This is a genomic window from Streptomyces gobitricini, from assembly GCF_039532985.1.
Taxonomy (GTDB): Bacteria; Actinomycetota; Actinomycetes; order Streptomycetales; family Streptomycetaceae; genus Streptomyces; species Streptomyces gobitricini.
Genome location: NZ_BAAASR010000019.1, coordinates 1 through 55,974 on the forward strand (window position 1 = coordinate 1; position 55,974 = coordinate 55,974).

Here is a 55,974-nt window from a genome sequence, read left to right on the forward strand (position 1 = left end):
AGCGTGATCACCCACGCCGCGAGCAGCCCCGCCGCACCCGTGACCACCAGCATCCACGCGAACGCCCGACTGCTGCCGACGGCCGTCGTGCCGTGGTCGGAGGAGGCGTCGTCAACCGCTGGAGTCGTCATGTGGGGCCGTTCCATCACTCGGTCGGTGCGGGAGGGGTGAGGCAGTGGACATTCTGCCGCACGGCCGCTGCTGTCCGCCGTTCGGTGGACATAAGGACACCCCGGCCGGAACCAGGGTGTCCTTGTGCGTCATGCCAGGCGGGAGCCGAGCTTCTCGACGATCGCGTCGAGCGCGACCGGCTCCTGCTCGCCAGACTCCATGTCCTTGAGCTGGGCCACGCCCTCGGTGAGATCCCGCTCCCCCAGCACCAGCGCGTACCGGGCGCCACTGCGGTTGGCGGCCTTCATCGCGGCCTTGAGCCCCTTGCCGCCGTACGCGAAGTCCGTCGCGACCCCGGCCTTGCGCAGCTGGGTGACCACGCCGAACAGCCGGCGCCGGGCCTCCTCGCCGATCGGGACGGCGAACACGCTCGTGGTGGCCGGCAGGTCGAGGGTCACGCCCTCGGCCTCCAGCGCCAGGACCGTACGGTCCACGCCCAGCGCCCAGCCCACCGACGGCAGGGCCGGCCCGCCGATCATCTCGGAGAGCCCGTCGTACCGGCCGCCGCCGCCCACCGCCGACTGCGAGCCGAGACCGTCGTGGACGAACTCGAACGTGGTCCGCGTGTAGTAGTCCAGGCCGCGCACCAGCTTCTCGTCGTCCTCGAAGGCGACGCCCGCCGCCGACAGCAGCTCGCGCACCTCCTGGTGGTACGCGCGGCACGCGTCGCACAGGTGGTCCCGCAGCAGCGGGGCGCCCGCCAGCTGCTTCTGGACGTCCGCGCGCTTGTCGTCGAGGACCCGCAGCGGGTTGATGTCGACGCGGCGGCGGGTGTCCTCGTCCAGGTCGAGCCCGCGCAGGAAGTCCTGGAGCGCCTCGCGGTAGGCGGGGCGGCACTCCTTGTCGCCCAGCGAGTTCAGCAGGATGCGGAAGTCGCGCAGGCCGAGCGAGCGGTAGGCCTGGTCGGCCAGGATGATCAGCTCGGCGTCCAGCGCCGGGTCCTCGGCGCCGATGGCCTCGGCGCCGACCTGCGAGAAGTGCCGGTAGCGGCCCTTCTGGGGGCGCTCGTAGCGGTAGTACGAGCCCGAGTACCAGAGCTTCACGGGGAGGTTGCCCGCCTTGTGCAGGTTGGCCTCCAGCGCCGCGCGCAGTACGGACGCGGTGCCCTCCGGGCGCAGGGCGAGCCTGTCGCCGCCCTTGGTCTCGAAGGCGTACATCTCCTTGGTGACGATGTCGGTGGACTCGCCGACACCGCGGGCGAACAGTTCGACGTTCTCGAAGCCGGGGGTCTCGACGTACCCGTAGCCCGAGTTCCTCAGCGGCGCGGAGATCGCCTCGCGGACGGCGAGGTACGTCGCGGAACTCGGCGGCAGGAGGTCGTAGGTGCCCTTGGGGGCCTGGAAGGTACTCACGGGGCTTCTCTCGTCACATTCCTCGTTGGGGAGCGGGGGCCGCTCCCTGGCCGCCCGCCACCTCGCGCAGGTAGGGGTTGGTGGCGCGCTCACGGCCGATGGTCGTCTGGGGACCGTGGCCGGACAGCACCACGGTCGAGTCGTCGAGCGGCAGGCACACGCGGGCCAGCGATTCGAGCATCTCGGCCATGTCACCGCCCGGCAGGTCGGTGCGTCCGACGGAGCCGGCGAACAGCAGGTCGCCCGAGAAGAAGACCGGCGGGACGTCCGCGGCCTCGGGCATCCCGAAGGTCACCGACCCCTTGGTATGGCCGGGCGCGTGCGACACGGTCAGCTCCAGACCCGCGAGGCTCAGCTTCGCCCCGTCGGTCAGCTCGTGGACGTCGTCCGGCTCCCCCACGGTCAGCTCACCCATGAGCGGCATGCCGATGGAGCGGCCGATGGCCTTCTCCGGGTCGCTCATCATGTACCGGTCGGCGGGGTGGATCCACGCGGGTACGTCATGGGCGCCACAGACCGGGACGACGGAGGCGACGTGGTCGATGTGGCCGTGGGTCAGGACGACGGCCACCGGCTTGAGCCGGTGCTTCTTGAGCGTCTCCTCGACTCCCTGGGTGGCCTGGTGGCCCGGGTCGATGATCACGCACTCCTCGCCTGCGGCGGGGGCGACCAGGTAGCAGTTGGTCCCCCAGGCCCCGGCGGGGAACCCGGCAATGAGCACGATCGTCCTTAAAGAGTCGTCCGGCACGCGTCGTCCGGTGAGGAATGCAGCAGATCAGAGCCTACCGGCGCTGCTCATTCCACAGCCAACCCGTATACGGTACGGGCACACTCGGCCAGGACAGGAACAGACGACCGACAAGGAGAAGACCCGGTGGTCACCAGCGATCAGCGGCGGCGGCAGCTCGCCCGGGAGAAGTTCGAGCGGCAGCAGAAGCGCCGTGAGGAGTCGCAGCGCAAGGCCAAGCGGCGTACCAGGATCATCGTCGCCGCTGTCGCCGTGGCACTGGTGGCGGGCGCCGGGGCCTACACGAACTTCCGCACCGAGTCCGCCGCGGACGCGAAGAAGCCCATCGAGTTCCCCTCCTCGTCACCGGGCGCGCAGTCCTCCTCCGAGCCGGAGGCGGACGAGCCGAAGATGGCCGTCGACACCAAGGCGAAGTACACGATGGCGCTCACCACGAACCACGGTGCCGTCTCGATCGCGATGGACGCCGCGAAGACGCCCCGTACGGTGAACTCGTTCAAGCACCTCGCCGACAAGAAGTACTTCGACAACACGAAGTGCCACCGCCTGACCACGGAGGGCATCTTCGTGCTCCAGTGCGGCGATCCCAAGGGCGACGGCACGGGCGGCCCCGGCTACACCATCCCGGACGAGAACCTCGCCTCCCTGGGCAAGCCGGGTGCCGACGGCGCGGTGACGTTCAAGGCCGGCACGGTGGCGATGGCCAACACGGGGCAGCCCGGCACCGGTGGCAGCCAGTTCTTCCTCGTGTACAAGGACACCAAGCTGCCTCCGCAGTACACCCCCTTCGGCACCATGGACGCGGCCGGTCTGAAGGCCGTCCAGGAGGTGGCCGGGGGCGGGGTCGAGGGCGGCGCCCAGGACGGTGCGCCCAAGAAGGCCGTCACCATCGAGAAGGCCACCGTCGACAAGGCGTGAGCCACGCCGTGAGTCAGTGCGTGGCTCACGGCGTGAACCGGCGAATTCGGTCGCGCTGAGTGCGGACAGCCGGGTGGCCGGTCGCCTAGATTGGCGTTGTGCAGCGTGGTTTCGACTGCCGCGTTGTGGAGGGCGGGCGAGGCCCGTCAGGAAACTGTGGACGATGCCCGGGGGCGACCGCCCTCGTCGGCATCATGTGGAGGAGGCGCTGTGAGCAGCGACCCGTGGGGCCGCGTCGACGAGACGGGCACCGTGTACGTGCGTACAGCCGACGGCGAGAAGGTCGTCGGATCGTGGCAGGCCGGATCTCCCGAGGAGGCACTGGCCTACTTCGAGCGCAAGTACGAGGGCTTGGTTGTCGAGATCGGCCTCCTCGAGAAGCGGGTGAAGACCACCGACCTGTCGGCCAAGGACGCGATGGCCGCGATCGGCCACATCCGCCATCAGGTGGACGAGCACCACGCCGTGGGCGACCTCGACGCGCTGCGCCAGCGGCTCGACAAGCTGGTCGGGACGGTGGAGGCGCGGCGCGAGGAGCGCAAGGCGCAGAAGGCCAAGCAGACCGACGAGGCCCGGCACGCCAAGGAGGCGCTGGTCGCCGAGGCGGAGGAGCTGGCACAGAGCGAGCAGTGGCGGGCCGCCGGCGACCGGCTGCGGGCCCTGGTGGACACCTGGAAGGGCCTGCCGCGCCTCGACCGGAAGTCCGACGACGAGCTCTGGCACCGCTTCTCGCACGCCCGGTCGGCCTTCTCCAAGCGGCGCAAGGCGCACTTCGCGTCGCTGGACGCGCAGCGCGAGGAGGCCCGCAAGGTCAAGGAGAAGCTGGTCGCCGAGGCCGAGGCGCTGTCCGGCTCCACCGACTGGGGTGCCACGGCCGCCCGGTACCGCGAGCTGATGGCGGACTGGAAGGCGGCCGGCCGGGCCCAGCGCGAGCACGAGGACGACCTGTGGAACCGCTTCCGTGGCGCCCAGGACGTCTTCTTCGCGGCACGCGGCGAGGTCTTCGCCGAGCGTGACGCCGAGCAGGGCGAGAACCTCAAGCTGAAGGAGGAGCTGGCCGGAGAGGCGGAGAAGCTCCTCCCGGTGACGGACCTCAAGGCGGCCCGTGCGGCGTTCCGGTCCATCAACGAGCGGTGGGAGGCGATCGGTCACGTACCGCGCGACGCCCGTCCGAAGGTCGAGGGCCGGATGCACACCGTGGAGCGGGCGATCCAGGAGGCCGAGGAGGCCGAGTGGCGTCGTACGAACCCGGAGGCACGCGCGCGTGCGGCGGGCCTGACGGGTCAGCTCCAGGACGCGGTCGACAAGCTGCAGAAGCAGATCGACGCGGCCCGTGCGGCGGGCAACGACGCCAAGGCGGACAAGCTCGCCCGTGAGCTGGAGGGCCGGCAGGCGCTGCTGGACCAGGCGCTGAAGGGGCTGCAGGAGTTCGGCGGCTGACGCGCCACGGAGAAGGGCCTCCCCGGCGGGGAGGCCCTTCTCGCTGCTCGGTCAGGGCCTGCGGGCCGACGTCACGCGGTACACGTCGTACACGCCCTCCACGCCCCGTACCGCCTTCAGGACGTGCCCCAGGTGCTTGGGGTCGCCCATCTCGAAGGTGAAGCGGGAGGTGGCCACCCGGTCGCGGGAGGTCTGGACGGCCGCCGACAGGATGTTGACGTGCTGGTCGGACAGGACGCGGGTGACGTCCGACAGGAGCCGCGAGCGGTCCAGGGCCTCGACCTGGATGGCGACCAGGAAGACCGAGGACTGGGTGGGCGCCCACTCGACGTCGAGGATCCGCTCGGGCTGCTGCGACAGCGAGTCCACGTTGACGCAGTCGGCGCGGTGGACCGATACGCCACTGCCACGGGTGACGAAGCCGATGATCGGGTCGCCCGGCACCGGCGTACAGCAGCGGGCGAGCTTGACCCAGACGTCCTCGACGCCCTTGACGACCACACCCGGGTCGGCCTTGGCGCGGCGCTTGCCACGGCCACGGGACGGCGGCGCGGACTCGGCGATGTCCTCGCTGGCGGCCTCCTCGCCGCCGAGGGCCTGCACCAGCTTCTGGACGACGCCCTGGGCGGCGACGTGCCCCTCGCCGATGGCCGCGTACAGCGACGAGATGTCGGGGTAGCGCATCTCGTGTGCCAGGGTGACCAGTGAGTCACCGGTGAGGATGCGCTGGATCGGCAGGTTCTGCTTGCGCATGGCACGCGCGATGGAGTCCTTGCCCTGCTCGATCGCCTCGTCGCGGCGCTCCTTGGAGAACCAGGCGCGGATCTTGTTGCGGGCGCGCGGCGACTTGACGAAGCCGAGCCAGTCGCGGGACGGGCCGGCGCCGGCGGCCTTGGAGGTGAAGACCTCCACCAGGTCGCCGTTGTCGAGGGTCGACTCGAGCGGTACGAGCCGGCCGTTGACCCGCGCCCCTATGGTGCGGTGGCCGACCTCGGTGTGGACGGCGTACGCGAAGTCCACCGGGGTGGCGCCCGCGGGCAGCGCTATGACGTCACCCTTCGGGGTGAAGACGAAGACCTCGTTGCGGGACAGGTCGAAGCGCAGCGACTCCAGGAACTCGCTGGGGTCCTCGGTCTCCTTCTGCCAGTCCAGCAGCTGGCGCAGCCACGCCATGTCGTTGATGTGGTCGTCCTTGCCGGCCTTCTTCGGCACGTCGGTGCGCACCTTGGAGGCGCCGGCGACGGCCTCCTGCTTGTACTTCCAGTGCGCGGCGATGCCGTACTCGGCGCGGCGGTGCATGTCGAAGGTGCGGATCTGCAGCTCGACGGGCTTGCCGTTGGGGCCGATGACCGTCGTGTGGAGCGACTGGTACATGTTGAACTTCGGCATCGCGATGTAGTCCTTGAACCGGCCGGGGACCGGGTTCCATCGCGCGTGGACGGTGCCGAGGGCGGCGTAGCAGTCGCGGACCGTGTCGACGAGGACGCGGATGCCGACCAGGTCGTAGATCTCCGCGAAGTCCCGGCCGCGGACGATCATCTTCTGGTAGACGCTGTAGTAGTGCTTCGGGCGGCCGGTGACGGTGGCCTTGATACGGGCGGCCCGCAGGTCGGCCTGGACCTCGTCGGTCACTATGGCGAGGTATTCGTCCCGCTTGGGGGCCCGCTCGGCGACGAGGCGGACGATCTCGTCGTACATCTTGGGGTAGAGGATCGCGAAGGCGAGGTCCTCCAGCTCCCACTTGATGGTGTTCATGCCCAGCCGGTGGGCGAGCGGCGCGTAGATCTCGAGGGTCTCGCGGGCCTTCTTCTCCTGCTTCTCCCGCTTGAGGTAGCGCATCGTGCGCATGTTGTGCAGGCGGTCGGCGAGCTTGATGACCAGGACGCGCGGGTCCTTGGCCATGGCCACGACCATCTTGCGCACGGTCTCGGCCTGCGCCGCCTCACCGAACTTCACCTTGTCGAGCTTGGTGACGCCGTCGACGAGGAGCGCGACCTGGTCGCCGAAGTCCTTGCGGAGCTGCTCCAGGCCGTACTCGGTGTCCTCGACGGTGTCGTGGAGGAGGCCCGCCATCAGGGTCGCGGGGTCCATGCCGAGCTCGGCGAGGATGGTGGTGACGGCGAGCGGGTGCGTGATGTACGGGTCGCCGCTCTTGCGCTTCTGGCCCCGGTGCCAGCGCTCGGCGACCTGGTAGGCGCTCTCGATCTGGCGGAGCGTCGACGTCTCGATCTTCGGGTCGTTGCTGCGGACTATGCGCAGCAGGGGCTCCAGCACCGGGTTGTACGGCGACGAGCGCTGGACGCCCAGCCGCGCGAGGCGGGCGCGCACGCGGTTGGAGGAGCCGCCGGAGCGGGCGGCGGCGGGCGGCGTGGGCTTGGGGGCCGAGACGGGGGCGGGGCCCTGCGCGCGCTGCGGCGCGGCCGTCTTCGCGTCCGCCACCTTGTTCTGCGCGGCCTTGTCGGCGGGCGTGGCTGGGGGCGCCGCGGCCTTGTCGGCCTGCTGGTCGGGCTTCGCGGCGGAGAGTGGCTGGGCCTCGTCTGGCAAGAGCGCTCCTCGTGCGGGTCCGGGTCCCCCGGTCAGGCCCGGAATCCCATGGTACTGACCTCGGGCGAGCCGTTCGCCCTCGGACGGTGCCGGACCGGGCGCGCACGTCGGCCGGGGCCGGGGGTGGCGGCACAGGAACGGGCACCCGGTGGCGCGGGTGCCCGTTCCTGTGCCGTGTGCACGCCGCTCAGAGCGTGATCAGCGCCTCCAGCGGGGCGCCGGCCAGGGCCGGCCCGAGGCGGCCGCGGCCGCCCAGGAAGCCGAGCTCCATGAGCACGGCGACGCCCGCGACCTGGGCACCGGCCCGCCGGATGAGCTCCAGCGAGGCCTCGGCGGTGCCGCCGGTGGCGAGGACGTCGTCGATGACCATGACGCGGTCGCCGGGGAGCAGGTCCTCGGCGTGCACCTCGATCTCGGCGGTGCCGTACTCCAGCTCGTACGCCTGCGACAGGGTCGCCCCGGGGAGCTTGCCCGCCTTGCGGACGGGGACGAAGCCCAGCTTGGCGGCGACGGCGACCGGTGCGGCGAGGATGAACCCGCGCGCCTCCAGGCCGACGATCTTCGTCGCGCCGTGCCGTACGCACAACTCGGCCAGCTCATCGGTCAGGGCGGCGAACGCCTCCGGGTCCGCGAGCAGCGGCGTGATGTCCTTGAAGGTCACCCCGGCGATGGGGTGGTCGGGGACGTCCCGGATGCGGCTGAGCAGCAGTTCCCGCGTGGTGACGGTCATCGGCGCTTGCCCCGCCCCCGGATGGGCTGGCGGCGCTGGCCGACGACCGCTCCGGCCGGCGCGGCGTCCTGCGGCTCGTCGTCCGGGTCGTCGATGGCCTCGATGTCCGGGGCGTCCGCGGGATCGCCCTTCCCGGCGGCCTGGGCGGCGCGCTTGGCGAGGACGCGCTTCTTCAGCGCCTTCATCTGCGGGTCGCGTTCCTTGAGGTCGGCGACGAGCGGCGTGGCGATGAAGATCGACGAGTAGGCACCGGCCGCGAGACCCACGAACAGCGACAGCGAGATGTCGTTGAGCATGCCGCCGCCGAGGAAGCCGCCGCCGATGAACAGCAGGCCCGCCACCGGCAGGAGCGCCACGACCGTGGTGTTTACGGAACGGACCAGGGTGCTGTTGAGGCTCCGGTTGGCGATCTCGCTGTACGTCCAGCGGGTCTGCTTGGTGATGTCCTTCGACCCCTCCTTCAGACCGTCGAAGACGACGACGGTGTCGTAGAGGGAGTAACCGAGGATGGTCAGCAGACCGATCACGGTGCCCGGGGTGACCTCGAAGCCCACCAGGGCGTAGACACCGACGGTGATCGTCAGGTCGTGGATCAGGGCGATCAGCGCGGCGACGGCCATACGCCACTCGAAGGCGATCGCCAGGTAGATCACGACGAGGACCATGAAGACGCCGAGGCCGGTCCACGCCTTGTTGGCGATCTGCTCACCCCAGCTCGGGCCGACCAGATCCCAGGCGATCTGCCCCTTGGGCACGTCCAGGTCCTGGGCGAGCTCCGTGGCCACCGAGTCGGCCTGCGTCGTGTTCAGCTCACTGAGCTGGATGCGCAGGGTCCCGTTGCCGAGCTGCTGGACGATCGCGGGGTGGCCGGAGGCCTCCTCCGCGTACTCCTGGGCCTGGGGGACGGACACGCTCGTCTTCGGGGTGGTGAAGACGGCACCGCCCTTGAACTCGATGCCCATGTTGAGGCCCTGCACCGCCAGCCCGACGATCGCGGTGATGGTGATCAGGATGGAGACGCCGTACCAGATCATCCGCTTGCCGACGAAGTCGTAGCCGACCTCGCCGCGGTACAGCCTGGCGCCGATGGTGCCGAGACGCGACATCTCACGCCTCCTTCGGGTCGATGGGGGCGGGCATGCGGCGAGAGCGACGCAGCGGGGGCTTCGCGCCGAGCCGCTTCGGGTCCAGACCGGACCAGGAATGGCCGTCGGCGAAGAACTTCCTGCGCGCGAGGAGTGTCATCACCGGCTTGGTGAAGAAGAAGACGATGACGACGTCGAGCAGCGTGGTCAGACCGAGGGTGAACGCGAAGCCCTGGACCTTGCCGACGGTGACGACGAAGAGCACCGCGGCGGCGAGGAAGGACACGAAGTCGGAGACCATGATGGTGCGCCGGGCACGCGGCCAGGCCCGCTCGACGGCCGGACGGAGCGTACGGCCCTCTCGGATCTCGTCACGGATGCGCTCGAAGTACACGATGAAGGAGTCGGCGGTGATACCGATCGCGACGATCGCACCGCAGACGGCCGGCAGGTTCAGCGCGAAGCCGATGGCCGGGCCGAGCAGCGACATCAGCGTGTACGTGAGGATCGCCGAGGCGAGGAGGCTGAGTAGGGCGACGACGGACAGACCGCGGTAGTACACCACCAGGTAGATCACGACGAGCGCGAGGCCGATGGCACCCGCGATGAGGCCGGCCTTCAGCTGCTCTCCGCCGAGCGCGGCGGTGACGGTGGTGACGCTCTGCTCCTCGAAGCTCAGCGGCAGCGCGCCGTAGCTCAGGATGTTGCCCAGGTCCTGGGCGGACTCCTGGTCGAAGCTGCCGGAGATCTCGGCGTTGGCGCTCAGCGTCGTACGGACCGAGGGCGCGGAGACGACCTCGCCGTCGAGGACGATGGCGAACTGGTTCATCGGCGGCTGCTGCTGGGAGAGCCGGCTCGTGATCTTCTGGAACTTCTTGGAGCCCTTGTCGGTGAACTCCATCTGGACGATCCACTGACCGTTGCGCTGGTCGATGGCCGCCTGGGCGTCGTCGACGTCCTTGCCGTCGACCTCGGCCGGGCCGAGGATGTACTTCTCCCACTCGCCGATGGCGTTCTTGCCACAGCCGATGGTCGTCTCACTGGGCTTGGCGTTGTCGCCGGCCGCGACGCGGGCCTTCTTGTCCGTGCAGTTGAGAGCGACGAACTGCGCCTGGAGCTTCTCCGCGGCGGCCGCGTCCCCGGAAGGCGTCGGCTGCGGAGTCCCGGGCGTCTTCGGCGTGCCGGACGCGGAGCCGCTCGGGGTGGGCGTCGGGGCCTTCAGCGCGTCGGTGAGGGCACGGCCCTGCGTGGTGGCGCTGGGGCTCGGCGTACCGGACGGGGCGGTCACCTCGTCGTCGCCGCCCTTGCCGGAGGGCGAGGCACTGGGCGTGGGGCTCGTGGAGGGCTCCGGCTTCACCGGGCCGCCGGGGGCCACGGCGATCACGGGTCGGAAGTAGAGCTGGGCGGTGGTACCCACCTGCTCCCGGGCCTGCTGCGAGTTCGTCCCCTTGGGGATGTTGACGATGATGTTCTCGCGGCCCTGGGTCTGGACCTCGGCCTCGGAGACGCCCAAGCCGTTGACACGGCGCTCGATGATCCCGACCGCGGTGTTCATGTTGGTCTCGTTCACCGCGCTCTCCTTGCCGGGCTCGGCCTCGGCCTTGAGCGTGATCGTCGTACCGCCGGCCAGGTCGATGCCCAGTCGCGGCGTGGTGTGCCCGGACCAGAACATGCCGCCCGTCAGCGCGGCCATGGCGATCAGGATCAGGGCCAGGGCGCGCCCCGGCCTGCCCTGCCCCCCCGATGCCGCCCCTCGGCCCTTCTTGGGTGCTGCCACCTTCTCGTTTCTCCCTGTCCAACCGCCGCTACGCCTGGTGGGCGTCGAGGCGGCCACGAAGTGGTGTGGGGAATCCCCCGCGTGTGTCGGCACGTGACGGACCGCGCACGCCGGTCGGCGCCGCGGTCCCTCTGCAGGCCTTACTTCGCGTCGGTGTCGCCGTCGCGCTTGTCGTCGGCCTTGGCGTCCTTGGCCTCCGGGGCGGTCCCGCCCTCGTCGGCCACGTCCTTCTTGCCCAGGTCGATCTTCGTGTCGTCGGTGACGGTGGTGTCGACGTCGTCGGCCCCGGTGAGCGAGGAGGCGTCGTCCGGCACGACGGGGGTGTCGCTCTTCAGGTCACCGTCGCCGTGAACGATGCGGTTGTACTCGTCGTCGTCAAGGACGGCCCCGACAGCGTTCTTGGCGTACACGGCGTGGACTCCCGGAGCCACCTCCAGGAGGACCGTGTCGTCGCCGACCTCCTTGACGGTGGCGTACATCCCCCCGATCGTCCGTACGCCGGTTCCGGGCTGCATCTGGTTGCGCATTTCCACCGCCTGCTGCTGCTTCTTCTTCGCAGAGCGGGTCATCAGGAACATGGCCCCGATGAGGACGATGAACGGCAGGAGAGTCACGATACTCACGGGACGACAAATCCTTCGCACGGTCGCGGGGAGTGCCGCGGCCTGATCTTCGGGGGTGGGTACGCCGGCCTGAAGGGTCGGCATCGGCGGAGTCTAGGCGAGTCCGCATCATTGGAACAACGCCCAGCATGGCACCGCGGTTCCTGCCCCGGCGAGTCTCCTCGCCGTCACGCCCCGAAGAGCCCCGGTTGTCCACTTCCCGGGCCGCTCGCCCGCGGCGGTACGAGGCCGAGATGCGTCCAGGCGGCGGGGGTGGCGACCCGGCCGCGGGGGGTACGGGCCAGCAGGCCCTCCCGTACGAGGAAGGGCTCGGCCACTTCCTCGACCGTCTCGCGCTCCTCGCCGACGGCCACGGCGAGGGTGGACAGACCGACCGGTCCGCCGCCGAACAGTTTGAGCAGGGCTTCCAGCACGGCCCGGTCGAGGCGGTCCAGGCCCCGGTCGTCCACCTCGTACACCTTGAGCGCGGTGGCGGCGATGTCACGGTTGATCAGGCCGTCCGCCTTGACCTGGGCGTAGTCGCGGACGCGGCGCAGCAGCCGGTTGGCGATGCGGGGGGTGCCGCGGGACCGGCCGGCGATCTCGGCGGCGCCGTCGGCGTCGATCTCGACGTCCAGCAGCTGGGCGGAGCGGTGGATGACGCGCCGCAGCTCGGCGGGCGCGTAGAACTCCATGTGGGCGGTGAAGCCGAAGCGGTCGCGCAGCGGGGGCGGCAGCAGGCCGGCGCGGGTGGTGGCGCCGACGAGGGTGAAGGGCGGCAGCTCCAGCGGGATGGCGGTGGCGCCGGGACCCTTGCCGACGATGACGTCGACGCGGAAGTCCTCCATCGCCATGTAGAGCATCTCCTCGGCCGGCCGGGACATCCGGTGGATCTCGTCGAGGAAGAGGACCTCGCCTTCCTGGAGGGAGGAGAGGATGGCGGCGAGGTCGCCGGCGTGCTGGATGGCGGGGCCGGAGGTGATGCGGATGGGGGCGCCCATCTCCGCCGCGATGATCATGGAGAGGGTGGTCTTGCCGAGGCCGGGGGCGCCGGACAGCAGGACGTGGTCGGCGGTGGCGCCGCGGGCCAGGGCGGCCTTGAGCACCAGGTCCAGCTGCTCACGCACCCGCTCCTGACCGACGAACTCGTCGAGCGACTTGGGCCGCAGGGCCGCCTCGACGGCCTGGTCCTCCCCGTCGGCGGACGCCTCGACGAGCCGGTCGGCGGCGCCGGCGGCCGGCGTGCTGCTGGTGTCGGTGTCGTCGTCCCAGTTCACTGCGGATTGCCTCGTGTGGTCATGGCGGCGGGGCCGCACGGGTGGGGGGTCATCGGGTGCGGTTCAGGGTCTGGAGGGCGGCCTTGAGGAGCCGGCCGATCTGGGGGTCGCCGCCCGCCGCCTCCGCCTCCGGCGTGACGGCGGCCACCGCCTCGTCGGCCTCGCGGGTGGCGTAACCCAGCCCGATCAGGGCGGCGTGCAGCTGGTCGCGCCAGGACGCGGTGACCGCGGTGCCGACACCCTGCCGGCCGATGTGGGCGCCGACCGGTTCGCCGAGCCGGTCCTTCAGCTCCAGCAGCAGCTTCTGCGCGCCCTTCTTGCCGATGCCCGGCACCGCCGTGAGGGCCTTCTCGTCACCGGACGCCACCGCGGCGCGCAGTGCGTCGGGCGAGTGCACGGCGAGCATGGCCTGGGCGAGGCGCGGGCCGACCCCGCTGGCGGTCTGGAGCAGCTCGAAGACCTGCCGCTCGTCGTCGTCGGCGAAGCCGTACAGGGTCAGCGAGTCCTCCCGGACAACCAACGACGTGGCCAGTTTGGCCTCCTGACCCACCCTCAGCCCGGAGAGGGTGTTCGGCGCGCACTGCACGGCCATGCCGATGCCGCCGACTTCGATCACGGCCGTGGTCGGGGCGAGGGCGGCGACCGGGCCGGAGACAAAGGCGATCATGCGGTGTGGCCTTTCCTTGCGTGGTGTGCGGCGACCGCCTGCTGGAGGCGGTTCTGGGCGGGGGCCCGCCAGATGTGGCAGATGGCGAGGGCGAGGGCGTCGGCGGCGTCGGCCGGCCTGGGCGGGGCGTCGAGCCGGAGCAGCCGGGTGACCATGGCTCCGACCTGGGCCTTGTCGGCGCGGCCACTGCCGGTGACGGCGGCCTTCACCTCACTGGGGGTGTGCAGGGTGACCGGGATGCCCCGTCGGGACGCGCAGAGCATGGCGACGGCGCTGGCCTGGGCCGTGCCCATCACCGTGCGCACGTTGTGCTGGCTGAACACGCGCTCCACGGCGACCCGTTCGGGGCGGTGGGTCTCCAGCCACTCCTCGATGCCGCGTTCCATCGCGACGAGGCGGTGGCCGATGTCCGCGTCCGCGGGGGTGCGGACGACACCGACGCCGAGCATGGTCAGCGGGCGCCCGGCGACGCCTTCGACGACGCCGATACCGCACCGGGTCAGCCCCGGGTCCACCCCCAGAACGCGCACGCCACCCCTCCTTCGCTCAACTGTTTGTGCAGGCTATCGGGTGGCACCGACAACGCGGCGGGCCGGCGAGGGGTGTGTCCCCTGCCGGCCCGCCGCGTGTGCCTGGGATCAGGCGTCGACCTTCGCCATGACGTCGTCGGAGACGTCGAAGTTCGCGAAGACGTTCTGCACGTCGTCGCTGTCCTCCAGCGCGTCGATCAGCTTGAAGATCTTGCGCGCGCCCTCCTCGTCCAGCTCGACCTGCATGGTCGGGACGAAGTTGGCGTCGGCCGAGTCGTAGTCGATGCCGGCCTCCTGGAGGGCGGTGCGGACCGCGACCAGGTCGGTGGCCTCGCTGAGGACCTCGAAGCTCTCACCGAGGTCGTTGACCTCCTCCGCGCCCGCGTCCAGGACCGCGCCCAGCACGTCGTCCTCGGTCAGCTCGCCCTTGGGGACGATGACGACGCCCTTGCGGTTGAAGAGGTAGGACACCGAGCCGGGGTCGGCCATCGAACCGCCGTTGCGGGTCATGGCGACGCGTACGTCGGAGGCGGCGCGGTTGCGGTTGTCGGTGAGGCACTCGATGAGCACCGCGACACCGTTCGGGCCGTACCCCTCGTACATGATCGTCTCGTAGTCGGCGCCACCGGCCTCCAGGCCGGCACCGCGCTTGACGGCGGAATCGATGTTCTTGTTCGGGACCGAGCTCTTCTTGGCCTTCTGGATGGCGTCGTAGAGCGTCGGGTTGCCATCGGGGTCGCCGCCGCCGGTGCGGGCCGCGACCTCGATGTTCTTGATCAGCTTCGCGAAGAGCTTGCCGCGCTTGGCGTCGATCACGGCCTTCTTGTGCTTCGTCGTAGCCCATTTAGAGTGGCCGGACATCTGCCTGTCTCCTTCGCGTAACCCATTTCTGAACGAACCCCGGAGATCCTACCGGGATCGGGTCAGGCCGCCGCGCGCACCATGTCGACGAAGAGCGCGTGCACCCGGTGGTCGCCGGTGAGTTCCGGGTGGAACGACGTGGCGAGGGCGTTGCCCTGCCGTACGGCGACGATGTGGCCGTCGTGCTCGGCGACGACCTCGGCCCGGGCACCGACCGACTCGACCCAGGGCGCCCGGATGAAGACGCCCTCGACGGGGCCGCCCTCGACGCCCGCCACCTCGACGGCCGCCTCGAAGGACTCGTTCTGCCGCCCGAAGGCGTTACGGCGGACGATCATGTCGATGCCGCCGAGCGTCTCCTGGCCCGAGCGCGGGTCGAGGATCTTGTCGGCGAGCATGATCATTCCCGCGCAGGTGCCGTAGACGGGCATGCCCGCCCCGACGCGCTCACGCAGCGGCTCCATGAGGCCGAAGAGCTCGGCCAGCTTGGAGATGGTGGTCGACTCGCCGCCGGGGATCACCAGGCCGTCGACCTCGGCGAGCTCCTCGGGGCGCCGGACCGGCCTGGCCACGGCGTCCGCCGAGGCCAGGGCGATCAGGTGCTCGCGTACGTCGCCCTGGAGGGCCAGGACGCCGATGAGCGGGGTGGTCATCACCAGCCCCGGTTCGCGTAGCGCTCGGCCTCGGGGAGGGTGTCGCAGTTGATGCCGACCATGGCCTCGCCCAGGTTGCGGGAGGCGTCCGCGATGATCTTCGGGTCGTCGTAGAAGGTGGTGGCCTTCACGATGGCGGCGGCGCGCTTGGCCGGGTCGCCCGACTTGAAGATGCCGGAACCGACGAAGACGCCCTCGGCGCCGAGCTGGCGCATCAGCGCGGCGTCGGCCGGGGTGGCGACGCCACCGGCGGAGAACAGCACGACCGGCAGCTTGCCGAGCTCGCTGACCTCCTTGACGAGCTCGTAGGGGGCGCGCAGCTCCTTGGCGGCGGCGTACAGCTCGTTGTTGTCGAAGCCGCGGAGCTTGGCGATCTCGTTCTTGATCTGGCGCAGGTGGCGGACGGCCTCGACCACGTTGCCGGTGCCGGCCTCGCCCTTGGAGCGGATCATGGCCGCGCCCTCGGCGATACGGCGCAGGGCCTCGCCCAGGTTGGTGGCGCCACAGACGAAGGGGGTGGTGAAGGCCCACTTGTCGGAGTGGTTGACCTCGTCGGCCGGGGTGAGGACCTCGGACTCGTCGATGTAGTCGACGCCGAGGGACTGCAGGACCTGGGCCTCGACGAAGTGGCCGATGCGGGACTTGGCCATGACCGGGATGGAGACCGCCTCGATGATCTCCTCGATCATGTTGGGGTCGGACATCCGGGCCACACCGCCGTCCTTGCGGATGTCGGCCGGGACCCGCTCGAGGGCCATGACGGCGACGGCGCCGGCGTCCTCGGCGATCTTGGCCTGCTCGGCGTTGACCACGTCCATGATCACGCCGCCCTTGAGCTGCTCGGCCATGCCGCGCTTGACGCGGGCGGTGCCGGTCTCGGGGGACTGCGGGGTGCTGGTGCTGGACACGGATGGACCTCACTCAAGAAACGGGGGTTTCAACTACACCGAGGAAACCCGGGCCACCTGGGCCACAGCAAGGGCCAATGGTGAGCCGGTGGCTCGTTTTCCACCGGCCGACCGGAGGGCCGGTGGCCCGTTTTCCGTGGATCAGCCGCTCCCGGGCCGGTCCGCCAGGGCCGTCGGCGGCTGATCATCCATCTCGAAGGCCATCGGGAACGGGGCGTGGCCCGCCAGCCGGAACCAGCGCACCTTGCGGTGCCGGCGCAGCGCCCTCGCGGCCCGTACGGTGTCGTTGTGGAACCGCCGGGCCATCGGCACTCGGCGCACGGCCGCCGCGAGCTCCCCGGCGGCCTCCTCGCCACCGGGGGCCTCCCGTACCGCCTCCATCTGCTCGGGCTCGCCGAACACCGCGCGCAGCGCCTGGCTCAGGTCGCTCTCGGCGACCTCGCGCTGCTCCTCCTCGGCCTGCCGGGCGGCGTGCGCGGCCTCGTAGAGCACGATGGACGCCGCCGGGTCGAGCACGCCCGAGGTGGCCAGCTCCTGGGCGACCGAGGCGCGGCGCAGGAGCTGGGCGTCGAGCGCGGCGCGGGCGGCGTCGATCCGGGCGTGCAGCCGGTCGAGCCGTCCGGCGGTCCAGCTCAGGTACAGGCCGATCGCGACCAGGGCGACGACGATCCAGATGAGGGTTTCGATCACGGGCCGAAAGGCTACCGGGGCGCCGGTGCGTCCCCTTCCCACACCGACCGGTCGTGCGCGAACAGCACCCGGCGCGGACCGAACGAAGCGATCCGGTCCAGCCACCGGGGCACGGGGATCTCCCGGTGCCCGGCGGCGCGGGCCAACTCGTCCGACGCGTACTGCGAGGCGAAGTCGTACGCCTGCCCGGCGAGCACCACGACACCGTCCGGACCGGACACGACCAGCGACTGGTGCCCTGCCGTGTGCCCGGGTGTGGGGACGACCCGGACCCCCGGCCAGACGTCGGCCTCCCCGTCGAGCTCCTCATAGCGGGCGCCGGGGAAGTCGACCAGGGCGTCGATCGTGTGGCCACCGGCACGGGCGGCGGCCAGTTCCGTGCGCTGTACGAGGACGGGGCGGCCGGCGAGGAGCGGGTTGCCGCCACAGTGGTCGAAGTGGAGGTGGCAGTTCACCACGGCGTCGATGTCGTCCGGGGCGACGCCCCGCGCCCCGAGCGCCTCCGCCAGCCCCTTGCGTCGCGGCCGGTACCGCGCCTCCGCCTCCGGGTCGCCCGCCCCGAGCCCGGTGTCGAAGAGCAACAGCCCCTCACTGTGCCGCACCAGGTACGCGAGCACGGGTTCCACGCGCGGATGTCCGGTGCCCGCCTCGGCGGCGGAGCGTACGAAGTGGCCCAGGTCCAGTCGGTGGATCCGCATGCGGGCCATCCTGCCCCCGGTACCCGGCGGTGCGACAGGGGGCGGCTTCCGCGCCGGTCCCGTACGGCCCCGCCCAAGGGGCCCGGGCCGGACCAGGCACACCCGGGTTCAGTCCCGCGCCAGTCCCCACCGGGCGCGCAGCCCCAGCCGCTCGTCCGTGGCCACCGAGGCCGCGCCGTCGGTGACCGTTTCGTAGACCGCCAGGATGTCCGCGCCGACGGTCGACCAGTCGAAGCGGCGGACATGTGTGCTGCCCCGTTCACGCAGTTCCGCGCGCCGCACGGGGTCGCCCAGCAGCCGGACCGCCGACTTGGCCAGGGCCTCCGCGTCCTCGTTGGCGAACAGTTCGCCCGCCGCGCCCTGGTCCAGCACCTGCGCGAACGCGTCCAGGTCGCTGGCCAGCACCGGCGCACCCGCGGACATGGCCTCGACCAGGATGATGCCGAAGCTCTCGCCCCCGGTGTTGGGCGCCACGTACACGTCCACGCTGCGCAGCAGCCGCGCCTTGTCCTCGTCGCTGACCATGCCGAGGAACTCCACGCGCTCGCGCATGCCGGCCGGCAGCGACGCGACGGCCTCCTCCTCGTCGCCCCGGCCCGCCACCAGCAGGCGGGTGCCGGGACAGGCCTCGAGGATCTTCGGGAACGCCTTCATCAGCACGGGCAGGCCCTTGCGCGGCTCGTCGATCCGGCCGATGAACCCGAGCGTGCCGCCCTGCCACTCCGCCTTGGGTTCGGCCTCGGCGAAGAAGCCGACGTCCACCCCGTTGGGGATGACGACCGCGTCACCGCCGAGGTGCTCCACCAGCGTCCGGCGGGCGTACTCGCTCACCGCGATCCGCGCGCTGATCTTCTCCAGCGCGGGCTGGAGGATCGGGTACGCGGCGATCATCGCCCGCGACCGCGGGTTCGACGTGTGGAACGTGGCCACGATCGGGCCCTGCGCCGCCCAGCACGACAGCAGCCCCAGCGACGGCGACGCCGGCTCGTGGATGTGGATCACGTCGAACGTGCCGTCGTGCAGCCACCGCCGCACCCGGGCCGCCGAGAGGAACCCGAAGTTCAGCCGGGCGACCGAGCCGTTGTACGGCACGGGGACCGCGCGGCCCGCCGAGACGACGTACGGGGGCAGCGGGGTCTCGTCGTCGGCCGGTGCCAGCACCGACACCTCGTGGCCGAGCCGGATCAGGTGTTCGGCCAGGTCACGGATGTGGAACTGGACGCCGCCCGGTACGTCCCAGGAGTACGGGCAGACGATGCCGATCTTCACGCCTCGGGTCCCTTCGCGGGGTCCAGGTCGGCGAGCCACAGCCGCTGCAACATGTGCCAGTCCTCGGGGTGGTCGGCGATCCCGGCCGCGAAGACATCGGCCAGCGCCTGCGTCATGACGGTCGCCTTCTCCCGTCGCGTCCCGGTCGGCGGTACGTCCACCGGCGGGTGCACCCGCCCCTTCATCACCGACGTGCCGTCGTACCAGAGCGTCGCCGGCAGCAGCAGCGCGCCGGTCTGCTGCGCCAGCATCGCCGGACCGGCCGGCATCCGCGCCGTCTCGCCGAAGAACGTCACCTCGACACCCGACGCCGACAGGTCCCGGTCGGCCACCAGGCACACCAGCCCGCCGGCCCGCAGCCGCCGCGCCAGGGTCCCGAACGCCGCGCCACCGGTGTGCGGCACCACCTCCATGCCCAGCGACTCCCGGTAGGCCACGAACCGGTCGTACAGCGACTCCGGCTTCAGCCGCTCGGCGACCGTCGTGAACGGCACGCCCAGCGCGCGGGTGGACCACACACCGGCCAGGTCCCAGTTGGCCAGGTGCGGCAGCGCGAGGACGACGCCCTTGCCGGCGGCCAGCCCCTCCGTCAGATGGTGCAGGTCCTTGATCTCGACCGCGTCCTTGACGCGCTCCACGCTCCACGCCGGCAGCCGGAACGACTCCATCCAGTAGCGCATGTAGGAGCGCATCCCGGCCTTCGAGAGCTCCGCCAGCCGGGCCGGGGAGGCGTCCGGCACCACGCGCGCGAGGTTGGCCTCCAGCCGCAGCACCCCGGTGCCCCGCCGCTTCCACGCCGTGTCCGCGATACGTCGGCCCAGCCCGGCCGCCACCGGCTCCGGCAGCTTCTTCACGGCGCTCCACCCGAGCCCGTACAGCGCGTCGGTCAGCCGTTCACCCACCGCACTCACGTCGCCTCACTCCCCCTCGCACCACCGGCCGCATCGGCACCACCGACGCTACCGGCACCACCGGCCGCGTCCGCCTCCGCCGCCTCACGCCGTACCGTCACCACTCGCTGCCCCAGCGTCACCGCACTGCCCGCGGCGACCACCCACAGGGCGATCGGCAGCAACACCTGGATGCCCGGAACACCGAAGCCGTGCAGTCCGGCGAGGCCGGCCGCCACCAGCGAGACCACGAGCCGTTCCGCCCGCTCGACCAGCCCGTTGACCGCCACCGGCAGGCCGATCGACTCGCCCCGCGCCTTCGTGTACGACACGACCTGGCCGCTCGCCAGGCAGAAGATGGCCACGGCACACATCACATTGTCGTCGCCCTTGCCCGCGTACCACAGCGCGAAGCCGCCGAAGACCGCGCCGTCGGCGACCCGGTCCAGCGTCGAGTCCAGGAAGGCGCCCCAGCGGCTGGAGATACCGGCCTGGCGGGCCATGTTGCCGTCCACCAGGTCGGAGAAGACGAAGAGGGTGATGACGATCGTGCCCCAGAAGAACTCCCCCCGGGGAAAGAAGACCAGCGCGCCCGCCACCACGCCGGCCGTGCCGATGAGCGTGACGGCATCGGGGCTGACCCCGCGGCGGAGCAGAAACGCGGCGAACGGTGTGAGAACACGCGTGAAGAATGCACGCGCGTACTTGTTCAGCATGGCCTTCCCGAGGGTCGGTGGGCCGCGCGACCCCTACGGCCACCGGCTGGCCCATCGTAGCCAGGCAGGGCCGCCCCCCACCCCCGGGCACCCTCGCTCCCGTCGCGGTGTCGGACGTATGGACGCAACCTGGCCTGAGTGGAAAGCTCGAAAGACGACCGCGGGCACCGCCGGAGCCGCCCCAGGAGGACTCCCCCGCGCCCGCGCCCCCACCTCCACCGTGCACCGCGTGCACTCGCGATCGGGAGGAAGAACCATGGGCGACAAGGCGAACGCACACCCCGGAGCCGCCGGCAGGGCGATAACGGCCGACCAGCCCTCATCGGTACGGAATGTGGTGCTGGTCGGCCACAGCGGATCCGGCAAGACGACCCTGGTCGAGGCCCTCGCGCTGACCGCCGGAGCGGTCAACCGGGCGGGCCGGGTCGAGGAGGGCGGCACGATCTCCGACTACGACGAGATCGAACACCGCCAGCAACGCTCCGTACAGCTCTCCCTCGTCCCCCTCGAGTGGGGCGGATGCAAGATCAACCTGCTGGACACCCCCGGATACGCGGACTTCGTCGGGGAGCTCAGGGCCGGTCTGCGCGCCGCGGACGCGGCCCTCTTCGTCGTCTCGGCCGCCCAGGAGGCCGACGCGATCGCCGGCTCCTGCCGCATGGTGTGGGAGGAGTGCGCGGCGGTCGGTATGCCCCGCGCGATCGTCGTCACCCACCTCGACACCGCGCGCGTCGACTTCGACGAGCTGACCCGGGTCCTCGCGCGGACCTTCGGCGGTGACGACCCCGACGCCGTCCTCCCGCTCTACGTGCCCGTGCTGGGCCCGCAGACGCCCGACGGACACGCCCCGGCGACCGGGCTCGTCGGACTGCTCACGCAGAAGATCTTCGACTACGCGTCCGGGGAGCGCGCGGAGAACCCGCCCGACGACGCCCAGCTCCCGCTCATCGCGGAGGCCCGCGACCGCCTCATCGAGGGGATCATCGCCGAGAGCGAGGACGAGTCCCTCATGGACCGCTACCTCGGCGGGGAGGAGATCGACCTCAAGACCCTCATCGACGACCTGGAGAAGGCCGTCGCACGCGGCACCTTCCACCCCGTCCTCGCCGCCGCCCCCGCCGCGCCCGGCGGGAAGCAGGGCCTCGGCACCGTCGAGCTGCTGGACCTGATCACCCGCGGCTTCCCCACACCCCTGGAGCGCGAGGCGCCCGCCGTCACCACGCCTCAGGGCGCGCCCCGGCCCGGGATCACCTGCGACCCGGACGGGCCGCTGGTCGCCGAGGTCGTGAAGACCTCCTCCGACCCGTACGTCGGGCGTATCTCGCTGGTACGGGTCTTCTCGGGCACCCTCCGCCCCGACGAGACCGTCCACGTCTCCGGGCACGGCCTCGCCGACCGGGGCCACGAGGACCACGACGTCGACGAGCGGATCGGCGCGCTCACCGCGCCCTTCGGCAAGCAGCAGCGACAGCTGAACCGCTGCGTCGCCGGCGATTTGGCCTGCGTCGCCAAGCTGTCCCGGGCCGAGACCGGCGACACCCTCTCCGCCAAGGACGACCCGCTCCTGATGGAACCCTGGACGATGCCCGACCCACTCCTGCCGCTCGCCGTCCGGGCGCACAGCAAGGCGGACGAGGACAAGCTCTCCCAGGGGCTCTCCCGGCTGGTCGCCGAGGACCCGACGATGCGCCTGGAACAGAACCAGGACACCCGCCAGGTCGTCCTGTGGTGCCTGGGCGAGGCGCACAAGGACGTCGCGCTGGAGCGGCTGCGTGACCGCTACGGCGTCCAGGTCGACGTCGTGCCGCACAAGGTGTCGCTGCGCGAGACCTTCGCCGGCCGGGCCTCGGGGCGGGGCCGGCACGTCAAGCAGTCCGGCGGGCACGGGCAGTACGCCGTCTGTGAGATCGAGGTGGAACCGCTGCCGCCCGGTTCGGGCATCGAGTTCGTCGACAAGGTCGTCGGTGGAGCCGTACCGCGCCAGTTCATCCCGTCCGTGGAGAAGGGCGTACGCGCCCAGGCGGCCAAGGGTGTCGCCGCCGGCCACCCCCTCGTCGACGTGCGCGTCACCCTCCGGGACGGCAAGGCGCACTCGGTCGACTCCTCCGACGCGGCCTTCCAGACGGCCGGCGCCCTGGCGCTGCGCGAGGCCGCGGCGGACGCCCGCATCGACCTCCTCGAACCGGTCGCCGAAGTCGAGGTCCTCGTACCGGACGAGTTCGTCGGCCCGGTGATGAGCGACCTGTCCGGCCGGCGCGGACGGGTCGTCGGCACCGAACAGGCGGGGCAGGGGCGGACGCTCGTACGGGCCGACGTGCCCGAGATCGAGATCGGACGGTACGCCGTCGACCTCCGCTCCGTCTCCCACGGCACCGGCTGTTTCGACCGCCGCTACGCACGCCACGAGGCGATGCCCCCGCAGATCGCCGAGAAGGTCCGCGAACGCGCCGAGGCGTGACCGGTGTTCCCGGGCCGCCCGCCCCCGACTCACCTCGGGCGGGCGGCTTTCCGCCGACCACCGACGCGCGACCGGCGTCCTCGATAGGCTGTGGTGCCCAGCTCAGCAGGTGTGCCGGGCACGGGGGTTGGGAACAGACCGCAGTGCGGACACACGCGGCGATGGGGGCGGCGAAGTGACAATGGACAGTTTCGGTCCCGGGGCACAGGTCCCGCTCCAGGGCTCGGCCGGGCAGACCGTGGCGACGCACGCGCTGGCCTCTGCCGCTTACCGGGAGAACGTCGACGTCGACGAGATCCTCAAGGCCAACAACGAATGGCACGAGTCGACCGTCACCAAGGGCAAGTTCTCGCTCTTCAAACCGACCCTCGGCGAGGCGTTCTGCCGCGCCGTACAGGTCCGGATGCTCGGCGGCGCCCGCAAACCCCTCATCCAGTCGTTCGGCACCGACCCCCAGCCGGTCGTCGAGCACTGCCTGGGCGCCACCAACATCCGCAAGCAGCGCGACAAGCGGCTGACGCTCATCACCCTGGTCTTCGGGGTGCTCTTCCTGCCCGGCATGCTGGTGTGGCTGACCGTCTTCCAGCTGCGCCGTACCCTCGCCGGCGGCGCGGTCGGCAAGGGCTCCGGCGCGTTGGGCGCCCTCCTGCTCGTCGGGGTCGGCATCCTGGCCGCCCTCTTCCTCCTCCGGCCGCCCTTCACCGGGCTCCCGGCGCTCTACCTGCGCGCGATGTTCATCGCCCCGGTGATCGGCTGGTTCCTGGCCAAGCGGGTCTGTGAGGCGACCGCGAAGGACCTGCGCGCCCGCTGGGACGCTCTGCTCAGCGGCGGCGGAGTGGGCCCCAAGATCCCCGAAGCGGTACCGCACGACCCCAATGAGACGGCCGCCGAGGAACTGCGCCAGCAGTTGGAGAAGCTCACCGCCGAGCAGCGCTCCAACGTCGTCTTCTACGCCGGGCCCAAGGGCATCCTCGGCATGGGCACCCGCTGGGGCAGCTGGCACCTCGCCGAGGAGCTCGTCCCGAAGGACGGCAAGGAGATCCACGCCTTCCGTACCTGGGACGTGATCCGCCCCATCCACGACGAGCTCAAGCTGCTGGAGCGCGGCACCCTCAAGACCGGGTTCCCCACCCCGTCCGTCAACCACTGGATCGTCACGCCCGTCGGGGAGGGGGCCAAGGAGGTCGCCCGGCCCGAGGGCGAGGACGTCGTGGCGTACCAGGTCAAGCCGCACGAGATACAGCGCGTCTGCAACGAGAACCAGTTCGGCAAGGGCAACCGCCACTACCTGGGCGTGCAGTTCGTGCTGTGGGACGGCCAGCTGGTCCTCACCATGATGGTCACCGTCACGGCGCTCCTGCACACGCTCCGCATCGAGGTCACCGGCCACGCCCTCGGCCCGGTGCACGGCCTGTTCATGACGAAGCCCGAGCCCAAGAAGAAGGTGGTCTCGAAGACGGTCCGGTTCTGGGAGACCAAGGAGATCCCGCTGCCGCTGATCGACAACGACGAGGTCGTACGCCTCGCGGTCCGGGCCCCGCTCACCTGGTTCCCGCCGGTTCTCGACTTCCTCGGCGGCAAGCTGGTCCTGCCCGAGCCCTTCGGCCTGCGGCACGCCTGGGCCTCGCAGCCCTGGCGTCACCGCTTCATGGCCGACGACGCCATCCGCGCGGCCACCCCGGTGATGCGGGCGGTGCACGCCGCGACCATCAGGATGCTCGACGACCACGGCGTGGACACCGAGCGCTTCACCAACCGGTCGATGGTCCTGAGCGGTTTCGTCCAGGACCCGATGCCGAAGAAGGCCGACTCGTACGACGCGTGATCAGGCGGTGGGCCAGGCGGCGGCGAGCATCCGCCTGGTGTCGCCGAGGAGCTGCGGCAGCACCTTGGTGTGACCGACGACCGGCATGAAGTTGGTGTCGCCGCCCCAGCGGGGCACGATGTGCTGGTGCAGGTGGGCGGCGATCCCGGCCCCGGCCGCGCTGCCCTGGTTGAGCCCGATGTTGAAACCGTGCGCCCCGGAAGCGGTCCGCAGCGCGGTCATGGCCTGCTTGGTCAGCAGCGCCAGCTCGGCCGTCTCGGCGTCGTCCAGCTCCGTGTAGTCGGCGACGTGCCGGAACGGGACGATCATCAGGTGTCCGCCGTTGTACGGGTAGAGGTTGAGCACGGCGTACACCGTCTCACCGCGCGCGACGACCAGGCCGTCCTCGTCGGACTTGGCCGGGATGGTGCAGAACGGACAGCCGTCGTCGGCCCCGGGGCCGGTCGGCTTGTTCTCGCCCTGGATGTACGCCATCCGGTGGGGCGTCCACAGGCGCTGGAACGCGTCAGGCGCCCCGACTCCGATCTGCTGCTCCGGCTCAGTCGTCATGGGTGCCAGCATATTCGCCGCCGGTGGAGCCGGACCGCCGAGGTGACCGGATACGCCGAGGGGCGGCCCCGGGGACCGGGACCGCCCCTCGGCGGGCGCGTCACACCTGTACGCGGCGCTCCACAACGTCGGCGATCTTCGCCAGCGCCTCCTCGCGCGGGATGCCGTTCTCCTGCGACCCGTCCCGGTAGCGGAAGGAGACCGTGCCGGCGTTCATGTCGTCGTCACCGACGATGACCATGAACGGAACCTTCAGCTTCTGGTGGTTGCGGATCTTCTTCTGCATCCGGTCCGAGGACGAGTCCACCTCGACCCGCAGGCCCTTCCTCTTCGCCTCGGCGGCGAACTCCTGGAGGTACTCGACGTGCGCGTCACCGATCGGGATGCCGACCGCCTGCACCGGAGCCAGCCAGGGCGGCATGGCGCCCGCGTAGTGCTCCAGCAGCACCGCGAAGAAGCGCTCGATCGAGCCGAACAAGGCACGGTGGATCATGACCGGCCGCTGGCGTGAGCCGTCCGGCGCGGTGTACTCCAGGTTGAAGCGCTCCGGCAGGTTGAAGTCGACCTGGATGGTCGACATCTGCCAGGTACGGCCGATGGCGTCCTTGGCCTGTACGGAGATCTTCGGACCGTAGAAGGCCGCGCCGCCCGGGTCGGGGGTCAGGGGCAGGCCCTGCTTCTCGGCCGCCTTGCGCAGCACCTCCGTGGCCTCTTCCCAGACCTCGTCGGAGCCGACGAACTTCTCCGGGTCCTTGGTGGACAGCTCCAGGTAGAAGTCGGTCAGGCCGTAGTCCCGCAGCAGGTTCAGCACGAAGGTCAGCAGCGAGTCGAGCTCGTCCGCCATCTGCTCCTTGGTGCAGTAGATGTGCGCGTCGTCCTGGGTGAAGCCACGGGCCCGGGTCAGTCCGTGCACCACGCCGGACTTCTCGTACCGGTACACCGTCCCGAACTCGAACATGCGCAGCGGCAGCTCACGGTAGGAGCGGCCCCGCGCGTCGAAGATCAGGTTGTGCATCGGGCAGTTCATGGGCTTCAGGTAGTAATCCACGCCGTCGTCGAGCTGCATGGGCGGGTACATGCCCTCGGCGTACCAGTCCAGGTGACCCGACTTCTCGAACAGCTTCCCCTTGGTGGCGTGCGGGGTGTAGACGAACTCGTAGCCCGCCTCCTCGTGCCGGCGCCGCGAGTAGTCCTCCATGGCGCGGCGGATGATCCCGCCCTTGGGGTGGAAGACCGCCAGGCCGGAGCCGATCTCGTCGGGGACGGAGAAGAGGTCGAGCTCGCTGCCGAGCTTGCGGTGGTCGCGCTTCTCGGCCTCCGCGAGGAAGTCCAGGTGGGCCTTCAGCTCGTCCTTGGAGGGCCACGCGGTGCCGTAGATGCGCTGGAGCATCGGGTTCTTCTCGCTGCCGCGCCAGTACGCCGCCGCGTTGCGCATCAGCTTGAACGCCGGGATGTTGCGGGTGGTGGGCAGGTGGGGGCCCCGGCAGAGGTCCTTCCAGCACAGCTCGCCGGTCTTGGCGTCGATGTTGTCGTAGATGGTCAGCTCGCCGCCGCCCACCTCGACGTCCGCGCCGTCGTCGCTGGACGCGGAGCCCTTGATGCCGATGAGCTCCAGCTTGTACGGCTCGTTCGCCAGCTCCTCGCGGGCGGCCTCGTCGGTGACGACCCGGCGCGAGAAGCGCTGACCACGCTTCTGGATCTCCTGCATCTTCTTCTCGATGGCCTTGAGATCCTCGGGCGTGAACGGCTTGTCCACGTCGAAGTCGTAGTAGAAACCGTCCCGGACCGGCGGGCCGATGCCCAGCTTGGCCTCGGGGAACAGCTCCTGCACGGCCTGCGCCATGACGTGCGCGGTGGAGTGCCGCAGGATGTTCAGGCCGTCCTCGGAGGAGATCTCGACCGGCTCGACGGTCTCGCCGTCCTTGATCTCGTACGCGAGGTCCCTCAGCTCGCCCGCGACCCGGGCGGCCACGACGGTGCGCTCACCGGTGAAGAGGTCGGCGGCCGTAGTGCCCGTCGTCACCACGCGCTCTTCCCGCTCGGAATCGCGTTGGATGATCACACGGACGTCTGACACCGGTCTCTCCTGACTGAAGGGAAAGCGTCGCGGTCATATCGCGCACGCCGTACCGCATGGTACCGAGCCGCCCGGCCCGCCCGCGAAACGGTTTCCCCCCTCTCCGGCCTTCAGTCCCCCGGCCCGCACGCCTCCCCGAAGAAGCCCAGGTTCTCGTGGAGGGACTTCATCAGCCGGTCCCGCTCCGCCTCGTCGACCTGCACGGGGACGACCCCGGAAGCATCGGTCAGCCGCCGGAAGCCGCCCCGGCTCTCCAGCCTGCCCGCCACCCGGACGGGCAGCCCGACCAGGTGCGCGTGCCCGGCCGTGCGGTACGACTCCTCGTCCAGCGCCACCCGTACGTGCGGCACCTCCGCCCCGGCCAGCACCCGCAGCCGCACCGTACCGGCCCCCCGCGGCCCCGACCGGCGCATCCGCACCACCGTCCCCGTGATGCGCACCGGCACCGACGGCTCGTCCTGGAGGTAGCGGACGCCCGCCTCCCGCAGCGCGGGCAGGTCGCCCGGCGAGAACTCGACCGGCTCGGGCCGCGCCGCGCACCCCTCCGGTACGCCCGCGGCGGGCGCCCACGCCAGGGCGATACGCGCTCCTTCCGTGCCGCGTACGAGGGAGATCAGCGCCTCGGTCAGCTCCCGGCTGACGCCCGCCTCGACGGCCGAGTCGAACGCCTCCGGTCTGCCGGTCGCCCGCTGGTAGTCGACTGCCTCGCGGGCGGCGTGCAGCGCGTGGTGGAGCCGGGTGGTGACCACCCGGCCGGGGTCGACCGGCACGAAGGCGGTGAGCCCCCGCCCGCCCTGCACGTTGCCGATCAGGACGCCCTCCATCGAGGCCTGGGCCTGCCGCCTGTGCCGGGCTCCGTGGTAGCCGGCCCGGCCGCGCGCCGCGAGGGCGCCGGCCAGCAGGATCTGCCGGGCCGCGGAGCGCAACTGTTCCTGCACGGTCCAGGCGACGGTGTCGGAGGGGCCCTGGGGGACGTCCCGCCACCAGCGGACCTCGTCGCTCGGCACGGTCAGGCCGACCAGGACCTCGCGCGCTGAGGGCGCGGCGCAGCGGGAGAGCGCGGTGAGGGCCTCGCCGACGAGGTCCTCCCAGTCGGGGAAGGCGCGGCTCTCCGGGACGAGGAGGCTGGCGGTCCCGGCGCCGGGGCCGGGCGGGGTCCAGCGGCTGTAGCGACCGGCGGCTCCCCCGCGGCGGCGCCAGCCGTGCCGGTCCAGCAGGGCCCCGAGGACGCGGGGGTCGACCTTTGCGGGGTCCAGGGGGCCGTCGTGGGCCAGGGGGCTGGGCGTGGGCGTGGGGTGCGGCCGCATGGGCTCGTCGATCGACCGGTGCATCAGGGTCTTCCTCCCGCCCCGACCCGGGTCATGATCTCGCAGAGTGCCCGGTCGTCGAATATCCGATTCGTTGGAATGCGCACGGTGGTGCGGCGCCGGCCGGTGACCGGATGGCCCGCGAGGTTGGTCCAGTAGCAGCAGTGCCGCAGGTCGAGACGGTCGTGGCCGGCCCGCAGCCAGTCCTCCCGGGTCCGGGGGACGATCATCACGACCAGGATCTTGTGCACCGAGACCGGGGTGCGGGCCAGCTTCACCAGGTGGTCGTTGTCGAGGGTGAAGGAGAACGTGGGGCCCGCCGGGTTCGGCGGGATCTGGTAGGTGCACTTGAGCTGCACCTTGATGGTGACTTCGTCGTCCACGGTGTGCCCGGGGGCGCTGTGGCTGACGTGCCAGTCGATGCCGTTGTCCGGGAAGGGCTGGGAGAGCGAGCAGCCGGCGGCCGCCGCGACCGCGTGGAGGTAGCCCACCTGGAGGGTCTCCATGCAGGCGGTGGTGGCGAGCGCGCCCCGCAGTGGTGCGATCTGCTGGGGCAGCAGCCCGCCGGGTTCGGGCTGCGCGAGCGCCATGGCTCCTCATGCCTTCCCGGGCCGACGACGGGGTGTCAGTTCGACGGCCCCTCACCTGTGTTGTCACCACGTTGCGTACGGTGCAAACGGCGCGGGTATCACCGTTTCGGGCAGGGGGATCGCCATCTGCCGGGTACGCGCGAGGAGTTCGGGGTATGACGCTCTGGTACGAGGGGCCCCTGGCCGCATTCGACACGGAAACCACGGGAGTTGACGTCGAGGAGGACCGGATCGTGTCCGCCGCCGTCGTCGTCCAGGACGCCGCGGGCGGGCGGGTCCGGGCCACCCGGTGGCTGGTGAATCCGGGCATACCGGTGCCGCCCGCCGCGACCGGGGTGCACGGGCTGACGGACGATCACCTGCGGCGCAACGGCCGCTGGCCCTCGCCCGTCATGGAGGAGATAGCGCGGCAGCTCGCCGAGCACTGCGCGGCGGGCCGGCCGCTGGTGGTGATGAACGCGCCGTTCGACCTGACGCTCCTCGACCGTGAACTGCGCCGCCACCGCGCCTCGTCGCTCTCCCGCTACCTGCAGAACGCCCCGATGTGCGTACTGGACCCGCGGGTGCTGGACAAGCACTTGGACCGGTACCGCAAGGGCCGCCGCACGCTGACCGACCTCTGCGCGCAGTACGGGGTCGTGCTGGAGGGCGCGCACGACGCGGCGGCGGACGCGGCGGCGGCGCTGGAGGTCGTCCGGGCGGTGGGACGCCGGTTCGCGTCCAGTCTGGAACGGCTGTCGCCGGCGGAGCTGCACACGTTGCAGGCCGTGTGGCACGCCGCGCAGGCTCGCGGGCTGCAGGCGTGGTTCGCGCGCAACGGTTCGGAGGAGGCCGTGGATCCGGCGTGGCCGCTGCGCCCGGAGTTGCCGGCGGCGGCCTGAGGCGGGGCGGGGGCGGCCTGAGTACGAAAAAGCCGGTCCGTCGGTGACGGACCGGCCTTCCCCGGTGGGCGATACTGGGTTCGAACCAGTGACCTCTTCGGTGTGAACGAAGCGCTCTCCCACTGAGCTAATCGCCCGGGAACGCACTGAACCATACAGGTCCCGGCCCGTTCCCTTCAAACCGTCCGCACGTGCGCGGCCAGTCCCCGGTGCCCGCCGCGCATCATCAGGGCGTGGTTCGCGCGGAAGAGGGGCCTGGCCGGCAGGGCGAGGCGGCGCATCAGGGGCCGCCGTACCTCGACCTCCTGTTCGTAGAGGACTTCTGTGCGGCCGGCCCCGGGCGAGGTGAGGGTCCAGCGGGCCCACCCCTCGAGGTCGCCGGCGAGTGTGGTCTCCAGGACGTGTGCGACGGGGTCCCGGCGCCGTTCGGTGAGGGTGACGACGATGTCGTACGGGAGGAGGGAACGGGCGCGGGCGGTGCCCGAGCGCTCGTCGATCCGGGTCGCCTCGCGCACCTGTGGCCACCAGGAGGGGTACTCCTCGGGCCGTTCCAGTACGGCGTAGACGGTGTCCGGCGGGGCCGGCAGATCCCAGACGCTGCGGAAGCGGTAGTGGCACCAGTTCATGGTGCGAGTGTGCTCCGTGCCGGGCGTACTCACGCCATGTCTGAGTAGGCACGCTCATGTCGTGGCGTGCGGCCCGGGCGACACTCCGCCCATGAACAATGTGCCGTCACCGGCGGAAGAGCTGGTGGTCCTGGATCGTGAACTGGCCCGACTCGATGTCCGCAGGTCGCAGTTGCTGGCTCGCCGGGCGTGGCTGCTGAGCGTGCTGCACACGCCGGTCGCCGCGGTCCCCGCGTGGCGCCGCCCCGCCACGGAGACCGCGCCGCGGAGTGCGCAGCACGTGCTGCTGACGCTGGGCGGTGTGCTGCTGGCGGTCGCCGCGATCGCCTTCACGCTGGTCAGTTGGGGGCACTTGGGCATCGGTGGCCGTGCGGCGGTGCTCACCGTACTGACGGCCGGGGCGCTGGCGGCGCCGGTCGCGCTGCTGCGCCGACGGCTGGCGTCGACGGCGGAGGCGGTGGCGTCGCTCGGGTTGCTGCTGACGGTGCTGGACGCGTACGCGGTACACCGGGTGGGGCTGCCGGAGGCGGGGGCCGTGGGGTACGCGGCGGGCGCCTCGGCGGTGCTGGCGGCGCTGTGGGCGGCGTACGGCACGGCGGTCGGTGGCCTGCGGGTGCCGGTGCCGGCGGCGGTCGTGGCGGGCCAACTCCCCCTTTCCCTGTGGGCGGTGGCGTCGGACGCCGGTGCGCTGACCGTGTGCTGGGCGCTGCTGGCCACGGCCGGTCTCGACGTGGCGGTCGCGCTGTGGGCGAGGCCGGGTACCGGGGTGCGGGTGGTGGCGTGCGTGGCGGCTTGCGCGACGGGTGGCTGGGCGGTGCTGGCCGCCGTGTGGTTCTCGGCGGTGGACGGGGGCGCCGGACCGGCCGTGCTGCTGCTGGTGGCCGCGGGCCTGGCGGGGTTCGGGGCGTGGCGTGTCGCGGCCGGGGCGGAGTCCTGGTCGGTGGCGTGGGCGGTCGTGGCCGGCCTGGTGGCGGTGGCCGGTGGCGGCGGCCTGGTGCGGGAGGTGGTGCCGCAGGGCTGGGCGGTGCCGGGGTACCTGGTCGCCGCGGTGGTGGTGTGGGCGGCCGCGGCGAGCGGCGGGGTGCCGCGCGGGGTGGCGCGTGGCCTGACGGGCGCGTCGGCGGGTGTGCAGGCGCTGGCGGTGGCGTGGGCGCTGCCGCAGGTGGCGGCCGTCCTGGGGGGCGTCCGGCCGGGCGTCCCGTGGGCGGTGGTGGCGGTGCCGGTGACGGTGGCCGGGGTCCTGGTGTCGCCTCGATCCCGGCCGGCGCGCTGCGGGGCGCTCGCGCTGGCGTGGACGGCGGGGATGTCATTGCCCGGGGCACTCTCCCTGCCGTACGCGGCCACGCTGGTGGCCCACCTCCTGCTGTCGGCCGGGTTCCTGGTTCTGGCGGTCCGCCCGTCGTCGCTGACGGTTCGGCTGCCGGAGGCGCGGGACGCGGAGGGGGCGCTCGGGGACGTCGCCCTCGGCGGGGCGTTGCTGGGCGCGTCCGTGGCCGCCTTCGGGGCGCGGGCCACGGAGGCGGCGGCGGTCGCCGTCCTCGGGGTGCTGGCGGGGCTCTTCGCGGGCGGGGCGGTCGCCGGACGGGGCACGCGCCGGACGGTCATGGCGTGCGCCGCCGTGGTGGCGGGGACCGGGTTCGTGGGTGCCGTCGCCGCCGCGGTGGAGCTGCCGGTCCACCTGACGGGCGTCGCGCTGCTGGCCGTGCCGGTGGCGACGGCGGCGGTCGGGGCGGTCCTGCGGCGTCACCCGGCCGCCGTGCCGGTGGAGTCGGCGGGCGCCGCGGCCGGGGCCCTCGGGGTCGGGCTCGCGTCCGCCCGCCCCGGGGTCCTGGCGCTCGCGCTGGCCCTGGGCGGCGTGGTGGCGGCGGCCACGGCGGTACGTCCGGAGCGGCGCCCCGTGGCCGGGTACGCGGCCACCGCGCTGTTCGTGGCGGCGGCCTGGGTGCGGCTGGCCGCCTCGGGGGTGTCGTCCCCGGAGGCGTACGCGCTGCCGGTGGCGGTGCCCGCGCTCGCCGTGGGCGTGCTGCGCAGGCGCCGTGACCCGGAGGCGTCGTCGTGGGTGGCGTACGGTCCGGGCCTGGCCTCGGCCCTGGTGCCGAGCCTGTTCGCGGCGTGGGGGGACACGGGCTGGCCGCGTCCGCTGGTGCTCGGGCTGGTGGCGCTCGCCGTCACGCTGGCCGGCGCCCGGCTGCGGTTGCAGGCACCGCTCCTGCTGGGCGGGGCGGTCCTCGCCCTGGACGGGCTGCACGAGCTGGCGCCGTACGTCGTCCAGGCGGTCGGTGCGGTGCCGCGTTGGCTGCCGCCCGCGCTCGCCGGACTGCTGCTGCTGGCGGTTGGCGCGACGTACGAGCAGCGCATGCGCGACGCCCGTCGGCTGCGCGACACCCTGGGCAGGATGGGCTGAACCGGGAACGCCGAAGGCCCCGGAGACATCGTCTCCGGGGCCTTCGGTCCGGGTGGTGGGCGATACTGGGTTCGAACCAGTGACCTCTTCGGTGTGAACGAAGCGCTCTCCCACTGAGCTAATCGCCCGGGCGCACCGCAAACATTACCGCATGTCAGCGGTGCTCCCGACCACCTCGGGCCGGTTCACGCGGTCACTTGGCGAGGTTCCAGGGCAGGGCGAACCCGTACGTCCACAGGTACACACCGACCAGTGCCGCCATGATCACCAGACCGACCGTGGTCAGGATGATGTTGCGGCGCCGGACCTTCGGATCGAGTGCCCGCTGCGCCGCCTCGGTCACCTTCCGCTTCGTCCAGCGGAGCACCAGCTGCGCCCAGACGAACTCGGTCGCCCAGATCGCCATACCGCCGAAGATCACGACCCAGCCGGGGCCCGGCAGCACCAGCATCGCGGCGCCGGCCGCCACGACGGCGAGGCCGACGACGAAGACGCCGACCTGCCAGCTGACGTGGAGCGTCCTGCGCGCCTTGATGAAGTCGGGTGCCCGCGAGCCGAGTGTCGGCTCGCCGGTCACCTCTTCCGTCACGTCCCCCGTTGCGGGCGCCGTGGTCACCGGTGGGGCGACCTTCTCCCGCTCGTCACTCTCCGCGTTCATGGAGCCCAACCTACCCGACACTCGCGAGACACCGGAATGGACGCATAACAGCCGCTTGCACACCGCCATACGAGGTACCTCAAGGGCCACAAAACAGACAGAGGGGTTTACAACGGCACCGTAGGTGGCATGTCGATTTCGCCGACGTGCGAATCCCCGAGCGCACACTGAGCGAAAGGCCCTGGCGCTTATGAACACCACGGTCAGCTGCGAGCTGCACCTGCGCCTCGTTGTGTCGAGCGAGTCCTCACTGCCTGTACCGGCGGGCCTGCGGTATGACACGGCCGATCCCTACGCCGTGCACGCCACCTTCCACACCGGAGCCGAGGAGACGGTCGAGTGGGTGTTCGCCCGCGACCTTCTCGCCGAAGGGCTCCACCGCCCCACAGGCACCGGCGACGTCAGAGTCTGGCCGTCCCGCAGCCACGGTCAGGGCGTCGTCTGCATCGCGTTGAGCTCCCCGGAGGGCGAAGCCCTGCTGGAAGCCCCGGCGCGGGCGCTGGAGTCGTTCCTGAAGCGGACCGACGCCGCGGTGCCGCCCGGCACCGAGCATCGCCACTTCGACCTCGACACGGAGCTCTCGCACATCCTGGCCGAAAGCTGAGGCCAGGCCGCCAGCCGCACGGCGCCGTCCGACTCGGGGCGACGGCGCCGCGCGGAGAGCTCGTACGGCCGTGAGCGGCCGGGAACGGCGACATCGGCGCCGTCACCGCGGAAACCACCGCGGTGACGGCGCCGGGCGCGTTTCCGGCCGCCCGCGGCCCCTCCGGCCCGGACACCGCCCGGGCGCCCAGCGGGCGAGCCGCTAGAGTCGGCGCAATCCGGCGGGCGCCGGCCCGCGACAGGCCAGGGAGGAAGCGTGCTGATCCCCCACGACACCCGGATCGCGCTCGACACCGTCGTCGATCTGATGAACACGGCACCGGAAGGCGGACGGGGCGAGGGGCTCGGGGACATCGCGGCGCTGTACGCCTTCGTACGGGGCCACGACGTCAGCGGTGTCGGTGAGCTCGGCGAGCCGGACCTGCGGGCCGTGCGCGACGTGCGAAATCGATTCGCCGACGTCTTCTCGGCGCCCGACGCCCGTACCGCGGCGGATCTGATCAACCAGCTGGTCGCGGCGGCGGGCACCACACCCCAGCTGACCGACCACGACGGTTACGACTGGCACGTGCACTACTTCGCGCCGGGCGCGTCGGTGGCCGACCACCTGGCCGCCGACTGCGGCATGGCGCTGGCGTTCATCGTGGTGGCCGGCGAGCAGGACCGCCTTCGCCGTTGCGAGGCGCCGGACTGCGGACGCGCCTTCGTCGACCTGTCACGCAACCGCTCACGCCGGTACTGCGACAGCCGTACCTGCGGTAACCGACTTCATGTGGCGGCCTACCGGGCCCGCCGCAAGGAGGCGGCGGCCCGCTGAGCGGCCGCGTCGGCCAGCGCTCAGAGCACGAACAGGTCGTGCACGGCGCCCATCAGCAACAGGCAGCCGATGACCGTCAGGAAGATCATCAGCGGCGGCTGGGAGAGCGCGAAGAGGCATCCGCGCCGCTCGTCGAGGGCCGTATCGGTGGCTTCGGTGGCTTCGGTGACTTCGGTGGGGGCGGGGGACGACTCCCGCGAGGTTTCCAGCATCTCGGGGCCGATCATGGCGCAGCGCGGCGGCCCGTGAACGGTGAACGCGGAGGATCGGCAGGGGAGTTCACCCCATCCCGTGGCTCCGTGACGCCCGGCGGTGCCCGGTGGATCAGATGCCGTGCTTCTTCAGGATCGCCTCGATGTCGCTGAAGTCGTCGGCGGGCTTCGCCGTGGAGCGGTCACCGGCGCCCAGCGAGGGCCCGGAAGCGGCCGGCCCGACAGCCCCACGCGGCTCCCGGCGGCCCGTGCCCTTGCTCTCCTCGCGCTCGGCGCGCGCAGTCCCGCCCCGGCGCCGCTCGACCGCCCGGGTGGTCATGAACAGCAGCCAGGACACCCCCAGAACACCGAATCCGGCCCAGGCCACCGGGCTGAAGGCGGTCCTGGCCAGCCACTCCACGGCCCCGGTCATCACCAGCCCGATCGGCACGAGCGCGTACGCGGCGATACGGACGGCGGCGAGGAACCTCTTCCGGTACGCGGCGATCGCCGCGATACCCAGCCCCGCCGCGGACACGGCGGAGCAAACAGTCTCGGCAAGCATCCGGTCCTCCAGGCGGGCGCGAGGCGGTACGTCTCCCTTCCATCCTGCACCTCGCGGGCCCGCCGCGGCCATGGCGCCCAACACCCTCGGGGAGATCTCCGGGACATCTCCGGGGCGCTCTCCTCCCCAGGTCCAGGTTGGGATGTCACCCGCCCGGCTGGGAGACTGCCCCCATGAACGACTCCACCACCGAGCGCACCGCACCGCCCGTCCTCCTCGACGTCTGGTGCGAGCTCCAGTGCTCCGACTGCCATGCCGCCCTGGAGGACCTGCGCGCACTGCGCGCCCGGTACGGCGACCGGCTGGAGGTGCGGCTGCGCCACTTCCCGCTGGAGAAGCACAAGCACGCCTACGCCGCCGCGCAGGCCGCCGAGGAGGCCGTCGAGCAGGGGCGGGGATGGCCCTACGCGGAGGCGGTGCTCGCCAGGATCGAGGAGCTGGCGGCGAAGGGTGAGCGGGTTCTGATCGACACGGCACGGGAACTCGGCCTGGACGCCGAGGAGTTCGACACCGCGCTCATCGACGGCCGGCACCTGCTGATCGTGGACGCCGACCAGGCGGAGGGCAGGGCGATCGGCGTCACCGGCACCCCGACGTACGTGATCGGCGGCGAGCGTCTGGACGGCGGCAAGAGCCAGGAGGGGCTGCGCGCGCGCATCGAGGAGATCGCCGACCGCCTGCTGGCCGACCCGGGCGGCCGCTCCGAAGCGCTCTAGAGCAGCGGCTTGAAGCAGTGGATGTGGGTCGCCCGGTAACCGAGCGACCCGTAGAGCCGCAGGGCCGGGGTGTTGTCCGCGAAGACGTGCAGGCCGATGCGGCGATCCCCCGCCCGCAGGGCGATCCGCTCGGCGAACAGCATCAGGGCCCGCCCGTGCCCCCGACCGCGCAGGGCGTCGACGACCTCGATGTCGTACACGAACGCGAGCTCCTCCCCGCAGGGCGACTCCGCCCGGCCGGTCCACAGGTGCCCGACGGGAACCCCGTCCCGGACGGCGACGTGGAGCGCGGCGCCCTCGGTGGCGAGGCCGTCGGGCAGCAGGCGGCGGCGGCTCGCCTCGGCCTTCGCCCCGGCCCGCTCCTCCGGTACGCCGTGCCGGGCCCAGCTGCGCGCGAACTTCTCCCCGGACCGGACCACCCACCGCGCGAACTCCGCCTCCGTCATGGGCCGGACCTCGATGTGTCCGGGCGGCTCGGGCGGCGGGCCGGTGAGGTCCTTGGCCATGGTGCGGCCGCGTTCGGTGTAGCCGAGGGCGGTCGCCATCCGGAGGGCGACCGCCGCGTCGGCCGGTACGGCGGCGGTGACCTCGTCGCAGCCCCAGCCGCGCAGGACCTCCTCGGCGGCGAGCGCGGCCACCGTGCCCCGGCCGCGCCGCCGGTCCGGCTCGTCGATGTCGAGGGAACGGATCACCCCGGCCGCCCCCCGGCCGCTTCCGGGCAGGGTGCCGAGTTCGACGGCGCCCACGCGGCGGCTGTTGACACAGACGTCGTAGGTGCGCGATCGGGCGCCGTCGGGGTTCTGCTGGAGCGGCCCGGCCGGCCGCAGGGTCGTGGTCATCGGGAGTGTTCTACCCACCCCGCCACCACGGGCTCACATCTGTGCCGCGCGCTCCGCGAAGATCCGCATGGTCTTGGCGGTGACCGGCCCCGGCGCGCCGGGCAGCTCGCGCCCGTCCACCCGGTGGACGGCCTGGACGTCGCGGAGGGTGGAGGTCAGGAAGATCTCGTCGGCCCGCTCCAGGACGTCCATCGGCAGCTCGGTCTCCTGCGCGCCGGTCCATTCGACGGTCAGGGCCCTGGTGATGCCGGCGAGGCAGCCGGAGGTGAGCGGCGGGGTGTACAGCCGGCCGTCCAGCACGACGAAGACGTTGGAGCCGGTGCCCTCGCAGAGCCGCCCGACGGTGTTGGCGAACAGCGCCTCGCTCGCGCCCCGCTCGTGGGCGGCGGCGAGCGCGACGACGTTCTCGGCGTACGAGGTGGTCTTGAGCCCCGCCAGGGCGCTGCGTTCGTTGCGGGTCCACGGGACGGTGATCACGGCGGTGGTGTCGGGGCGGCGCGTGGTCTCGCCCAGGGCGACGACCAGGGTCGGGCCGGCGTCGCCCCGGTCGGACCCGAGCGGGGAGAGCCCTCCGGTGTACGTGATGCGCAGCCGGCCCAGCGGCATGGGGTTGGCCTCCAGCACAGCGGCGCACGCGCGGCGCACCTCGTCGAGGTCCGGGTCGGGCAGGCCGAGGCCGCGCGCGGAGCGGGTGAGCCGGTCGAGGTGGGGCTCCATCGCGAAGGGCCGGCCGTCCACGGACTTCAGCGTCTCGAAGACGCCGTCGCCCACGGTCAGGCCGTGGTCCAGTACGGAGACCCTGGCGGCGTCCGCGTCGAACAGCCCGCCGTTGACCCACAGCTTCATTTCCCGATGGTCCTTCCGCTCGCCCGGTACGTTCCCGACGCTACCGCGAGCAGCCGGGAGGCCTTCAGTTCGGTCTCGTCCCACTCGCGCTCGGGGTCGGACCCCCAGGTGATGCCCGCGCCGGTGCCGAAGCGCAGCAGCGCCCGGCCTTCGCCACGGTCGATCCAGAAGGTGCGTATGCCGACGGCCAGCTCGCCGGTGCGGCGGTCGGCGTCGACCCATCCGATGCCGCCGCAGTACGGCCCCCGGGGGGCGTTCTCCAGCGCCTCGATGATCCGCAGGGCGCTGCTCTTGGGCGCGCCGGTCACCGACCCGGGCGGGAAGGTGGCGTGCAGGAGGTCCTGCCAGCCAGCCTTGGGCGTCAGCTCGCCGCGCACGGTGGAGACGAGATGGACCAGGCCGGGGTGCGGCTCGACGGCGCAGAGCTCGGGGACGGTGACGGAGCCCGTGGCGCAGACCCGTCCGAGGTCGTTGCGGACCAGGTCGACGATCATCACGTTCTCGGCGCGGTCCTTGTCCAGGAGGTCCTGGGCGGTCCTGCCGGTGCCCTTGATGGGGCCGGACTCGACGGTGGAGCCGTCCCGCCGGAGGTAGAGCTCGGGCGAGGCGGTGGCGATCTCCACCCCGTGAGCGGGCAGCCGAATCGTTCCGGCATAGGGGGCCGGGTTGCCGCGCGCGAGAAGCGCGGTCAGCGCGTCCACATCGGCGGCCGGGTCCGGCAGCGGCGCGGAGAGCACCCGGCACAGGTTCGCCTGGTAGACCTCGCCGGCCGCGATGTGCTCCCGGATCCTCCGTACCCCCGCGGTGTACGCCGCGCGGTCGAGCGAGGACGTCCAGTCACCGGCGGCGGGCCCGCGCCAGCGTCCCGGCACCGGCGCGGGAACCGGGGCGGGGCGTACGTCACCGAAGCGGGCGCAGGTCAGGCGGCCCTCGAAGTCCGCGGAGACCGCCCAGAAGCCGGACGAGTCGAGAGCCCCGGGATCACTGGTGACATCCCGCAGGTCGGTTGCGACGAGGCCGCCGAAGCGGGCCAGAGGAGCGAGGTCGTGCACGCATGCGAGTCTAGGGCGGGGGCGGACGGGACGGCGCGGAGCGGGGTCGGCGCAGCACGCTGGGCAAACGCGTTTTTGTGCTGGCCCGGGAATCCGCTAGAGTTCAACACGTCGCCGGGACGCGGAAGCGGAACGGAAACGACAAGCGGACGTGGCTCAGTTGGTAGAGCATCACCTTGCCAAGGTGAGGGTCGCGAGTTCGAATCTCGTCGTCCGCTCGACGTGGGGGATCTTTCCCGACCCCCGCACTCCTGGTGGAGTGGCCGAGAGGCGAGGCAACGGCCTGCAAAGCCGTCTACACGGGTTCAAATCCCGTCTCCACCTCCAAGGACGATTAGCTCAGCGGGAGAGCGCTTCCCTGACACGGAAGAGGTCACTGGTTCAATCCCAGTATCGTCCACTGGATCTTCGGATCCCCCGCGCGATTAGCTCAGCGGGAGAGCGCTTCCCTGACACGGAAGAGGTCACTGGTTCAATCCCAGTATCGCGCACGCAGTGTCCATGATCCTGGATCGTGGTCCCGAGGACGATTAGCTCAGCGGGAGAGCGCTTCCCTGACACGGAAGAGGTCACTGGTTCAATCCCAGTATCGTCCACATGGTCCGGAGCCCCGGTCGCGTCTCGCGGCCGGGGCTCCGTCGTCGTCCCCCGCTCAGGACGAGAAGAGCATCCGCCCGAAGCCACGGCGGTGGCCGTGCTGGCCGTGCTGCCCGTGGTGCCCGTGGTGCGGAGCGCCCCAGGCGGGGGCGTGCGGAGCGGGAGCGGCCGGGTAGGCCTGAGGTGCCGGCGGGGCGGGCGGGGCCTGCTGAACCCACTGCGACTCCAGGCGGGTCAGGGCCTCCAGCTCGCCGTAGTCGAGGAAGATCCCCCGGCAGCCACCGCACTGCTCGATCTGGACACCGTTGCGGTTGTAGGTGTGCATGGGCGCATGGCACTTGGGACACTGCATGCTCGGCTCAACTCCTCGCCGTACGAATGGTGTGCTCACCCTACGACGCGGCTCCAGCGCCCAACTCCGGCGGGAGTGTCGCAATTCGGGCACAGGCGTCGACGACGCTCAGCTCGACGTCGTCCAAGTCCCGCTTACCGGTGGTGCACTTGGCGACGGCGAGGGCGGCCGTCTGCACGGTCAGCGCGCGGGCCGGCACATCGAGCCGGGGCCAGGGGTCGCCGTCGTCGGGTACGGCCGGGCCACCCGCCGCGCGGTAGGCGCCGAGGAAGCGGTCCCACACCTCGGGCGCCAGCAGACCGGCCGCGTACCAGGCCGCGGGGCGGGCCAGGTCCCAGGCGGGATCGCCCAGGCCGAGGTCGTCGACGTCGATGAGCAGCCAGGGGCCGCCGGCGGCCGGGTGGCGGACCAGCTGGCCGAGGTGGACGTCGCCGTGGCAGAGCGCGCCCTCGCCGGTCCAGGGCGCCTCGTCACGCGCCCAGGCGGGCAGACGGCGCCAGGCGGCGCGTACCGGGCCGGCGGCCGGGTGCGGACCGGCCGCCGCCATGCGCGCCACGGCCCGTGCCGCTTTGGCGGGGCCGCGCATCGCGGGCAGGCCGGGCAGCTTCCGGGGCGGTACGGAGTGCAGGCGCGCGAGCAGGGCGGCGGCCTCCTCCCAGGGCGCGGCGTCCGGGTTCTCGGGGTCGACGGGGCTGCCGTAGGGCCAGGCGCTCACGGGGCGGCCGTGCAGCTCCGGGGCGGTGACCGGGAGAGGCGGCAGGAGGATGCCCGCGAGGCGCGGGTGGGCGGCGACGGCGAGGCGGGCGCGGTGGGCCGCGGCCTCGGTGTCGGGGGCGTGCGCCTTGGCGACGGCCTCACCGTGCCGTACGACGGTGCCGTCGGGGCGGTCGGCCAGGACGGTGCCGGACGCGGACGTGCCGCAGGCGCGGCAGGTCTGATGGGGCACGGCGCGCCGGGCCACGGCGTCGAGCCCCCGCGTGAGGGCATCGGTCTGCTGCTGCACCCCCCGACCTTACGGGTGCGCTGCGCCCCGGCGAGGCCCGCGGGGTGCCGGCGGCGCGTGACCGGGTCGGTTTCCGCCGGTGGGCAAGGGCGGGGCCCCTCCGGGCTCACCTCCTCGCGGTCGGCGGGGCAACCACCCGCACTCGTCGCCGTTACTCGCCGCCGATCCTCCCCCTACGCCGGAGGCGTGGGGGGACCCAGCGGGGGCGACCCTGCACGGCCGTACTACGCAGAACGACTCGCCGTTCGGAATCCGGCCCGCGGACGGCATACGACCGGGGTGGAGCCGTGCAGGGTCGCCCCCGCAGGGGTTGGCGGCATCAGCAGGGCTCCCAACTGTCGTAACCCAAGGCCGCCGGCCCCGAGGAGGCGAGCCCGGAGGGGCCACACCCCACCACCCACCACCAGCCACCGACCGGCACCGGCCAGGGGCACCGGCCGCGGACCGGACCGAACAGGAACCGGCCGTCGCCCTCCGGACAAAGCGGTGGCCGGCAGCTCCCCAGCTGCCGGCCACCGCTGCCGTCCGCCGCACCCCCGTCCCCACGGGGTTGTTGGCCGGATGTCCCGACCCGGGCCGCTCTCCCGGGTCCGGGGCGCCGCTCAGCGCCCCAGCATCACGCCCACGGACGACGCCTGTGTGACCACCGCTTCCCAGCCGCCGAAGGCGACCACCAGGAGCGCGGCCAGCGGGAGAACCATCGCCGTCGCCACCAGCGGGTGACGTCGGCCGGACGGGCGGTCGCCGAACGAGGCGTACGCCTTCCGTCCCCGCGTGCGGATCATCGTCCGCGTTGCCGTGTCCGCCATGGTCCCTCTCCCGTCGATTCCAGCAGCGGCGGGTGTCCAACCTCGGGGGACGAGTACCGCACCCGCCGCTTGACCTCAACATTAGGGAAGCGGCGGGTCCGGCACGTCATGCCCGCGTACCCTTTGCCGGGCCTCCCGGAGGATGAGCCGTCGACGAGCGGCGTACTCCCCTGGGTGGAGACGGGCCTCCGGAGGTCAGGGGTCCTCCGGAGGGGCCGGAGGGACGGGTGACGTCCCTCACGTCCGGTCCGCCCCTCCGTACGGCCCGTCAGCACGGAGAGCCAACGCCCCTGAGGGCGGCGGTCATTGGGACTTCGACCGGGCCCGCCGCCCCCGGCGGCACCGACAATCGATCGGCCCGCGAGGGCGCGGCCTATGAGCGCGCCGGGGCGCGGGTACGTAAGCTGTGCCACGTCAAACGGACACCGGTGCAGCGAGGGTGGGGCCTCCCCACCGTAGGTAGGGGACGGACATGGCGATGATGCGGCTCCGGCGCGAGGACCCGCGTGTCGTCGGCTCATTCCGGCTCCACCGGCGACTCGGCGCGGGCGGCATGGGGGTCGTGTACCTCGGGTCCGACCGGCGCGGGCAGCGGGTGGCACTGAAGGTGATCCGGCCGGATCTCGCCGAGGACCAGGAGTTCAGGTCGCGCTTCGCGCGCGAGGTGTCGGCCGCGCGGCGGATCCGCGGCGGATGCACGGCCCGGCTGGTGGCGGCTGATCTGGAGGCCGACCGGCCCTGGTTCGCCACCCAGTACGTGCCGGGCCCCTCCCTGCACGACAAGGTCGCCGAGGACGGCCCGCTGTCCGCGGCCGACGTGGCGGCCATCGGCGCGGCGCTCTCCGAGGGGCTGGTCGCCGTCCACGAGGCCGGGGTGGTCCACCGGGACCTGAAGCCGTCGAACATCCTCCTCTCCCCCAAGGGCCCGCGGATCATCGACTTCGGGATCGCCTGGGCGACCGGCGCCTCCACGCTCACCCACGTGGGCACGGCGGTGGGCTCCCCCGGCTTCCTCGCACCCGAGCAGGTGCGGGGCGCGGCGGTGACCCCGGCGACGGACGTCTTCGCGCTGGGCGCGACCCTGGCGTACGCGGCCATGGCGGACTCGCCCTTCGGGCACGGCAGTTCCGAGGTGATGCTCTACCGGGTGGTGCACGAGGAGCCGCAGCTGCACGGCGTGCCGGACGCGCTCGCGCCGCTCGTACGGGCCTGTCTGGCCAAGGACCCGGAGGAACGTCCCAGCACCCTGCAACTGTCCATGCGGCTGAAGGAGATCGCCGCCCGTGAGGCGCAGGGGCTCTCCGACGTGCGGCCGCCGGCGGCGCGGCCGGCCGCCAGGCCCGTGGACGACCGGCCCACGGGGCGGCTGACCGAGCGTTACACGGAGCGGACCGCGAAGGAACGCGCCCAGCGCACGCCCGCGCCCGGCGCGCGGGGCGCGCAGGCTCCCCGCGCCTCGTCGCCACGCAACCCGGCACGCCCGCCGTCGCGGACGGGTGGCGGCCGGACGGCTTCGAGGCCCGGGGTGCGCACGGGAGCGGGGAGCCCGCGCCGTCCCGCCAACCCGCGGTTGCTGCGGCAGCGGATCTTCGTCTTCGTGGTGGTGACGCTGATCGTGCTGCTGGGCATCGCGGCGGCGCAGGGCCTTCAGGGCTAGCGGCCGGTCAGGACCGCGGGCGGCCGGTGGCCACCGCGTAGAAGGCGACCGCGGCCGCCGCGCCCACGTTGAGCGAGTCCACGCCGTGGGCCATCGGGATGCGTACCCACTCGTCGGCCGCCATCAGCGCCTTGGTGGTGAGGCCGTCCCCCTCCGCGCCCAGCATCAGGGCGACCCGCTCCAGGCGGTGCGGGGCGGCCGCGTCGATGCTCGTGGCCTTCTCGTCGGGGGTCAGGGCGAGCAGCTTGAAGCCCGCCTCCCGTACCGCCTCCAGGCCTCGGGGCCAGGTGTCGAGGCGGGCGTACGGTACGGAGAAGACGGCGCCCATCGAGACCTTCACCGACCGGCGGTAGAGCGGGTCCGCGCAGTCCGGGGACAGCAGGACGGCGTCCATGCCGAGGGCGGCGGCGCTGCGGAAGACGGCACCGATGTTGGTGTGGTCGTTCACGCCCTCCATGACGACCACCCGGCGGGCGGCCGCGAGCAGTCCGTCGGCCGCGGGCAGCGGCTTGCGCTGCATGGAGGCGAGGGCCCCGCGGTGCACGTGGTAGCCGGTGACACGTTCGGCGAGGTCCGGTGTCACCGTGTACACGGGCGCCGGGACCTCGTCGATGACGTCCCGCATGGCGTCGACCCATTTGGCGGACAGCAGCATCGAGCGCATCTCGTACCCGGCCTGCCGGGCGCGGCGGATGACCTTCTCGCCCTCGGCGATGAACAGGCCCTCGGCGGGCTCGCGCCGGCGGCGCAGTTCGACGTCGGTCAGGCCGGTGTAGTCCCGCAGGCGCGGGTCGTCGGGGTCGTCGATGGTGAGGAGATCGGCCACGGGATGATTGCTGCCTTGTCCGGTGCGGGGTGCCAACGGGGGTTACGCGGTGCTCTTGTGGGGGCCCTCGGCGACGACCGGGCCGATGACGATGACGGCGGGCGGGCGGACGTCCTCCGCCGCGACCCGCTCGGCCACCGTGGCGAGCGTCGCGTCCACGCGCCGCTGGGAGGCCGTCGTCCCCTCCTGCACCAGCGCGAGCGGGGTGTCGGGGGCCTTGCCGTGCGCCATCAGCGCCTCGGCGATCGCGCCGATCTTGTCGACGCCCATCAGGACGACGAGGGTGCCGGTCAGTTTGGCGAGCGACGCCCAGTCGACGAGCGAACGCGGGTCGTCGGGCGCGACATGGCCGCTGACCACGGTGAACTCGTGTGCCACGCCCCGGTGGGTGACCGGGATGCCGGCCGCTCCGGGGACGCTGATCGAGCTGGAGATCCCGGGCACGACGGTGCACGCGATGCCCGCCTCGGCGAGCGCCTGCGCCTCCTCCATCCCCCGGCCGAACACGAACGGGTCGCCGCCCTTGAGCCGCACCACGGACTTGCCGGTCTTGGCGTGCTCGATGAGGGCGTTGTTGATGGCCTCCTGGGCCATGAACCGGCCGTACGGGATCTTCGCCGCGTCGATCACCTCGACGTGCGGCGGCAGCTCGTCGAGGAGGTCGCGCGGGCCGAGGCGGTCGGCGATGACGACGTCGGCCTCGGCGAGCAGGCGCCGGCCGCGCACGGTGATCAGGTCCGGGTCGCCGGGACCGCCGCCGACCAGGGCGACGAACGGGGTGCGGGCACGGTGGTGCGGCGCGGCGATCGAACCGTCGCGCAGGCCCTCGACGATGGCGTCCCGCACGGCGGCGGAGCGGCGCGGGTCGTGGCCGGTGAGGACGGCGACGGTGACGCCTTCGCTCCGGCCGGTCGCCGGGGTCCAGGCGGTGGCGGCCTCGGCGTCGTCGGAGCGTACACACCAGGTGCGGGTCCGCTCGGCCTCGGCGGAGGCACGGGCGTTGGCCTCCGGGTCGGTCGCGGCGATCAGCGCGTACCAGGCGCCGGTCAGGTCCCCGTCCTCGTACCGGCGCTTGATCCAGGTGATCTCACCGGCCTCCGCCATGGCCTCGACGGACGGCGTCGCGGACGGCGAGACCAGGGTGATGTCGGCGCCGGCCGCGATGAGGGCGGGGAGGCGGCGCTGGGCGACCTGGCCGCCGCCGATGACGACGACGCGGCGCCCGGTCAGGCGCAGTCCGACGGGGTAGGCGGGGTGCTCGGCGTTCTCGGCCATGGCGGTGCGGCTCCTCGGCGAGGCGGTGGTGCGGTGTGCGGAGCCGCTGCGACGGTGAAGCGGCTGGTGGGGCGGGGGCGGGGCGGCGCTGGGGACGCTGCCGACCACGATACGGTGCGGCCTGCCGGGCGGTCGCGGGGCGGTGCTGCTGGTGCCCGGGAGGGCCGGTTCGTCGCGGCCGGGCGTGGCGGCGGCGCCTGCCGGAGCCGGCGGACGGGTGGGTGTGGGGGACCTGGTCCCCCACACCCGTCGCCGGCTCCGGAGTCGTCTACTTCTCGGTGACGCCCGCCGAGTCGAACGTCGCCACCTCGTGCATCGCGCGGGCCGCGCTCTGGATCACCGGGAGGGCCAGCAGGGCGCCGGTGCCCTCGCCCAGGCGGAGGTCGAGGTCCACCAGGGGGCGGAGGCCCAGCTTGTTGAGGGCCGCCATGTGACCCGGCTCCGCGCTGCGGTGGCCCGCGATGCAGGCCGCCAGCGCCTCGGGGGCGATGGCCCTGGCCACCAGGGCCGCGGCGCCCGCGCTGACGCCGTCGAGGACGACGGGCGTACGCAGCGAGGCGCCGCCCAGGATGAAGCCGACGAGCGCCGCGTGCTCCAGGCCACCGAGGGCGGCGAGGACGCCGATGGGGTCGGCGGGGTCCGGTTGGTGCAGGTCCAGCCCGCGCCGGACGACGTCCACCTTGCGGGCGTGCATCTCGTCGTTGATGCCGGTGCCCCGGCCGGTGACCTCCGCCGGGTCGACGTCCGTGTAGACGGAGATCAGCGCGGCGGACGCGGTGGTGTTGGCGATACCCATCTCGCCGGTCAGGAGCCCCTTGTTGCCCGCCGCCACCAGGTCCCGGGCCGTCTCGATGCCGACCTCGACGGCGGCGAGGACGTCCTCACGGCTGAGGGCCGGGCCGGTGGTGAAGTCGGCGGTGCCGGGGCGCACCTTGCGCGGCAGGAGACCAGGGGTGGCGGGCAGGTCGCCGGCGACGCCGACGTCGACGACGCAGACCTCGGCACCCACCTGGTTGGCGAACGCGTTGCAGACCGCGCCGCCGCCCAGGAAGTTGGCGACCATCTGGGCCGTCACCTCCTGGGGCCAGGCGGTGACTCCCTGGGCGTGCACCCCGTGGTCGCCCGCGAAGATCGCGACGGCCGCGGGCTCGGGGATGGGCGGCGGGCACATCCGGGAGAGGCCGGAGAGCTGGGCGGAGATGATCTCCAGCATGCCGAGCGCACCGGCGGGCTTGGTCATCCGCTTCTGCCGCTCCCACGCCTCGCCGAGCGCCTTGGCGTCGAGCGGGCGGATGTTGGAGACGGTCTCCTGAAGCAGGTCGTGCGGCTCCTCCCCGGGGAGGGCGCGGCGGCCGTACGTCTCCTCGTGGACGACCCACGACAGCGGGCGGCGCTTGGACCAGCCCGCCTGCATCAGCTCGGGCTCCTCCGGGAACTCGTCGACGTACCCCACGCAGAGGTACGCGACGACTTCGAGATGCTCGGGCAGACCGAGGGCGCGGACCATCTCGCGCTCGTCGAAGAAGCTGACCCAGCCGACGCCGAGACCCTCGGCACGGGCGGCGAGCCACAGGTTCTCGACGGCGAGGGCGGAGGAGTACGGCGCCATCTGCGGCTGCGTGTGGCGGCCCAGGGTGTGCCGGCCGCCCCGGGTGGGGTCGGCGGTGACCACGATGTTGACCGGGGTGTCGAGGATCGCCTCGATCTTCAGTTCCTTGAACTGCTTGGCCCGGCCCTTGGGCAGCGACTTCGCGTACGCCTCGCGCTGGCGCTGGGCGAGCTCGTGCATGGTGCGCCGCGTCTCGGCGGAGCGGATGACGACGAAGTCCCAGGGCTGTGAGTGGCCGACGGACGGTGCCGTGTGGGCGGCTTCGAGGACCCGGAGGAGGACCTCGTGCGGGATCGGGTCGCCGCGGAAGCCGTTGCGGATGTCCCGGCGTTCGCGCATGACGCGGAGTACGGCCTCGCGCTCGACGTCGTCGTAGCCCGGGGCCGGTGCGCCGTGGCCGGTGGCGCCCGGGGCGGTGGTGGCTTCCGGGACGGTGGCGTCCGGGGCGGTGGCGGTGGCCGGGGTGTCGGTGCCTTCGGTGCCGTCCGGGGCGGGCACGGTGTCCGTGCCTTCGGTGCCGTCCGGGGCGGGCGCGGTGTTCGGGGCGGCCTCGGCGTCCGGGGCGGTCGTGGGGGCGGCGTCCGGGGCGGTCGCGTCGGCCGCTGGCTCCACGGGCGTTTCCGCCTCCGCCGCCTCGGGCTGCTCCGCCGCGATCACGGCGGCGGGCCCGGCTGCCACCGGCTGCTCGGGCGCGGTGAGCTGTTCGGGCGCGGGCTGCTCGACGGCGACCGGCTGCTCCGTGACGACCGGCTGCTCGGCCACCGGCTCGGGGGCGGCCGCCTCGGCGGGCGCCGGCTGGGCGGGGGGCACGGGCTCTGCGGCCGGCTGCTCGGCCGGCACCGGCTGCTCGGGCTCGGCCACCACGACGACCGGTTCGGCGACCGGTTCGGCGGGGGCGGGTTCCGCGGCCGCCGGCTCGTCGGGGGCCGCGGCCGGCTCGGAGGCGGCGGCGGCCTCGGCAGCCGGCACGGGCTGCTGAATGGGCTCCGTCACGGCCGGGGCTCCGCCGTCGCGAGGCGCCGGAACGGTCACGGCGACGTCCGGTACGGGTTCCGGGGCTACGGCGACCGCTTCCGGGGCGGGACCCGGGGCCGGCTCCGGGGCCTGCTCGGGAGCCGGCTCGGCGGCGGGCTCCTGGGCGGCGGGCGGCGTGGGGGCGAGGTGCGGTGCGGTCGGGACCGAGCCCTCGACCGGCACGAACTGCCCGGTCGGCGCGGGCGCCGACTCCGGGTCCCGGTCGGGGTCCGGAACGACCGTTTCTGCTCCGGCGGGCGGCGGTGTCTGAGGCGCCTGTGGCTGCGGGGACCACGGCTCCGCGCTCTGCGGCGGCAGTTCCCCGAGCTGCGGGCCGGGCAACACGGACGCCGGCTCCTCGCGTGGCACGTCCAGGTACTCCAGGCCGCCCGAGGTCGCCGGGCCGGGGTTCGCGGGCCCCCGGTCGGCGAGCGAGCGGACCACCCCGCCCGAGGTGTCCGGGACCGGCGGGCCCATGTGGAGCGGACGACGCGAGGGCGCCGTGGCCTGAACCTGGGCCTGGGCAGGCTCGGCGGTCGCGGCCGGGGCCTGCTCGGGCAGCCGTACGCCGGACAGGTCGACCGACCCGGAGTCACGGCCACCGGCCTCGTGCGCGCCGGCCTCGTGGACCGCGTGCTCGTGCTCCACGGGTCCGTGCCCCACCGGCTCGGGCCCGAAGGGCTCGGGCGCGGCCGGGGCGTGCGTGCCCACGGCGGCGTGCGTGCCCACGGCGGCCTCGCGCACTGCGGCCTCGTAGCCGGGCGCGGGCGGCTCGTACCCGGTCGGCTCGTACCCGGGCGCGGTCGGCTCGTGCGTCATCGGCGCCGTCTGCTCGACCGGGTCGTACCCCGCCTGCTGCGCCAGCTGCTCGGCGACCACCGCGGCGCCCACCGGGTCCACCGCCGGCGGGATCGTCGGGGGCATCGCCATGGAGGCGTGCGCCGGGGCGGCGCCGGCGTGCGGCTCGCTCCAGGCGCCCTGCGAGCCCGGCATCAACAGCAGGTCGTCGTCCTCGACGGTGTTCTCGGAGGGGTCCAGGAAGGTGTACGCGCCCGGAGCGGGGATGCCCGGCTGCTCCACCATGCCTGCGTTCTCCGGCTGTCCCTCGCCCGGGACCTGGCCGGTGTCAGTCATGCGTACCCCTCGCCCATCGGTTGTGCTCCTTCAGACCGTCGCCCGCCAACAAGAACGAGCATGCGCGCCGCGCGGCACGAACGGCACGCGGACATCACGTATTCTCGCGGCCTTCTGCCGCCGTGGCAGCGGGATCCGCCGCCGTCGGCTGTGGACTGCGCCACGTTGCGCACCCCCCGGTAACGCCGTACCACACCGGGGACCCTAAGAGGTCCCTTTTTTCCGGACATTGACGAACCCGTCGTCGAACACCCGGCCGCCGTACAACGATCGGCCAGCCTACCTGCCGTCCCGTAGTGACATGGTCACGGGGAGGGCGCCGGCCTGCGCCCGGCCAGCAGGAACACGACCGAGCGGTCGCGTTCCGTCCAGGCGCCCGGGTCGAGTTCCACGGACTGGAGGAGGGCGCACTCGACCGCGTATCCGCCCTCCGCCAGGACCGCGCCGATGGCCTCGGCCTCGTCACGGGTGGTCGCGTGCGCGACGATCCGTTCGGGGCGGCGGTCCACGCAGGCGGTGACGACGGCCGCTCCCCCGCCCCCCACACGGACCACGTCCGGTTCGGGCAGCCGCTCCAGCACGTGCGGCGCGCGTCCCACCACGGTCTGGACCTGCACGCCGAAGTGGCGTGCCGCGGCCTCGGTACGGGCGCAGGCGGCCGGGTCCTCGTCGACCGCGATCACGGCCGCTCCGAAGCGTGCGGCCTCGACGGTCAGCGCCCCGGCGCCGCAGCCGATGTCCCACACGAGGTCGCCGGTGCGCGGGCCGAGGCGGGCGAGCTGCCCGGCGCGGAGCCCGGCCGACTCGCCGGTGCCGAGGTCACCGCCGTACACGTGCGCGGGCAGCCCCCAGCCGCGTACCGCTCCGAGGTCCTGGCCCATCAGCCACCCGCCGCCCTGTGCGACGGCGGCGCCGCCGATGACGATGACCACGTTGGGGTCGCGCCAGGCGTGGTCGGCGGCTTTGTCGGAGGTGAGGACGGTGACCTGCTCGCGCTCGGTGCCGAGTTCCTCGCAGATGACGAAGGTGCGGTGGACGCCGTCGAGGAGGAGGGCGAGTTCGGCGGGACCGGCGCCCGGGGAGGTGAGGACGGCGACCTTGGGGTGGGCCCGGCACACGTTGACGGCGCGGCGCAGCGTTCGGCTGTGGGCGACGACGATCCTGGCGTCGTCCCACGGCATGCCGGCGCGGGCGAAGGCGGCGGCGACGGAGGAGACGGCGGGCACCACTTCGACCTCCAGGCCGTACTGGGGTGCGCGCAGGGTGCGGACCACGCCGAAGAAGCCGGGGTCGCCGTCGGCGAGGACGACGGCGGTGCCGCGGTGGCCGGCGATGCGGCGGGCGGCGAGGTCGACGCTGCCGAGTCGGACGCGTTCGGCGGTGGGCGGGACTTCCGGGAGCGCCAGGTGGTGGCCGGCTCCGGCCACCAGGGTGGCGGCCGAGAGGGCGGACCTGGCGGCCGTGGTGAGGGGCGAGCCGTCCCAGCCGATCACCGTGACCCGGTCGGCCATCTTCGTCTGTCTCCTGGGATGTTGGTGGAGGTCGAGGGGAACGCTGGTGAGCGTACCGGGTCTCAGTTCCAGTCCGTGAACGAGGAGTAACCGGTGTCGGCGAGCTGGTCGGCGACACCTTCCAGGTCCTCGGGGAGCAGGCTCCAGACGATCAGGTCGGTCCTGGTGTCGGTCCAGCCGCCTTCGGGGTCGTCGTCGGGGCGGGTGCGCGCTATCCAGGCGTTGCGCAGCACGCCTTCGCTGATGCAGCCGATCTTCTGGGCGACCTGCTGGGAGGCGGTGTTGTCGGCGGCGGTGCGCAGTTCCAGGCGCTCGAAGCGCTGGTCGCGGAAGAGCCATCGGGCGACGGCAAGGACGGACTCGGTGGCGTAGCCCTCGCCGCGGGCCCAGGGGGCGGTGATGTAGGCGACTTCGGTGGCACGGGTGTGCCAGTTGGTGTTCTGGAGGCGGATGGTTCCGACAAGGCGCTGGGTGAGGAACTCGGTGACGGCGAGGACGACGCCGCGGCCCTCCGTGCGCTCCGCAGGAGCGATCCTGCGCACCCATTCCTCGGCGTCCGCCGCGGTGTACGGGTGGGGCGCGGAGGTCCACGCCACGACCATCTCGTCGTTCATCATCTCGATGTGCGCGGCGATGTCCGCGTCCTCGTAGGGGCGCAGCACCAACCGTTCCGTGCTGATGGAGATGTCCGGAAAGGTGGTAGTCATGCGCAGCTCCATGCCGGGGACCGTCCGTAAGGCCGTGAACGCACAGCATGCAGCATGCAGTCGGTCATGTGCAGGGCGGGCCGGTACGGATTCGTCGATACGGATACGTCGACACGGCGAGGCATCGAGGGGGCGGCACCTCGATGGGGCGACCGCCGAACCGTCGATGCGTCGATGCGTCGATGCGTCGACATGGCGGAGGCCCCGCGCGCCGGGTGGGGTGCGCGGGGCCGGGACGCCGGGGCGGGGGTTACTTCACCGCGCCGAAGGCGGGGACGATGGAGCCGTCCTTGTAGGTGTCCTCGATGTACTTCTTCACCTCGGGCGAGTTGAGGAGCTCGACGAGCTTGCGCACGCGCGCGTCCTTCTCGTTGCCCTTCTTGACGGCGAGGAAGTTGGCGTACGGGTTGCCCTCTGCCTTCTCCAGCGCGAGGGCGTCCTTGGCGGGGCTGAGCCTGGCCTCGATGGCGTAGTTCCCGTTGATGACGGCCGCGTCGACGTCGTCCAGGGCGCGGGGCACGGTGGCGGCCTCCAGCTCCTTGAACTCGAGGCCCTTCTTGTCCTCGATGTCGGACAGCTTCCCGTTGGCGCCGACGCCGTCCTTGAGGGTGATGACGCCGTTGTCGGCGAGCAGCTTGAGGGCGCGGCCGCCGTTGGTGGTGTCGTTGGGGACGGCGACGGTCCGGCCGGGCTTGAGGTCCTTGAGGGCCTTCAGCTTCTTGGAGTAGAGGCCGAGGGGCTCCAGGTGGACGTTGACGACCGGGACGATGGTGGTGTCGTTCTTCTTGTTGAAGTCGTCCAGGTACGGCTTGTGCTGGAAGTAGTTGGCGTCCACCTGGCCGCTCTGGGTGGCGGTGTTCGGCAGGACGTAGTCCGTGAACTCCTTCACCTCCAGCTTGAGGCCGGCCTTCTCCGCGAGGTTGTCCTTGACGTAGGTCAGGATGTCGGCGTGCGGTGTGGGGGACGCGGCGACCACGAGCGGCTCGGACGCGTCGGCCTTGCCGGAGCCGCCCTTGGAGGAGGACGGGTCGGAGGCCGTCCCACAGGCGGTGAGGCCGAGGGCGAGGGCGGTGATGGTGGCGAAGGCGCTGGTGAGCTTGATGTTCTTACGCACGAAAAGTGCCTCTTTCTGGTGGTGCGGACGACACCCGGACAAGGAGTGCGGGCTGTTCTTCGGGAGGGGGGTGGTCAGGAAGCGGCGCGGCCGCGACGGGCGAGCAGGCGTACGGCCCCGTCGCCGATGAGCTGGACGATCGTGACGATGACGATCAGCAGCACCACGGTGATGAGCATGAACTCGGTCTCGAAGCGCTGGTACCCGTAGGTGATGACCTTGGAGCCGAGCCCCTCGCCACCGACCGCGCCGGCCAGTGCCGAGTAGCTGATCAGAGTGATCACCGTGGTGGTCAGCGCGGCGACAAGGGACGGCAGGGCCTGCGGGAGCAGCGCCTTCCACACGATCGTCGGGATGCCACCGCCCATGGACTGGACGGCTTCGACCAGACCGGGGTCGACCTCGCGGATCGCGGTCTCGACCAGGCGCGCGAAGAACGGGATGGCGCCGATGGACAGCGGCACGATCATCGCGGTCGGGCCGATGAAGGTGCCGACGACGAGGGTCGTGAAGGGGATCAGGGCGACCAGCAGGATGATGAAGGGCAGCGAACGGCCGACGTTGACGATCGCTCCGATGACCTTGTTCACCGGGCGGTTCTGCAGCAGTCCGCCCTTGTCGGTCAGGACGAGGAGGATGCCGAGCGGGAGTCCGCCGAGGACGGTGACCACGGTGGACCACAGCACCATGTAGAGCGTGTCGATGGTGCCCTGCTCCAGCAGGGGTCGCATCTCTTCCCAGGTCACTTCGCGATCTCCTTGGCCAGGCCCTGCGCGGGCACGTGCGCTACCTCGTCGACGACCTCCACCTGGAGGCCCTGCTCCCGCAGGAAGCCGACCGGGACGACGTTCTCCTCGTAACGGCCGGGCAGCTCGATGCGCATGCGGCCGATCTGCCTGCCACCGACCGTGTCCATGGCGGCGCCCAGGATCGAGATGTCGATGTTGTACGTACGGGAGAGCTGGGAGATCACCGGCTGGGTGGCGGCCTCGCCGTGGAACGTGACGTCGATGACCGTGCGGTCGGCGCCGGAGGCCTCGCCGGTCACCGGGAACAGTTCACGGGCCAGCTCCGAGCCGGGGGTGGCGAGCAGTTCGGCGACGGTGCCGGACTCGACGACGCGGCCCTTCTTCATCAGGGCGGCGGAGTCGCAGATCTGCTTGACGACGTCCATCTCGTGGGTGATGAGCAGGACGGTCAGGCCGAGCTGCCGGTTGAGGTCGCGCAGCAGTTGGAGGATGGAGCGGGTGGTCTCGGGGTCCAGCGCGCTGGTGGCCTCGTCGGAGAGCAGCACCCTGGGGTTGCCGGCCAGCGCCCGGGCGATGCCGACACGCTGCTTCTGGCCGCCGGAGAGCTGGCCCGGGTAGGCCCTGGCCTTGTCGGCGAGGCCGACGAGGTCGAGGAGTTCGAGGGCGCGGCGGGAGCGCTCGGCGCCGGCGACGCCGAGGATCTCCAGGGGCAGCTCGATGTTGTCCTGGACGGTGCGCGAGGACAGCAGGTTGAAGTGCTGGAAGACCATGCCGATGCGGCTGCGCGCCCGGCGCAGGTCCCTCCCGGCGCGGCGGCCGCGTCCGGCGAGCGCGGTGAGGTCGGTGCCGTCGACCGTCACGGTGCCGGAGGTGGGGCGCTCCAGGAGGTTGACGCAGCGGATGAGCGAGGACTTGCCGGCGCCGCTCTGTCCGATGACGCCGAAGACCTCGCCTTCGCGGACATGCAGGTCGACGCCGTCCAGAGCGGTGACCTGGCGGCCTCGCGACTCGTAGACCTTGGTCAGGCCCGTAGTGGTGATCACAGGGGTTTCCGTCACTGTCGAGTGCACGGCGCGGTGTCCGCCGGGCACGGGGCATTCGTCGTCCGACGCGCGGCACGGCTGGTCCCGGCCGGTGGGCCGGGGAGCGGCACGTGCGCGGGGCAGGCGTGGTCCGTCCGATCGCGTACGGAGCACGGCGTGGCTGTCGGGTCTCGCTTCGGGGCGCGAGGCTCGGGCGGGGGCCCTCAGAAGGCGCACATTCGACACATACAACGAGCACCGGGCGTCGTCATCGCCTCGGTCGCAAGGGTGCGGCTGCTCGTCGTGGTCATGCGGGCCAGTAAACCAGACGCCTCGCCGGAGCCCGGATGGCTGTCCGAATAGCGGACGCCTTGCCTTCGGTATGCGGACCCATCCGGGGCGGACGGGCTCAGGGGGCCGCGTCGATCTCCACTCCGTCCGCCGTGGCACGGGCGGTCACCCGGGAGAGGTCGGTGACGACGACATCGGCCACCAGGTCACCGCGATCGTGCGTCGTGGCCAGGGCCACGGTCCGCATCCCGGCGGCGCGGCCGGCCGCCAGCCCGGCGGGGGCGTCCTCGAAGACCACGCAGCGCGCCGGGTCGGCGCCGAGCCTCGCGGCGGCGAGCAGGTAGGGCTCGGGGTCGGGCTTCCCGCGCGTGATGTCGTCGGCGGCGATCACGACCGGCGCGTCGATCCCGGCCTCGCGCAGCCGGGCCTCGGCGAGCGGCCTGGTGGCGGAGGTGACCACGGCCCAGCGGTCCGCCGGCAGGGAGGCGAGCAGCTCCTTCGTGCCGGGCAGCAGCTCCACGCCGCCGGGTACGTCCTCGACCTCCAGCCGCTCGATACGGGCCAGGGCTCCGGGTATCCGGTCGGCGGGCAGCAGCTCGGCGATGATGTCGACGGCCGGGCGGCCGTGCAGCTCGACGCGGGCGAAGTCCTCCGCCGCGATGCCGTACTCCTCGGCCCACCGGGTCCAGCAGCGGTGGACGGACTCCAGGGAGGAGACGAGGGTTCCGTCGTTGTCGAACAGCAGGGCTTCGGCGTCGATCCTCATGGTCATGG

51 protein-coding genes, 7 tRNA genes and 1 pseudogene are annotated in these 55,974 nt (G+C 72.4%); 15 read left to right on the top strand and 44 right to left on the bottom strand.

The genetic code is table 11. The annotated features are described in order from the left end of the window. The 3 genes and pseudogenes from ABD347_RS30715 to ABD347_RS18065 form a co-directional block, all read right to left on the bottom strand. Window positions 1-131, bottom strand: a pseudogene (locus ABD347_RS30715) (vitamin K epoxide reductase family protein); the annotation flags it as partial. 129 nt (window positions 132-260) lie between these two features. Continuing rightward, window positions 261-1,523, bottom strand: coding sequence for a histidine--tRNA ligase (hisS, locus tag ABD347_RS18060; RefSeq protein WP_344362434.1), 1,263 nt, complete (start codon window positions 1,521-1,523; stop codon window positions 261-263). A gap of 13 nt (window positions 1,524-1,536) precedes the next feature. Next, window positions 1,537-2,244: an MBL fold metallo-hydrolase gene (locus ABD347_RS18065; protein WP_344362436.1), complete on the bottom strand. Its 708-nt coding sequence runs from the start codon at window positions 2,242-2,244 to the stop codon at window positions 1,537-1,539. Window positions 2,245-2,397: 153 nt separating this feature from the next. On the opposite strand from ABD347_RS18065, the gene ABD347_RS18070 reads away from it, so the two are divergent. Next, window positions 2,398-3,189 carry a peptidylprolyl isomerase gene (locus ABD347_RS18070; protein WP_344362437.1) on the top strand — a complete coding sequence of 264 codons (792 nt, stop codon included), beginning with the start codon at window positions 2,398-2,400 and terminating at the stop codon, window positions 3,187-3,189. Between the two features lie 210 nt (window positions 3,190-3,399). Then, window positions 3,400-4,629, top strand: a complete 1,230-nt coding sequence (locus tag ABD347_RS18075) for a DUF349 domain-containing protein (RefSeq protein ID WP_344362440.1) — start codon at window positions 3,400-3,402, stop codon at window positions 4,627-4,629. Window positions 4,630-4,680: 51 nt separating this feature from the next. On the opposite strand, the gene ABD347_RS18080 is transcribed toward ABD347_RS18075, so the two are convergent. From ABD347_RS18080 to pgsA, 16 genes are all read right to left on the bottom strand, one after another. Continuing rightward, on the bottom strand, window positions 4,681-7,173 hold the full coding sequence (locus tag ABD347_RS18080) for a RelA/SpoT family protein (protein ID WP_344362442.1): 2,493 nt from the start codon (window positions 7,171-7,173) through the stop codon (window positions 4,681-4,683). A 187-nt stretch (window positions 7,174-7,360) separates the two neighbouring features. After that, a complete protein-coding gene (locus ABD347_RS18085; RefSeq protein ID WP_344362444.1) occupies window positions 7,361-7,903 on the bottom strand; it encodes an adenine phosphoribosyltransferase in 543 nt (180 codons plus the stop codon). Then, entirely contained in the window at window positions 7,900-9,009 is a 1,110-nt protein-coding gene (gene secF, locus ABD347_RS18090) for a protein translocase subunit SecF (protein ID WP_344362446.1), read from the bottom strand. Before secF ends, ABD347_RS18085 begins: the two co-directional genes overlap by 4 nt. A 1-nt stretch (window position 9,010) precedes the next feature. Continuing rightward, entirely contained in the window at window positions 9,011-10,765 is a 1,755-nt protein-coding gene (secD, locus tag ABD347_RS18095; protein ID WP_344362447.1) for a protein translocase subunit SecD, read from the bottom strand. 140 nt (window positions 10,766-10,905) lie between these two features. Then, window positions 10,906-11,388: a preprotein translocase subunit YajC gene (yajC, locus tag ABD347_RS18100; protein WP_344362450.1), complete on the bottom strand. Its 483-nt coding sequence runs from the start codon at window positions 11,386-11,388 to the stop codon at window positions 10,906-10,908. Between the two features lie 167 nt (window positions 11,389-11,555). Then, window positions 11,556-12,644 carry a Holliday junction branch migration DNA helicase RuvB gene (gene ruvB / locus ABD347_RS18105; RefSeq protein ID WP_344362451.1) on the bottom strand — a complete coding sequence of 363 codons (1,089 nt, stop codon included), beginning with the start codon at window positions 12,642-12,644 and terminating at the stop codon, window positions 11,556-11,558. Between the two features lie 49 nt (window positions 12,645-12,693). Continuing rightward, window positions 12,694-13,311, bottom strand: coding sequence for a Holliday junction branch migration protein RuvA (gene ruvA, locus ABD347_RS18110; protein ID WP_344362453.1), 618 nt, complete (start codon window positions 13,309-13,311; stop codon window positions 12,694-12,696). Beyond that, window positions 13,308-13,841, bottom strand: coding sequence for a crossover junction endodeoxyribonuclease RuvC (gene ruvC / locus ABD347_RS18115; protein ID WP_344362456.1), 534 nt, complete (start codon window positions 13,839-13,841; stop codon window positions 13,308-13,310). The genes ruvA and ruvC overlap by 4 nt, the downstream gene beginning before the upstream one ends. A gap of 108 nt (window positions 13,842-13,949) precedes the next feature. Further along, on the bottom strand, window positions 13,950-14,702 hold the full coding sequence (locus tag ABD347_RS18120) for a YebC/PmpR family DNA-binding transcriptional regulator (RefSeq protein WP_344362458.1): 753 nt from the start codon (window positions 14,700-14,702) through the stop codon (window positions 13,950-13,952). A 62-nt stretch (window positions 14,703-14,764) separates the two neighbouring features. Then, window positions 14,765-15,355, bottom strand: a complete 591-nt coding sequence (pdxT, locus tag ABD347_RS18125) for a pyridoxal 5'-phosphate synthase glutaminase subunit PdxT (protein WP_344362460.1) — start codon at window positions 15,353-15,355, stop codon at window positions 14,765-14,767. Then, the gene (gene pdxS, locus ABD347_RS18130) at window positions 15,355-16,263 is read right to left on the bottom strand and encodes a pyridoxal 5'-phosphate synthase lyase subunit PdxS (protein ID WP_336321482.1); all 909 of its coding nucleotides are present in this window, start codon (window positions 16,261-16,263) and stop codon (window positions 15,355-15,357) included. The genes pdxT and pdxS overlap by 1 nt, the downstream gene beginning before the upstream one ends. Window positions 16,264-16,404: 141 nt before the next feature. Beyond that, window positions 16,405-16,953 (bottom strand): hypothetical protein, encoded by a 549-nt coding sequence (locus tag ABD347_RS18135; RefSeq protein WP_344362462.1) that lies wholly within the window; start codon window positions 16,951-16,953, stop codon window positions 16,405-16,407. 11 nt (window positions 16,954-16,964) lie between these two features. Then, window positions 16,965-17,651 carry an N-acyl homoserine lactonase family protein gene (locus ABD347_RS18140; RefSeq protein ID WP_425575690.1) on the bottom strand — a complete coding sequence of 229 codons (687 nt, stop codon included), beginning with the start codon at window positions 17,649-17,651 and terminating at the stop codon, window positions 16,965-16,967. Window positions 17,652-17,759: 108 nt separating this feature from the next. Next, a complete protein-coding gene (locus tag ABD347_RS18145; RefSeq protein ID WP_344362466.1) occupies window positions 17,760-18,920 on the bottom strand; it encodes a glycosyltransferase family 4 protein in 1,161 nt (386 codons plus the stop codon). Then, window positions 18,917-19,822: a phosphatidylinositol mannoside acyltransferase gene (locus tag ABD347_RS18150; RefSeq protein WP_425575695.1), complete on the bottom strand. Its 906-nt coding sequence runs from the start codon at window positions 19,820-19,822 to the stop codon at window positions 18,917-18,919. The genes ABD347_RS18145 and ABD347_RS18150 overlap by 4 nt, the downstream gene beginning before the upstream one ends. 5 nt (window positions 19,823-19,827) lie before the next feature. After that, complete coding sequence (gene pgsA / locus ABD347_RS18155) at window positions 19,828-20,526, bottom strand: phosphatidylinositol phosphate synthase (protein WP_344362471.1); 699 nt, start codon at window positions 20,524-20,526, stop codon at window positions 19,828-19,830. Window positions 20,527-20,782: 256 nt separating this feature from the next. On the opposite strand from pgsA, the gene ABD347_RS18160 reads away from it, so the two are divergent. After that, window positions 20,783-22,984, top strand: a complete 2,202-nt coding sequence (locus tag ABD347_RS18160; protein ID WP_344362473.1) for an elongation factor G-like protein EF-G2 — start codon at window positions 20,783-20,785, stop codon at window positions 22,982-22,984. A 181-nt stretch (window positions 22,985-23,165) separates the two neighbouring features. Then, window positions 23,166-24,809 carry a hypothetical protein gene (locus tag ABD347_RS18165; protein WP_344362476.1) on the top strand — a complete coding sequence of 548 codons (1,644 nt, stop codon included), beginning with the start codon at window positions 23,166-23,168 and terminating at the stop codon, window positions 24,807-24,809. Here the strand turns inward: ABD347_RS18165 and ABD347_RS18170 are convergent, their stop codons facing one another. The 4 genes from ABD347_RS18170 to ABD347_RS18185 form a co-directional block, all read right to left on the bottom strand. Beyond that, window positions 24,810-25,370: an HIT family protein gene (locus ABD347_RS18170; RefSeq protein ID WP_344362477.1), complete on the bottom strand. Its 561-nt coding sequence runs from the start codon at window positions 25,368-25,370 to the stop codon at window positions 24,810-24,812. Window positions 25,371-25,458: 88 nt separating this feature from the next. Further along, entirely contained in the window at window positions 25,459-27,435 is a 1,977-nt protein-coding gene (gene thrS / locus ABD347_RS18175; protein WP_344362480.1) for a threonine--tRNA ligase, read from the bottom strand. Between the two features lie 110 nt (window positions 27,436-27,545). Then, window positions 27,546-28,766 carry a hypothetical protein gene (locus ABD347_RS18180; protein ID WP_425575692.1) on the bottom strand — a complete coding sequence of 407 codons (1,221 nt, stop codon included), beginning with the start codon at window positions 28,764-28,766 and terminating at the stop codon, window positions 27,546-27,548. Further along, a complete protein-coding gene (locus ABD347_RS18185) occupies window positions 28,766-29,332 on the bottom strand; it encodes a DUF4365 domain-containing protein (RefSeq protein ID WP_344362482.1) in 567 nt (188 codons plus the stop codon). The genes ABD347_RS18180 and ABD347_RS18185 overlap by 1 nt, the downstream gene beginning before the upstream one ends. A 155-nt stretch (window positions 29,333-29,487) precedes the next feature. On the opposite strand from ABD347_RS18185, the gene ABD347_RS18190 reads away from it, so the two are divergent. Beyond that, window positions 29,488-30,213 carry a 3'-5' exonuclease gene (locus tag ABD347_RS18190; protein ID WP_344362484.1) on the top strand — a complete coding sequence of 242 codons (726 nt, stop codon included), beginning with the start codon at window positions 29,488-29,490 and terminating at the stop codon, window positions 30,211-30,213. A gap of 65 nt (window positions 30,214-30,278) precedes the next feature. On the opposite strand, the gene ABD347_RS18195 is transcribed toward ABD347_RS18190, so the two are convergent. Both ABD347_RS18195 and ABD347_RS18200 read right to left on the bottom strand, forming a co-directional pair. Then, window positions 30,279-30,350, bottom strand: a tRNA-Val gene (locus ABD347_RS18195). 39 nt (window positions 30,351-30,389) lie between these two features. Next, complete coding sequence (locus ABD347_RS18200; protein ID WP_344362486.1) at window positions 30,390-30,839, bottom strand: SRPBCC family protein; 450 nt, start codon at window positions 30,837-30,839, stop codon at window positions 30,390-30,392. Between the two features lie 91 nt (window positions 30,840-30,930). On the opposite strand from ABD347_RS18200, the gene ABD347_RS18205 reads away from it, so the two are divergent. After that, entirely contained in the window at window positions 30,931-33,243 is a 2,313-nt protein-coding gene (locus ABD347_RS18205; protein WP_344362488.1) for an SCO7613 C-terminal domain-containing membrane protein, read from the top strand. Window positions 33,244-33,296: 53 nt separating this feature from the next. Here ABD347_RS18205 and ABD347_RS18210 read toward each other — a convergent pair. Continuing rightward, a tRNA-Val gene (locus tag ABD347_RS18210) sits at window positions 33,297-33,371 on the bottom strand. A gap of 65 nt (window positions 33,372-33,436) precedes the next feature. Then, on the bottom strand, window positions 33,437-33,901 hold the full coding sequence (locus ABD347_RS18215) for a TIGR02611 family protein (RefSeq protein WP_344362491.1): 465 nt from the start codon (window positions 33,899-33,901) through the stop codon (window positions 33,437-33,439). Between the two features lie 190 nt (window positions 33,902-34,091). Between ABD347_RS18215 and ABD347_RS18220 the strand changes: the two genes are divergently transcribed. Both ABD347_RS18220 and ABD347_RS18225 read left to right on the top strand, forming a co-directional pair. Further along, entirely contained in the window at window positions 34,092-34,505 is a 414-nt protein-coding gene (locus ABD347_RS18220) for an SsgA family sporulation/cell division regulator (RefSeq protein ID WP_003959770.1), read from the top strand. Between the two features lie 255 nt (window positions 34,506-34,760). Then, on the top strand, window positions 34,761-35,321 hold the full coding sequence (locus tag ABD347_RS18225) for a CGNR zinc finger domain-containing protein (RefSeq protein WP_344362493.1): 561 nt from the start codon (window positions 34,761-34,763) through the stop codon (window positions 35,319-35,321). 20 nt (window positions 35,322-35,341) lie between these two features. Here ABD347_RS18225 and ABD347_RS18230 read toward each other — a convergent pair whose 3' ends face one another. Beyond that, window positions 35,342-35,533 carry a hypothetical protein gene (locus ABD347_RS18230; RefSeq protein WP_344362495.1) on the bottom strand — a complete coding sequence of 64 codons (192 nt, stop codon included), beginning with the start codon at window positions 35,531-35,533 and terminating at the stop codon, window positions 35,342-35,344. Window positions 35,534-35,645: 112 nt separating this feature from the next. After that, window positions 35,646-36,077: a hypothetical protein gene (locus tag ABD347_RS18235; RefSeq protein WP_344362498.1), complete on the bottom strand. Its 432-nt coding sequence runs from the start codon at window positions 36,075-36,077 to the stop codon at window positions 35,646-35,648. Window positions 36,078-36,250: 173 nt separating this feature from the next. Here ABD347_RS18235 and ABD347_RS18240 point away from each other — a divergent pair, with 173 nt between their 5' ends. Then, the gene (locus ABD347_RS18240) at window positions 36,251-36,793 is read left to right on the top strand and encodes a DsbA family protein (RefSeq protein ID WP_344362500.1); all 543 of its coding nucleotides are present in this window, start codon (window positions 36,251-36,253) and stop codon (window positions 36,791-36,793) included. On the opposite strand, the gene ABD347_RS18245 is transcribed toward ABD347_RS18240, so the two are convergent. The 3 genes from ABD347_RS18245 to ABD347_RS18255 are packed head-to-tail and all read right to left on the bottom strand — an operon-like array spanning window position 36,790 to window position 39,530. Further along, window positions 36,790-37,632, bottom strand: a complete 843-nt coding sequence (locus tag ABD347_RS18245) for a GNAT family N-acetyltransferase (RefSeq protein WP_344362502.1) — start codon at window positions 37,630-37,632, stop codon at window positions 36,790-36,792. The genes ABD347_RS18240 and ABD347_RS18245 overlap by 4 nt on opposite strands. A 33-nt stretch (window positions 37,633-37,665) precedes the next feature. Next, the gene (locus tag ABD347_RS18250; protein WP_344362504.1) at window positions 37,666-38,478 is read right to left on the bottom strand and encodes an aminotransferase class IV; all 813 of its coding nucleotides are present in this window, start codon (window positions 38,476-38,478) and stop codon (window positions 37,666-37,668) included. Next, a complete protein-coding gene (locus ABD347_RS18255; RefSeq protein ID WP_344362507.1) occupies window positions 38,475-39,530 on the bottom strand; it encodes a chorismate-binding protein in 1,056 nt (351 codons plus the stop codon). The genes ABD347_RS18250 and ABD347_RS18255 overlap by 4 nt, the downstream gene beginning before the upstream one ends. Window positions 39,531-39,675: 145 nt before the next feature. On the opposite strand from ABD347_RS18255, the gene ABD347_RS18260 reads away from it, so the two are divergent. The 5 genes from ABD347_RS18260 (at window position 39,676) to ABD347_RS18280 (ending at window position 40,126) form a co-directional block, all read left to right on the top strand. Beyond that, window positions 39,676-39,748 (top strand) — tRNA-Gly (locus ABD347_RS18260). 35 nt (window positions 39,749-39,783) lie between these two features. Next, window positions 39,784-39,857, top strand: a tRNA-Cys gene (locus ABD347_RS18265). A 1-nt stretch (window position 39,858) separates the two neighbouring features. Continuing rightward, window positions 39,859-39,930, top strand: a tRNA-Val gene (locus tag ABD347_RS18270). A 19-nt stretch (window positions 39,931-39,949) separates the two neighbouring features. Continuing rightward, window positions 39,950-40,021, top strand: a tRNA-Val gene (locus ABD347_RS18275). A 33-nt stretch (window positions 40,022-40,054) separates the two neighbouring features. Further along, window positions 40,055-40,126 (top strand) — tRNA-Val (locus tag ABD347_RS18280). A 56-nt stretch (window positions 40,127-40,182) separates the two neighbouring features. Here the strand turns inward: ABD347_RS18280 and ABD347_RS18285 are convergent. From ABD347_RS18285 to ABD347_RS18295, 3 genes are all read right to left on the bottom strand, one after another. After that, window positions 40,183-40,479 (bottom strand): TFIIB-type zinc ribbon-containing protein, encoded by a 297-nt coding sequence (locus ABD347_RS18285; RefSeq protein WP_344362508.1) that lies wholly within the window; start codon window positions 40,477-40,479, stop codon window positions 40,183-40,185. A gap of 40 nt (window positions 40,480-40,519) precedes the next feature. After that, complete coding sequence (locus ABD347_RS18290) at window positions 40,520-41,425, bottom strand: phosphotransferase family protein (RefSeq protein ID WP_344362611.1); 906 nt, start codon at window positions 41,423-41,425, stop codon at window positions 40,520-40,522. Between the two features lie 659 nt (window positions 41,426-42,084). Continuing rightward, on the bottom strand, window positions 42,085-42,291 hold the full coding sequence (locus ABD347_RS18295) for a hypothetical protein (RefSeq protein ID WP_344362510.1): 207 nt from the start codon (window positions 42,289-42,291) through the stop codon (window positions 42,085-42,087). A gap of 472 nt (window positions 42,292-42,763) precedes the next feature. Between ABD347_RS18295 and ABD347_RS18300 the strand changes: the two genes are divergently transcribed. Further along, window positions 42,764-43,948 carry a serine/threonine-protein kinase gene (locus ABD347_RS18300; RefSeq protein WP_344362513.1) on the top strand — a complete coding sequence of 395 codons (1,185 nt, stop codon included), beginning with the start codon at window positions 42,764-42,766 and terminating at the stop codon, window positions 43,946-43,948. Between the two features lie 7 nt (window positions 43,949-43,955). On the opposite strand, the gene ABD347_RS18305 is transcribed toward ABD347_RS18300, so the two are convergent. The 9 genes from ABD347_RS18305 to ABD347_RS18345 form a co-directional block, all read right to left on the bottom strand. Beyond that, on the bottom strand, window positions 43,956-44,774 hold the full coding sequence (locus ABD347_RS18305) for a TrmH family RNA methyltransferase (protein WP_344362514.1): 819 nt from the start codon (window positions 44,772-44,774) through the stop codon (window positions 43,956-43,958). Window positions 44,775-44,816: 42 nt separating this feature from the next. Further along, on the bottom strand, window positions 44,817-46,049 hold the full coding sequence (cobA, locus tag ABD347_RS18310; RefSeq protein ID WP_344362517.1) for a uroporphyrinogen-III C-methyltransferase: 1,233 nt from the start codon (window positions 46,047-46,049) through the stop codon (window positions 44,817-44,819). A 268-nt stretch (window positions 46,050-46,317) separates the two neighbouring features. Beyond that, window positions 46,318-49,806: a nicotinate-nucleotide--dimethylbenzimidazole phosphoribosyltransferase gene (gene cobT, locus ABD347_RS18315; RefSeq protein WP_344362519.1), complete on the bottom strand. Its 3,489-nt coding sequence runs from the start codon at window positions 49,804-49,806 to the stop codon at window positions 46,318-46,320. A 305-nt stretch (window positions 49,807-50,111) separates the two neighbouring features. Beyond that, a complete protein-coding gene (gene cbiE, locus ABD347_RS18320) occupies window positions 50,112-51,317 on the bottom strand; it encodes a precorrin-6y C5,15-methyltransferase (decarboxylating) subunit CbiE (RefSeq protein ID WP_344362520.1) in 1,206 nt (401 codons plus the stop codon). A gap of 62 nt (window positions 51,318-51,379) precedes the next feature. Further along, window positions 51,380-52,036 carry a GNAT family N-acetyltransferase gene (locus ABD347_RS18325; protein WP_425575693.1) on the bottom strand — a complete coding sequence of 219 codons (657 nt, stop codon included), beginning with the start codon at window positions 52,034-52,036 and terminating at the stop codon, window positions 51,380-51,382. 238 nt (window positions 52,037-52,274) lie between these two features. Continuing rightward, window positions 52,275-53,138, bottom strand: a complete 864-nt coding sequence (locus tag ABD347_RS18330; protein WP_344362525.1) for a MetQ/NlpA family ABC transporter substrate-binding protein — start codon at window positions 53,136-53,138, stop codon at window positions 52,275-52,277. A gap of 74 nt (window positions 53,139-53,212) precedes the next feature. Next, complete coding sequence (locus tag ABD347_RS18335; protein ID WP_344362528.1) at window positions 53,213-53,884, bottom strand: methionine ABC transporter permease; 672 nt, start codon at window positions 53,882-53,884, stop codon at window positions 53,213-53,215. Continuing rightward, window positions 53,881-54,930, bottom strand: a complete 1,050-nt coding sequence (locus tag ABD347_RS18340) for a methionine ABC transporter ATP-binding protein (RefSeq protein ID WP_344362529.1) — start codon at window positions 54,928-54,930, stop codon at window positions 53,881-53,883. Before ABD347_RS18340 ends, ABD347_RS18335 begins: the two co-directional genes overlap by 4 nt. A gap of 388 nt (window positions 54,931-55,318) precedes the next feature. Continuing rightward, the gene (locus ABD347_RS18345; protein WP_344362613.1) at window positions 55,319-55,966 is read right to left on the bottom strand and encodes an HAD-IA family hydrolase; all 648 of its coding nucleotides are present in this window, start codon (window positions 55,964-55,966) and stop codon (window positions 55,319-55,321) included. Window positions 55,967-55,974 lie beyond the last annotated feature (8 nt).

Excerpts from the sequence above, each read along its gene's own strand:
- ABD347_RS18085 (WP_344362444.1), bottom strand. The coding sequence starts at position 7,903 with ATGACCGTCACCACGCGGGAACTGCTGCTCAGCCGCATCCGGGACGTC.
- secF (WP_344362446.1), bottom strand. The coding sequence starts at position 9,009 with ATGTCGCGTCTCGGCACCATCGGCGCCAGGCTGTACCGCGGCGAGGTC.
- ruvA (WP_344362453.1), bottom strand. The coding sequence starts at position 13,311 with ATGATCGCCTTTGTCTCCGGCCCGGTCGCCGCCCTCGCCCCGACCACG.
- ABD347_RS18120 (WP_344362458.1), bottom strand. The coding sequence starts at position 14,702 with ATGTCCGGCCACTCTAAATGGGCTACGACGAAGCACAAGAAGGCCGTG.
- pdxT (WP_344362460.1), bottom strand. The coding sequence starts at position 15,355 with ATGACCACCCCGCTCATCGGCGTCCTGGCCCTCCAGGGCGACGTACGC.
- ABD347_RS18140 (WP_425575690.1), bottom strand. The coding sequence starts at position 17,651 with ATGCGGATCCACCGACTGGACCTGGGCCACTTCGTACGCTCCGCCGCC.
- pgsA (WP_344362471.1), bottom strand. The coding sequence starts at position 20,526 with ATGCTGAACAAGTACGCGCGTGCATTCTTCACGCGTGTTCTCACACCG.
- ABD347_RS18160 (WP_344362473.1), top strand. The coding sequence starts at position 20,783 with ATGGGCGACAAGGCGAACGCACACCCCGGAGCCGCCGGCAGGGCGATA.
- ABD347_RS18165 (WP_344362476.1), top strand. The coding sequence starts at position 23,166 with ATGGACAGTTTCGGTCCCGGGGCACAGGTCCCGCTCCAGGGCTCGGCC.
- ABD347_RS18170 (WP_344362477.1), bottom strand. The coding sequence starts at position 25,370 with ATGCTGGCACCCATGACGACTGAGCCGGAGCAGCAGATCGGAGTCGGG.
- ABD347_RS18180 (WP_425575692.1), bottom strand. The coding sequence starts at position 28,766 with ATGCACCGGTCGATCGACGAGCCCATGCGGCCGCACCCCACGCCCACG.
- ABD347_RS18185 (WP_344362482.1), bottom strand. The coding sequence starts at position 29,332 with ATGGCGCTCGCGCAGCCCGAACCCGGCGGGCTGCTGCCCCAGCAGATC.
- ABD347_RS18190 (WP_344362484.1), top strand. The coding sequence starts at position 29,488 with ATGACGCTCTGGTACGAGGGGCCCCTGGCCGCATTCGACACGGAAACC.
- ABD347_RS18200 (WP_344362486.1), bottom strand. The coding sequence starts at position 30,839 with ATGAACTGGTGCCACTACCGCTTCCGCAGCGTCTGGGATCTGCCGGCC.
- ABD347_RS18205 (WP_344362488.1), top strand. The coding sequence starts at position 30,931 with ATGAACAATGTGCCGTCACCGGCGGAAGAGCTGGTGGTCCTGGATCGT.
- ABD347_RS18215 (WP_344362491.1), bottom strand. The coding sequence starts at position 33,901 with ATGAACGCGGAGAGTGACGAGCGGGAGAAGGTCGCCCCACCGGTGACC.
- ABD347_RS18220 (WP_003959770.1), top strand. The coding sequence starts at position 34,092 with ATGAACACCACGGTCAGCTGCGAGCTGCACCTGCGCCTCGTTGTGTCG.
- ABD347_RS18230 (WP_344362495.1), bottom strand. The coding sequence starts at position 35,533 with ATGCTGGAAACCTCGCGGGAGTCGTCCCCCGCCCCCACCGAAGTCACC.
- ABD347_RS18235 (WP_344362498.1), bottom strand. The coding sequence starts at position 36,077 with ATGCTTGCCGAGACTGTTTGCTCCGCCGTGTCCGCGGCGGGGCTGGGT.
- ABD347_RS18240 (WP_344362500.1), top strand. The coding sequence starts at position 36,251 with ATGAACGACTCCACCACCGAGCGCACCGCACCGCCCGTCCTCCTCGAC.
- ABD347_RS18245 (WP_344362502.1), bottom strand. The coding sequence starts at position 37,632 with ATGACCACGACCCTGCGGCCGGCCGGGCCGCTCCAGCAGAACCCCGAC.
- ABD347_RS18250 (WP_344362504.1), bottom strand. The coding sequence starts at position 38,478 with ATGAAGCTGTGGGTCAACGGCGGGCTGTTCGACGCGGACGCCGCCAGG.
- ABD347_RS18285 (WP_344362508.1), bottom strand. The coding sequence starts at position 40,479 with ATGCAGTGTCCCAAGTGCCATGCGCCCATGCACACCTACAACCGCAAC.
- ABD347_RS18295 (WP_344362510.1), bottom strand. The coding sequence starts at position 42,291 with ATGGCGGACACGGCAACGCGGACGATGATCCGCACGCGGGGACGGAAG.
- ABD347_RS18300 (WP_344362513.1), top strand. The coding sequence starts at position 42,764 with ATGGCGATGATGCGGCTCCGGCGCGAGGACCCGCGTGTCGTCGGCTCA.
- cobA (WP_344362517.1), bottom strand. The coding sequence starts at position 46,049 with ATGGCCGAGAACGCCGAGCACCCCGCCTACCCCGTCGGACTGCGCCTG.
- cobT (WP_344362519.1), bottom strand. The coding sequence starts at position 49,806 with ATGACTGACACCGGCCAGGTCCCGGGCGAGGGACAGCCGGAGAACGCA.
- cbiE (WP_344362520.1), bottom strand. The coding sequence starts at position 51,317 with ATGGCCGACCGGGTCACGGTGATCGGCTGGGACGGCTCGCCCCTCACC.
- ABD347_RS18325 (WP_425575693.1), bottom strand. The coding sequence starts at position 52,036 with ATGGAGCTGCGCATGACTACCACCTTTCCGGACATCTCCATCAGCACG.
- ABD347_RS18345 (WP_344362613.1), bottom strand. The coding sequence starts at position 55,966 with ATGAGGATCGACGCCGAAGCCCTGCTGTTCGACAACGACGGAACCCTC.